Source organism: Streptomyces sp. NBC_00223, from assembly GCF_036199905.1.
Classification (GTDB): Bacteria; Actinomycetota; Actinomycetes; order Streptomycetales; family Streptomycetaceae; genus Actinacidiphila.
In genome coordinates this window covers 171104-227811 of sequence record NZ_CP108109.1, presented here as the reverse complement: position 1 = coordinate 227811, position 56708 = coordinate 171104, and the positions used below count along the sequence as shown (strand labels likewise).

General features: G+C 72.4%; 49 protein-coding genes and 1 pseudogene (2 of these 50 running past the window's edge). 26 read left to right on the top strand and 24 right to left on the bottom strand.

Translation table 11 applies throughout. The annotated features are described in order from the left end of the window. Nucleotides 1-926, top strand: the 3' portion of a protein-coding gene (locus OHA30_RS00995) for a GlxA family transcriptional regulator (protein WP_328911845.1). The gene continues 85 nt to the left of window position 1, outside the view; the window shows 926 of its 1011 coding nt (coding positions 86-1011); its start codon lies off the left edge, out of view; it ends in the stop codon at nt 924-926. Between the two features lie 36 nt (nt 927-962). Here OHA30_RS00995 and OHA30_RS00990 read toward each other — a convergent pair. Beyond that, nucleotides 963-1079 (bottom strand): annotated as a pseudogene (locus OHA30_RS00990) (LD-carboxypeptidase); the annotation flags it as partial. A gap of 292 nt (nt 1080-1371) precedes the next feature. Between OHA30_RS00990 and tap the strand changes: the two are divergent. Together tap and tpg are read left to right on the top strand one after the other, a co-directional pair. Beyond that, nucleotides 1372-3549 carry a telomere-associated protein Tap gene (gene tap, locus OHA30_RS00985; protein ID WP_328911844.1) on the top strand — a complete coding sequence of 726 codons (2178 nt, stop codon included), beginning with the start codon at nt 1372-1374 and terminating at the stop codon, nt 3547-3549. A gap of 3 nt (nt 3550-3552) precedes the next feature. Further along, nucleotides 3553-4110, top strand: coding sequence for a telomere-protecting terminal protein Tpg (gene tpg / locus OHA30_RS00980; protein ID WP_328911843.1), 558 nt, complete (start codon nt 3553-3555; stop codon nt 4108-4110). A 10-nt stretch (nt 4111-4120) separates the two neighbouring features. Here the strand turns inward: tpg and OHA30_RS00975 are convergent, their stop codons facing one another. Continuing rightward, nucleotides 4121-4975 (bottom strand): helix-turn-helix transcriptional regulator, encoded by an 855-nt coding sequence (locus OHA30_RS00975; RefSeq protein ID WP_328911842.1) that lies wholly within the window; start codon nt 4973-4975, stop codon nt 4121-4123. Nucleotides 4976-5024: 49 nt separating this feature from the next. On the opposite strand from OHA30_RS00975, the gene OHA30_RS00970 reads away from it, so the two are divergent. Together OHA30_RS00970 and OHA30_RS00965 are read left to right on the top strand one after the other, a co-directional pair. Continuing rightward, nucleotides 5025-5504: a DUF2000 domain-containing protein gene (locus OHA30_RS00970; protein WP_328911841.1), complete on the top strand. Its 480-nt coding sequence runs from the start codon at nt 5025-5027 to the stop codon at nt 5502-5504. A gap of 145 nt (nt 5505-5649) precedes the next feature. Beyond that, nucleotides 5650-6573 carry a TIGR03564 family F420-dependent LLM class oxidoreductase gene (locus OHA30_RS00965; protein ID WP_328911840.1) on the top strand — a complete coding sequence of 308 codons (924 nt, stop codon included), beginning with the start codon at nt 5650-5652 and terminating at the stop codon, nt 6571-6573. 168 nt (nt 6574-6741) lie between these two features. On the opposite strand, the gene OHA30_RS00960 is transcribed toward OHA30_RS00965, so the two are convergent. The 3 genes from OHA30_RS00960 to rpmB all read right to left on the bottom strand — a co-directional run bounded on the left by OHA30_RS00960 (nt 6742) and on the right by rpmB (nt 7978). Next, nucleotides 6742-7269, bottom strand: a complete 528-nt coding sequence (locus OHA30_RS00960) for a hypothetical protein (RefSeq protein ID WP_328911839.1) — start codon at nt 7267-7269, stop codon at nt 6742-6744. Nucleotides 7270-7423: 154 nt separating this feature from the next. Further along, nucleotides 7424-7729, bottom strand: a complete 306-nt coding sequence (gene rpsN / locus OHA30_RS00955; RefSeq protein WP_328911838.1) for a 30S ribosomal protein S14 — start codon at nt 7727-7729, stop codon at nt 7424-7426. Nucleotides 7730-7741: 12 nt separating this feature from the next. Beyond that, the gene (gene rpmB, locus OHA30_RS00950; protein ID WP_328911837.1) at nt 7742-7978 is read right to left on the bottom strand and encodes a 50S ribosomal protein L28; all 237 of its coding nucleotides are present in this window, start codon (nt 7976-7978) and stop codon (nt 7742-7744) included. A 409-nt stretch (nt 7979-8387) separates the two neighbouring features. On the opposite strand from rpmB, the gene OHA30_RS00945 reads away from it, so the two are divergent. Then, nucleotides 8388-9734, top strand: coding sequence for a PP2C family protein-serine/threonine phosphatase (locus tag OHA30_RS00945; RefSeq protein WP_328911836.1), 1347 nt, complete (start codon nt 8388-8390; stop codon nt 9732-9734). A 132-nt stretch (nt 9735-9866) separates the two neighbouring features. Here the strand turns inward: OHA30_RS00945 and OHA30_RS00940 are convergent, their stop codons facing one another. After that, the gene (locus OHA30_RS00940; protein ID WP_328911835.1) at nt 9867-11495 is read right to left on the bottom strand and encodes an endo-1,4-beta-xylanase; all 1629 of its coding nucleotides are present in this window, start codon (nt 11493-11495) and stop codon (nt 9867-9869) included. A 578-nt stretch (nt 11496-12073) separates the two neighbouring features. On the opposite strand from OHA30_RS00940, the gene OHA30_RS00935 reads away from it, so the two are divergent. Genes OHA30_RS00935 through crcB (OHA30_RS00920) form a run of 4 tightly spaced genes read left to right on the top strand, consistent with a single transcriptional unit; the run spans nt 12074 to nt 13780 of the window. Next, nucleotides 12074-12562, top strand: a complete 489-nt coding sequence (locus OHA30_RS00935) for an inorganic diphosphatase (protein ID WP_328911834.1) — start codon at nt 12074-12076, stop codon at nt 12560-12562. Beyond that, nucleotides 12559-13056, top strand: coding sequence for a fluoride efflux transporter FluC (locus tag OHA30_RS00930; protein ID WP_405786177.1), 498 nt, complete (start codon nt 12559-12561; stop codon nt 13054-13056). The genes OHA30_RS00935 and OHA30_RS00930 overlap by 4 nt, the downstream gene beginning before the upstream one ends. After that, nucleotides 13041-13409 (top strand): DUF190 domain-containing protein, encoded by a 369-nt coding sequence (locus tag OHA30_RS00925; protein ID WP_328911832.1) that lies wholly within the window; start codon nt 13041-13043, stop codon nt 13407-13409. The genes OHA30_RS00930 and OHA30_RS00925 overlap by 16 nt, the downstream gene beginning before the upstream one ends. Then, on the top strand, nt 13406-13780 hold the full coding sequence (gene crcB / locus OHA30_RS00920; protein WP_328911831.1) for a fluoride efflux transporter CrcB: 375 nt from the start codon (nt 13406-13408) through the stop codon (nt 13778-13780). Before OHA30_RS00925 ends, crcB (OHA30_RS00920) begins: the two co-directional genes overlap by 4 nt. A gap of 62 nt (nt 13781-13842) precedes the next feature. Here crcB (OHA30_RS00920) and OHA30_RS00915 read toward each other — a convergent pair whose 3' ends face one another. Together OHA30_RS00915 and OHA30_RS00910 are read right to left on the bottom strand one after the other, a co-directional pair. After that, entirely contained in the window at nt 13843-16107 is a 2265-nt protein-coding gene (locus OHA30_RS00915; protein ID WP_328911830.1) for a rhamnogalacturonan lyase family protein, read from the bottom strand. Nucleotides 16108-16820: 713 nt separating this feature from the next. Then, nucleotides 16821-17543 carry a TetR family transcriptional regulator gene (locus tag OHA30_RS00910; RefSeq protein WP_328911829.1) on the bottom strand — a complete coding sequence of 241 codons (723 nt, stop codon included), beginning with the start codon at nt 17541-17543 and terminating at the stop codon, nt 16821-16823. A gap of 129 nt (nt 17544-17672) precedes the next feature. Here OHA30_RS00910 and OHA30_RS00905 point away from each other — a divergent pair, with 129 nt between their 5' ends. Then, nucleotides 17673-18824: an acyl-CoA dehydrogenase family protein gene (locus OHA30_RS00905; RefSeq protein WP_328911828.1), complete on the top strand. Its 1152-nt coding sequence runs from the start codon at nt 17673-17675 to the stop codon at nt 18822-18824. Between the two features lie 57 nt (nt 18825-18881). On the opposite strand, the gene OHA30_RS00900 is transcribed toward OHA30_RS00905, so the two are convergent. Further along, complete coding sequence (locus OHA30_RS00900) at nt 18882-19265, bottom strand: ArsR/SmtB family transcription factor (protein WP_328911827.1); 384 nt, start codon at nt 19263-19265, stop codon at nt 18882-18884. Between the two features lie 91 nt (nt 19266-19356). Between OHA30_RS00900 and OHA30_RS00895 the strand changes: the two genes are divergently transcribed. After that, a complete protein-coding gene (locus tag OHA30_RS00895; RefSeq protein WP_328911826.1) occupies nt 19357-21369 on the top strand; it encodes a heavy metal translocating P-type ATPase in 2013 nt (670 codons plus the stop codon). Between the two features lie 723 nt (nt 21370-22092). Next, complete coding sequence (locus OHA30_RS00890) at nt 22093-22623, top strand: MarR family winged helix-turn-helix transcriptional regulator (RefSeq protein ID WP_405785988.1); 531 nt, start codon at nt 22093-22095, stop codon at nt 22621-22623. A gap of 49 nt (nt 22624-22672) precedes the next feature. Here the strand turns inward: OHA30_RS00890 and OHA30_RS00885 are convergent, their stop codons facing one another. Beyond that, complete coding sequence (locus OHA30_RS00885; protein ID WP_328911825.1) at nt 22673-23779, bottom strand: NAD(P)/FAD-dependent oxidoreductase; 1107 nt, start codon at nt 23777-23779, stop codon at nt 22673-22675. A gap of 299 nt (nt 23780-24078) precedes the next feature. Between OHA30_RS00885 and crcB (OHA30_RS00880) the strand changes: the two genes are divergently transcribed. The 5 genes from crcB (OHA30_RS00880) to OHA30_RS00860 all read left to right on the top strand — a co-directional run bounded on the left by crcB (OHA30_RS00880) (nt 24079) and on the right by OHA30_RS00860 (nt 29278). After that, nucleotides 24079-24567 carry a fluoride efflux transporter CrcB gene (gene crcB, locus OHA30_RS00880; RefSeq protein WP_328911824.1) on the top strand — a complete coding sequence of 163 codons (489 nt, stop codon included), beginning with the start codon at nt 24079-24081 and terminating at the stop codon, nt 24565-24567. After that, complete coding sequence (gene crcB / locus OHA30_RS00875) at nt 24564-24938, top strand: fluoride efflux transporter CrcB (protein WP_328911823.1); 375 nt, start codon at nt 24564-24566, stop codon at nt 24936-24938. Before crcB (OHA30_RS00880) ends, crcB (OHA30_RS00875) begins: the two co-directional genes overlap by 4 nt. Nucleotides 24939-25075: 137 nt before the next feature. Beyond that, entirely contained in the window at nt 25076-26002 is a 927-nt protein-coding gene (locus OHA30_RS00870; protein ID WP_328911822.1) for an oxygenase MpaB family protein, read from the top strand. Nucleotides 26003-26081: 79 nt separating this feature from the next. After that, nucleotides 26082-28304: a serine/threonine-protein kinase gene (locus tag OHA30_RS00865; protein WP_328911821.1), complete on the top strand. Its 2223-nt coding sequence runs from the start codon at nt 26082-26084 to the stop codon at nt 28302-28304. A gap of 155 nt (nt 28305-28459) precedes the next feature. Next, nucleotides 28460-29278 (top strand): endonuclease/exonuclease/phosphatase family protein, encoded by an 819-nt coding sequence (locus tag OHA30_RS00860; protein ID WP_328917682.1) that lies wholly within the window; start codon nt 28460-28462, stop codon nt 29276-29278. A 67-nt stretch (nt 29279-29345) separates the two neighbouring features. Here OHA30_RS00860 and OHA30_RS00855 read toward each other — a convergent pair whose 3' ends face one another. From OHA30_RS00855 to OHA30_RS00840, 4 genes are all read right to left on the bottom strand, one after another. Then, nucleotides 29346-30323, bottom strand: coding sequence for a phosphotriesterase family protein (locus tag OHA30_RS00855; RefSeq protein WP_328911820.1), 978 nt, complete (start codon nt 30321-30323; stop codon nt 29346-29348). A 97-nt stretch (nt 30324-30420) separates the two neighbouring features. Further along, nucleotides 30421-31008 (bottom strand): DUF4865 family protein, encoded by a 588-nt coding sequence (locus tag OHA30_RS00850; protein ID WP_328911819.1) that lies wholly within the window; start codon nt 31006-31008, stop codon nt 30421-30423. Next, nucleotides 30996-31646, bottom strand: a complete 651-nt coding sequence (locus OHA30_RS00845) for a TetR/AcrR family transcriptional regulator (RefSeq protein ID WP_328911818.1) — start codon at nt 31644-31646, stop codon at nt 30996-30998. The genes OHA30_RS00850 and OHA30_RS00845 overlap by 13 nt, the downstream gene beginning before the upstream one ends. Before the next feature lie 100 nt (nt 31647-31746). Further along, nucleotides 31747-33114 carry a glycoside hydrolase family 3 N-terminal domain-containing protein gene (locus OHA30_RS00840; RefSeq protein ID WP_328911817.1) on the bottom strand — a complete coding sequence of 456 codons (1368 nt, stop codon included), beginning with the start codon at nt 33112-33114 and terminating at the stop codon, nt 31747-31749. A gap of 357 nt (nt 33115-33471) precedes the next feature. On the opposite strand from OHA30_RS00840, the gene OHA30_RS00835 reads away from it, so the two are divergent. Further along, nucleotides 33472-36423: a glycoside hydrolase family 9 protein gene (locus OHA30_RS00835; RefSeq protein ID WP_328911816.1), complete on the top strand. Its 2952-nt coding sequence runs from the start codon at nt 33472-33474 to the stop codon at nt 36421-36423. Between the two features lie 55 nt (nt 36424-36478). Here the strand turns inward: OHA30_RS00835 and OHA30_RS00830 are convergent, their stop codons facing one another. Both OHA30_RS00830 and OHA30_RS00825 read right to left on the bottom strand, forming a co-directional pair. Next, on the bottom strand, nt 36479-37753 hold the full coding sequence (locus OHA30_RS00830; RefSeq protein ID WP_328911815.1) for an RNA polymerase sigma factor: 1275 nt from the start codon (nt 37751-37753) through the stop codon (nt 36479-36481). Beyond that, entirely contained in the window at nt 37750-38079 is a 330-nt protein-coding gene (locus tag OHA30_RS00825; protein ID WP_328911814.1) for a YciI family protein, read from the bottom strand. Before OHA30_RS00825 ends, OHA30_RS00830 begins: the two co-directional genes overlap by 4 nt. Before the next feature lie 266 nt (nt 38080-38345). On the opposite strand from OHA30_RS00825, the gene OHA30_RS00820 reads away from it, so the two are divergent. Then, the gene (locus tag OHA30_RS00820; protein ID WP_328911813.1) at nt 38346-39848 is read left to right on the top strand and encodes an MFS transporter; all 1503 of its coding nucleotides are present in this window, start codon (nt 38346-38348) and stop codon (nt 39846-39848) included. A gap of 115 nt (nt 39849-39963) precedes the next feature. Here OHA30_RS00820 and OHA30_RS00815 read toward each other — a convergent pair whose 3' ends face one another. The 3 genes from OHA30_RS00815 to OHA30_RS00805 form a co-directional block, all read right to left on the bottom strand. Continuing rightward, a complete protein-coding gene (locus OHA30_RS00815; protein WP_405785991.1) occupies nt 39964-40866 on the bottom strand; it encodes an RNA polymerase sigma factor SigF in 903 nt (300 codons plus the stop codon). 57 nt (nt 40867-40923) lie between these two features. Further along, on the bottom strand, nt 40924-41907 hold the full coding sequence (locus tag OHA30_RS00810; protein WP_328911812.1) for an acetylxylan esterase: 984 nt from the start codon (nt 41905-41907) through the stop codon (nt 40924-40926). 108 nt (nt 41908-42015) lie between these two features. Continuing rightward, a complete protein-coding gene (locus OHA30_RS00805; protein ID WP_328911811.1) occupies nt 42016-42618 on the bottom strand; it encodes a TetR/AcrR family transcriptional regulator in 603 nt (200 codons plus the stop codon). Between the two features lie 178 nt (nt 42619-42796). Between OHA30_RS00805 and OHA30_RS00800 the strand changes: the two genes are divergently transcribed. Then, nucleotides 42797-43753, top strand: a complete 957-nt coding sequence (locus OHA30_RS00800) for an SDR family NAD(P)-dependent oxidoreductase (RefSeq protein ID WP_328911810.1) — start codon at nt 42797-42799, stop codon at nt 43751-43753. Nucleotides 43754-43976: 223 nt separating this feature from the next. Here the strand turns inward: OHA30_RS00800 and OHA30_RS00795 are convergent, their stop codons facing one another. Then, on the bottom strand, nt 43977-44534 hold the full coding sequence (locus tag OHA30_RS00795; protein WP_328911809.1) for a GNAT family N-acetyltransferase: 558 nt from the start codon (nt 44532-44534) through the stop codon (nt 43977-43979). 576 nt (nt 44535-45110) lie between these two features. Here OHA30_RS00795 and glgC point away from each other — a divergent pair. Both glgC and OHA30_RS00785 read left to right on the top strand, forming a co-directional pair. Next, a complete protein-coding gene (gene glgC / locus OHA30_RS00790) occupies nt 45111-46328 on the top strand; it encodes a glucose-1-phosphate adenylyltransferase (protein ID WP_328911808.1) in 1218 nt (405 codons plus the stop codon). Nucleotides 46329-46523: 195 nt separating this feature from the next. Further along, nucleotides 46524-46847, top strand: a complete 324-nt coding sequence (locus OHA30_RS00785) for a plasmid stabilization protein (protein WP_328911807.1) — start codon at nt 46524-46526, stop codon at nt 46845-46847. Between the two features lie 52 nt (nt 46848-46899). Here the strand turns inward: OHA30_RS00785 and OHA30_RS00780 are convergent, their stop codons facing one another. Further along, a complete protein-coding gene (locus tag OHA30_RS00780) occupies nt 46900-47736 on the bottom strand; it encodes an aldo/keto reductase (RefSeq protein WP_328911806.1) in 837 nt (278 codons plus the stop codon). A gap of 553 nt (nt 47737-48289) precedes the next feature. Between OHA30_RS00780 and OHA30_RS00775 the strand changes: the two genes are divergently transcribed. Beyond that, a complete protein-coding gene (locus tag OHA30_RS00775; protein WP_328911805.1) occupies nt 48290-49336 on the top strand; it encodes a LacI family DNA-binding transcriptional regulator in 1047 nt (348 codons plus the stop codon). Nucleotides 49337-49430: 94 nt separating this feature from the next. Here the strand turns inward: OHA30_RS00775 and OHA30_RS00770 are convergent, their stop codons facing one another. Further along, entirely contained in the window at nt 49431-49886 is a 456-nt protein-coding gene (locus tag OHA30_RS00770; protein WP_405785994.1) for a lamin tail domain-containing protein, read from the bottom strand. 241 nt (nt 49887-50127) lie between these two features. Here OHA30_RS00770 and OHA30_RS00765 point away from each other — a divergent pair, with 241 nt between their 5' ends. Continuing rightward, nucleotides 50128-52212, top strand: coding sequence for a SpoIIE family protein phosphatase (locus OHA30_RS00765; protein WP_328911804.1), 2085 nt, complete (start codon nt 50128-50130; stop codon nt 52210-52212). Between the two features lie 122 nt (nt 52213-52334). Here the strand turns inward: OHA30_RS00765 and OHA30_RS00760 are convergent, their stop codons facing one another. Next, complete coding sequence (locus tag OHA30_RS00760; protein WP_328911803.1) at nt 52335-52946, bottom strand: LysE/ArgO family amino acid transporter; 612 nt, start codon at nt 52944-52946, stop codon at nt 52335-52337. Nucleotides 52947-53040: 94 nt separating this feature from the next. Here OHA30_RS00760 and OHA30_RS00755 point away from each other — a divergent pair, with 94 nt between their 5' ends. Beyond that, entirely contained in the window at nt 53041-53949 is a 909-nt protein-coding gene (locus OHA30_RS00755) for a LysR family transcriptional regulator ArgP (protein ID WP_328911802.1), read from the top strand. Between the two features lie 84 nt (nt 53950-54033). Here the strand turns inward: OHA30_RS00755 and OHA30_RS00750 are convergent, their stop codons facing one another. Then, nucleotides 54034-56708 carry the 3' portion of a glycoside hydrolase family 3 C-terminal domain-containing protein gene (locus OHA30_RS00750; protein WP_328911801.1) on the bottom strand. 253 nt of this gene lie beyond the right edge of the window, so only the last 2675 of its 2928 coding nucleotides appear in the window; the start codon falls outside the window, past its right edge — the gene reads right to left on this strand; the stop codon is at nt 54034-54036.

The following is a 56708-nucleotide window of genomic DNA, read 5'->3' as shown; positions in this document are numbered from 1 at the left end:
CGACGCATGTCGCCGCGGCGCAAGGGTCGGTCCGGCCGGCCCACGAGGTGTCGGTCGTCTCGCCCCGGCGGCGGGTGATCGCGTCCGGCGGCTCGGCCCTCGACGTCTCGGCGGTGCGCCCGGTGGACGTCCTGATCGTGCCGGGCTTCGAACTGTCGCCCGCGCTCGACCTCGACGCGACGCTCGCGAACCTCGGACCGGAAGTCGCGTCGATCCGCTCGCAGGCGGACGCGGGGACCGCTGTCGTGTCGATCTGCGTGGGAGCCTTCCTGATCGCCGAGGCCGGGCTGCTCGGCGGGCGCGAGGCGACCACGGCCTGGTTGTTCGCGGACCGGTTCGCCCTCCGCTACCCCGACGTACGTCTCCGCCCGGAGAGCCTGGTCGTGACCGACCGTGGAGTGACGACCACGGCGGCCTTCAGCGCCATGTACGACTTCGCGCTGCGGTTCATCAGCGAGCACGACGGCCCCCGCGTCGCCCGGAGCACCGCGCGTATCGCGCTTGTCGACGACGCCCGCTCCACACAGGCTCCCTATGTCGACGCGGGTCTTCTGCCCACGGTGGGCAGGGAGTTCTCGCTCGGCGTCAAGCGCCGGCTCGACCGGAACCTCGGTGCCCGCTACGACCTGCCCGCACTCGCCCGGGAGTTCCACGTCAGCACGAGAACCATGCTCCGCCGCTTCGGCGACGAAGCCGGGCAGACACCGCTCGCGTATCTGCAAACGGCCCGGGTGCGCCGGGCCAGGCACCTGCTGGAGACGACCGACCGGACCGTCGCGAGCATCGCCGCCGATGTCGGGTACGGCGACCCCGGGACGTTCAGCGGCATCTTCGCCCGGCACACGGGCCGGCGGCCGAGGGAGTACCGCGCGGTGTTCCGCCGTCGCCACGACCGTGACGGGTCGACCCGACGCACGGAGACGTGAGACCGGCCCGCGCGGTCACCGGCCCTCGGCGTCCGCTCAGTAGGTGACGGTGATCCGGCGTGCCGGGCCGTCCACCCGGACGCGTCCTCCGACGGGGATCACGAGTTGCGGGTCGGTGTGGCCGAGGTCGACGTCGAACACGACCATGGTGTCCCGTGATCGTAGGAGCCGGCGGACCGGGGCCACAGCGGTTATTCCGGGGGCGCGGCGACGGCATGACCGACCGGGCTCGGCCCACGGCGCCCGGACGGCTCCACCATCGGCGGCGAGAACCCGCCGGTCGTCAACGTCCGATGGCAACGCCCGACGTCCGCCGACACAGGACAGCCGCGCGTCCAGCCCGCGCACGCAGCGTCACCTCTTTCGGGGGATATGGCGTTCGGTGTGGTGTTCGAAGTGAGCTTGGCGGTGAGTTCTGGATAGGGTCCGCGCAGGAGGTTGTGCGATGCCCACGCAAGACGAGCTGTTCGCGTCGGTCGACGCGCTGCTGGAGCAGGGACCGTTGCTGCCGTCGCCGGCCGAGCGCAAGCGTCTGCGGGAGGCGGCGGGTCTGACGCAGGACGATGTGGCCCTGGCGCTGCGGTCGAGCCGGGAGACGGTGAACGGCTGGGAGAACGGCCGGACCAGGCCCCGGCCGCCCCGGTTGCAGGCGTACCAGCGGCTGCTGGAGGGGTGGGCCGCCCGTTACCCGGCGCCCGGCCCCGGGGTGCCGGAGAGATCCGGGGCGGTGGAGGCCCCTGTCGTACGGGAAGTCCCCGTTGTACGGGAGACGCCGGCCGTACCGGAGCCCGCCGCCGTACCGGCAACGCCCGCGCCGGACCGTACGGCCGCAGCGGCGCGGCCCTCCGCCCCGGCCGCCGTGACAGCGCCGACCACGAGGACGGCGAGGCCCGTGACGCCCGCCCGGCCGTCGGCTTCGTCGCGGCGCCCGCAGACCGCCGCGGCCGCCCGCCCGGCGGCCGATCCCCGGTTCCCGAACGGCCCGATCGCCGTGCTGGACGGCGACGGCACCGCGTACTGCGCGGGCGGCGTCGTGCTGGACTGCCCGGCGGCCACCCTCCCGGCCCTGGTGGAGTGGACGCTGGCGGAGTCGGGCATCGGCGCGGCGCGGCTGCACCGCAACGGCAAGGACGCCGACCCGCTGATCGCCCTGACGGAGTCGGCGGCCGAGCGGTTCGGGCTGCCGGTCCGGCTGGAGGGCGAGGAGGCCCGCCGGTCGCTGCGGTTGCCGGAGGACCACAAGGTCGTCAAGCAGATCGCCCGCGCGAAGTGGAAGCTCACCCAGCGGGGATTCGGCCCCTGGGCGCGGATCTACCGGCCCGCGCAGGGGCAGCAGCGAAGTTGCGTCCAGCTCGCGATCCTGTCGTGGGACGCGCTGGACACCCGCGCCTGGGGGGAGACCGCCTCGCTGCACCCGGCGGAGATCGCCCGCGTGCTCGGGACGTACGCCGCCCGCGTGATCACCCCGCGCGGCTCCACCGCCGTCTCCGGCCTGGAACTGATGACGGCGATGCGCCCGCCCACCCGGGCCGTACGGGACACCGCCACCGGGACGTGGGTGTCCGCGCCGAACCCGGGCGCGCTGCACGCCCCGGTGGACCCGGCGCCGCCGGAGGCCCCGGCCGAACACCCCGTCGCGCGGGGCTGGGAGGGCGGGTTCCTGGACGAGGAGGCGTACCAGTGGGTGCGCGACCCCCAACTGCTCACCGACGACGAGTGCGTGCTGCCGTGGGCGGTGGGCCTGGACATCAACACCGCGTTCCTCGCGGCCGCTTCACGGCTGACGGTGGGGCTGAGCGAGCCTGTGCACGTCTGGCGGCCGGCGTTCGACCGGAAAACTCCCGGGAGTTGGTACGTGGACCTTTCCCATGTCGACCTGGACCCGCGGCTGCCGTCGCCGTTCACCCCGTCCGGGAAACGGCCGGAGGGGCCCGCCTGGTACGCGACGCCGACCGTGGACTACGCGCGGGAACTCGGGGCCGACGTAGCGCCGTTGGAGGGATTCCTGCGGCGGGAGACCGGCGCCTGGCTGGACCCGTGGCACGACCGGCTCCGGGACGCGTACCTCACCACGATGGCCGAACTCGGCGTCCCCGTCGGCAAGGACACCGGCGAGGCCGACTTCCTCGCCGCGATGGAGCACCACAAGGAGACCGACCCGGCCCTGGCCTGTGTGCTGTCGGCGGTCAAGTCGACGGTCAAGGGCGGCATCGGCAAGCTGCGCGAGCGCCCGCAGGGCCGGCACTACCGTGACGGCGAGCGCTGGCCCGCCCTGGAACGCCCCACCTGGCGCCCCGACATCCGCGCCGCGGTCATCGCCAAGGCCCGGGTGAACATGCACCGCAAGATGGTCAACACCGCGAAGGCGACGGGCCTGTTCCCGCTGGCGGTGCTCTCCGACTGCGTCGTCTACCCGTCGGCAGGGCCGTCCCCGCTGGACTTCCTGCCGCTCACGCCCGAGGGACATGTGCTGCCGGGGACGTTCCGGATCGGGGGCTCGCCGGGGCTGGCCAAGGTCGAGGGTGTCCAGGAGATGTTCTGGGCGGTCGAGTTGATGGAGAAGGGCCTCAACCCGGCCCGTCACATCAAGGGCGGCGACGCCGTACTGGACGAAGGGGAGTAGGCCGTGGGGGACATCGAGGACGCACTGGACCGGGCGGGGGCGGAGACGTTCACCCGGCAGCCGCCGAAGACGCCGCTCGCGCAGATGCGGCTGCTGGTACGGGCGGAGAAGGGGTCGACCCGGGCGGTGGCCGCGCGGCTCGGCGTGTCCCAGCGCACGGTGGAGCGCTACCTCGCCGGGCAGCGCAAGCACCCGCGGCCGGCCCTCGCGGGCGCGCTGGCCCGCGAGGTGAAGAAGGTGTGGCAGCCCCGGGTGCGCCGGCGGGCGCAGCGCCGCGCCGCCACCAGCACCGGGATCACCATCGAGACCCGGGCCCGTTTCGGCTACACCGCGCCGGTCGGCACGACCGACGACGGCCGGCTGCGGCGGCTGACCGTCCATCTGCCCCCGGCCTACGCCGACCGGCTCTTCCAGGCGCAGCGGCAGGGTGCGAGCGACCGGGCGCTGCGGGAGATCGTCGCCGAAGGGCTCCAGGAGATCTACTTCAAGGACGGCGGCACCCGGGCCGGCGACCTCGAAGTGGAGTTCACGGACATCGACTACTTCGACGTGTCCTTCTGACCCCGCCGCCTCATGGCGTGGTGCGGCGCAGGGCCTCGGCGGGACGTCCGGAGCGGATCGACGTGCGGGTGTAGCGGCCCGGGGGGATGCCCACGACGCGCTTGAAGTGGCGGGTGAGGTGGGACTGGTCGTAGAAGCCGGCCGCGGTCGCCACCTCGCCCGGGGGCCGGCCGTCGAGCAGCAGACGGCGGGCCAGGTCGACGCGGCGGGACATCACGTACTGGTGCGGGGCGATGCCGAAGGCGCCGCTGAAGGCGCGTACGAGATGCGCGGGATGGGCGTGGACCATCCGCGCGGCCTCTTCCAGGGCGATGCCTCCGGGCAGGCGCCCGTCGAGGAGGTCACGCAGGCTGTGGGCGACGCCGCGGTCGGGCGCCGCGCTGCCGGGCCTCGCGCTGTCGAGGACCAGCCGGGGGCGCAGGTGCCCGCGCAGCCGCTCGCTGATGAGGGCCAGCCGGCTCTCCGCCTCGAATTCGTCACCCCGGTGCGCGAGCGCCGTGTGCAGCTGTGCGACGCGGCGGCGCAGCACGGGATCGGTGAGGTCCGGGCCGTCCACCGCCGGCCCGATGAAGCGCTCGTCCAGTTGGGTCATGTCGAGGTAGAGCACGCGTTTGCGAAAGCCGTGCGGGGTGGCGGACGAGCCGTTGTGCGGGACCTGCGGCGGGAGCAGGCTCACCGTGTCGCCCGGGGTGCCGCGTTCGTAGCGGTCCAGGTCGTAGCGGACGGCGCCGTCGTCGACGATCAGCAGAGTCCAGGCGTCGTGCACGTGCATGGGGTACGCGTGCTCGGTGAAGTGGGCGTGGAAGACCTCCACGACACCCGCGACCGGCGGGCGCCAGGCGGAGATCTCCGGTCGGGGCGCCACGCAAAGAACGTACAAGACGGCGAACGGGCGCACCCGGGAGTCTCAGAGCATGAGAACCGAGAATGAGGCCCGGTCCGGGGCCGAGTCCGAGTCCGGCGCGGGGAACGCGGACGTGCCGGTGCGCTTCGACACGAAGATCGCCGTCCTGCTGCGTGACGACCTGGAGTCCTGGCAGCGGCTGAACGTGACGGCCTTTCTGGTGAGCGGGCTCGGCACGGTGGTACCCGAGGTGATCGGCGAACCGTACGCGGACGCCGACGGCACGGCGTATCTGCCGATGTTCCGGCAGCCCGTGCTGGTCTTCCGGGGGACGAAGGAAACGCTGACCGCCGCCCACGGCCGCGTGCTGTCCCGCGCGCTGCCGAGGGCCGTGTTCACGTCGGACCTGTTCGGCACGGGCAACGACCGGGACAACCGGGCGGCGGTCCGGGCCGTGCGCGGGGAGCAGCTCGATCTCGTGGGACTGGCCGTCCACGGGCCGCGCAACGCGGTGGACAAGGTCCTCAAGGGAGCGCGTATGCACCCCTGAGCGGCCGCTGTCGCGCGGTTCGCGGCGCGGGGCCCCGGGCGGCGGCGCTGCCGCCCGGGGGTCGTGGGGGCGCGGGAGGGGGATGTCACGAAGTTGTCATATGCGGGGCGGAATGCGGGGTTGCCCGGTGATCGTTCGAGGCGACATGACTGTGGGAGTAACACTCAGCGCGACCGATGACGGTAATCAGATCGACGCCACCGTGCGGCTCGCCGGGGAGGCCGCGGCCGCGGGGCTGCGGTCCGCCTGGTTCGGGCAGACGTTCGGCGTGGATTCGCCCCAGCTCGCGGCGATCGTCGGGCGCGAAGTACCGGGCCTGCACGTGGGCACCTCCGCGATCCCCGTCTTCGGACGCCACCCGCTGCTCGTGTCCAGCCAGGCCCAGACCGCGCAGGCGGCCACGCACGGCCGCTACCACCTCGGACTCGCGCTCGGCACCAAGCTCTTGACCGAGGCGGGCTTCGGCATCCCCTTCGAGCGGCCCATCGCCCGGCTGCGGGAATTCCTCGTCGCCCTGCGGCAGTTGACCGAGACCGGCGCCGCCGACTTCCACGGCGAGCTGCTGACCGCGACCACCCCGACGCCGGCCCGTGTGCCCGGCGCCGAGGCGGGCGTGCCCCTGCTCGTGGCCGCGATGGGCCCGCAGGCGCTGCGGGTCAGCGGTGAGCTGGCGGACGGGATCCTGCCGTATCTCGCCGGGCCGCGAGCGCTGGCCGAGCACATCGTCCCGGCCGTCACCGCGGCGGCGGCCGCGGCGGGTCGCCCCGCGCCACGGATCGTCGCGCTCGTGCCCGGCGTGGTGACCGACGACGCGGACGCCGTGCGCGAGAGGTTCACCGAACAGCTCGCGTTCTACGAGCAGATCCCGTCCTACGCGCGGGTCGTCGAGCTCTCCGGCGGCAAGCGGGCCGGCGACGTGGCCGTGGCCGGCGACGAGAAGACGGTCGCCGCCGAGGTGCGGCGCTATCGGGACGCCGGGGCGACCGAGGTGGTGTTCTCGGGAACGGACATCGCGGGGGAGGCCGCTCGGCGCCGCACCTGGGCGCTCCTCGGGGAACTGGCGGGCTGAACTCCCGGGCAAGGCATCGCGTGGACCACGACCGGGCCTGCCCGTGCGTCGACGGCCATCGACGCACGGGCAAGCCTTCGTCCGTTCACGTTCAGCGGGCGAATCAGCGGGCGAATCAGCGGGCGAATCAGCCGGCGAAGCCGCGGAAGACGCCCTCTGCGCCCGGGGTCAGTTCTTGAGGTGGCGGGCGAAGCGTTCGTGGGCGGCTTGGCGGCTTGTGCCGAAGGCCTGGCCGACGGCCTCCCAGGAGACCAGGCCGCTGCGGGCGGCCCGGACCGCGCCGAGGCTGTAGCCGGGGGCCGCCTTCTCGATCCGGGAGGCGACCCGCAGGGCGGTGAGCGGCCGGCGTTCGGAGAGTTCCGCGATCCGCCGTTCGAGCGCGGCGAGCATCTGCTCCACGTCGTACGGCACCAGGCCCTCGGTCAGGGTGACGTGCTCGTCCCAGTCCGCGTACGGGCCGGTGGGTGCCTCGTACCCCTCGGTGGCCTCGTCGTCGCCGCGGTGGATCGGGTGCGCCTCGGCCCCGCGCCACCCGCACACGCAGGCGCCCTTGACGCCGATCGCGCGCGGGCCGTCGGCCCCGTTGTACGACCACCAGGGTTTTCTGGCCCCGGGCTCCGGAGCGGGCTCGCCGCCGTCCGCCAGCACCGCCACCAGGTACCCCTCGTGGCGCCCGCTCTCGTCCAACCAGCTCATACCTCAGCCCTTTCGCCACCGGAACATCCGTCAAGGTTCCCTGACGAACCGCCCGCCCGTCAAGGGACCTTGACATGAATCGAGCGGCCGGTCCCCGCCCCCGCCGCGCGGCGGAACACGGAACCGGGTCCCGTCGCGCGGCCGAACGGGCCCGCTACCAGCTGGACTTGCGCACCCCGGGAAGATGCCCGGCGTGGGCGTGCTTGCGCAGGCTCACCCGCGACAGGCCGAACGCGCGCAAATAGCCGCGGGGGCGGCCGTCGGTGGAGTCCCGGTTGCGCACCCGGGTGGCGCAGGCGTCGCGGGGCTGGCCGCGCAACTCCCGCTGCGCGGCGGCCCGGTCCTCGGAGCCGGTGGCGGGGGAGGCGATGATCCGCTTCAACTCGGCCCGGCGCTCGGCGTAACGGGCCACGATCACCCGGCGCCTGTCGTTCTTCGCGATCTTGCTCTTCTTGGCCATGGCGGTGCCGCCTCAGACCTTTCCGCCGCGGGCGCGGATCAGCGTCACGGCCTTCTCGACGCCGATCCGGTCGACCGTCTTGATGCCCTTGGCGCTGAGCGTCAGCCGTACATGGCGGTTCCCGCTCGGCAGCCAGTAGCGCTTGGACTGGATGTTGGGGTCGAACCGGCGGGGGGTGCGCCGGTGCGAGTGGGAGATGGCGTTGCCGAATCCGGGTGTGCGACCGGTCAGTTGGCAGTGCGCGGACATACGGGCCTTCCTGGCGGTACGGGTGGCTGTCCGCGCCAGCTTATCGAAAAGCGTTTTCATGTCCAAGTCGACCGAGGGCGGCGCCCGAGGATGGCCCTGCTGCCGTACTCCTCGAAGTAGTCCGCCGGGCCGACGGGGGTGGCGGTCTCCCCCCGAACGGCGGATGCGTCCCGCCCCGGTCCTTGCGGGCGTCCCACCCGTACGAACAGGCCGGGCCGCGGGCACGCTCCCGGCCGCCCGGGGGCCCGCCGGCGGCTTTCGGGCCGCGTTCTCGCCGGGCGCCCGCTTCCGTGGGCGGGGACGATGGCGGCCGGGTGTGTGGCCGTTTCACCCGGGCCGGCGCCCGGCCGGGTTCGCGCACCCGGGGTGAAGGCGGACAGCACGGTGAGGGCACGGCACGGTGAGGGCGGTGACGAGGTTGGCGGCCGACGACGACGCGCCCGCGGACACCCGGCGTGATCTGGAGCGCGCCCGGGAGCGTCTGCGCCTGCTGTCCGACGTCAGCGTGGCCCTCGCCAGCATCCTCAACGCCGACGAGGCCATGCGCCGACTGGCCCGGCTGGCCGTCCCCTCCGTGGGCGACGCGTGCGTGGTGGACCTGCTGGACGGGGGATTCGTACGCCGGGTGGCCGTCGTCCACCACGACTCGATCGACGTGCCGCAGGACCAGGCGGAGACGACGATGCCGTGGCCGGACGAGTCGGCCGAGCCGGTGGCCCGGGTGCTGCGCGGCGCGGGACCGGTGGTGATCGAGGGGTCCCGGATCCCGAGGAAAGGGCCGTGGACCTCCCAGCACGGCCTGTACCGCACACTGAAGGCCCAACGGGTGCTGATCGTGCCGCTCCAGGCCCGGCGCGCGGTCCTCGGCGCGTTCACCCTGGTCCGTACGGCGGAGTCCGACGCGTTCGACCACCAGGACATCTCGCTCGCCGCCGACCTCGGCCACCGCGCCGGACTGGCGCTGGAGAACGCCCGGCTGTACGCCCTTCAGCAGCACACCGCCGAGGAGTTGCAGCGGTCCCTGCTGCCCGACCTCACCGGCGTGGAACACCTCCAGCTCTCTGCCCGTTATCTGCCGGCCCGCGAGGGCGCCGAGGTCGGCGGCGACTGGTACGACGCGTTTCCGCTGGTGGACGGGTCGAGCGTGCTGGCCATCGGCGACGTGGTCGGCCACGATCTGACCGCCGCCGTACGGATGGGCCAGCTCCGCAACATGCTGCGCGCGCTGGCGTACGACAGCGGGGACTCACCGGCCGGCGTGATGCGGCGCCTCGACGGGGTGATGCAGGGGCTCAGTACGACGGAGCTGGTCACTGCGGTGATCGTCCGGGTGTACATGTCGCCGTCGGGGCCGTGGATCGCGCACTGGACCAACGCCGGTCACCCGCCGCCGCTGCTGGTGGTTCCCGGCGAGGGCGGCCGACTCCTGGAGGAGGCGCTCGCGCCCGTGCTGGGCGTCGACCCCGGGATCGCCCGGGAGGACGCCCTGGTGGTGCTGCCAAGGGGCTCGACCCTGCTGCTCTACACCGACGGGCTGATCGAGCGTCCCGGTGAGGACATCGGGCGCGGGCTGACCCGGCTGCGGCAGCACGGGGCGAGCCTGGCCGAGCTGCCGTTGCAGGAGTTCTGCGACGCGCTGCTCGAACGGCTCACCGCCGGCCGCTTCGACGACGTCGCCATGCTCGCGCTCCGGGTCCCCGCCCGTGGCGAGGCCCCCGTCGCCGCCACCTCGGAACACTCCTGGACGGGCCCGTAGCCGCCTCGGACGGGCCCGGGACGGCCCGGTGAACGGGACCGGCCCGCCTGCGAACAGGCGGGCCGGACTCTGTGCGGACGGGACGTCGGCCGGACGGAGGTCGGTCCGCCCGACGACCGCGCGGTCAGGACGTCAGCCGACCGTGCACACCGTGCCGTTCAGCTTGAACTGCGCCGGAGTGGCGAACGAACCGGAGTACGTGCCCTGGAAACCGAAGGACGCGCTGCCGTTCGCGGGGATCTGCCCGTTGTAGGACATGTTGGTGGCGGTCACCGCGCCCGACGACGGGCTGATGGTGGCGTTCCAGGCGTTGGTGACGGTCTGGCCGGACGGCAGCGTGAAGGCCACGTTCCAGCCGTTGATCGCCGAGGAACCGGTGTTGGCCACGGTCACGTCGGCGGTGAACCCGTTCTGCCAGGAGTTCGGGTTGTAGGTCACCTTGCAGCCCGAGCCGCCGGTACCGCCTGTCGTACCGCCGTTGGTGGTACCCGCCGTGGTGCCGCCGTTGGTGGTGCCGGCTGTCGTACCGCCGTTGGTGGTGCCGGAGGTGGTGCCGCCGTTGGTGGTACCCGCCGTGGTACCGCCGTTGGTGGTGCCGGACGTCGTACCGCCATTGGTCGTGCCCGAGGTGGTGCCGCCGTTGGTGGTTCCGGAGGTGGTGCCGCCATTGGTCGTACCGGACGTCGTACCGCCGGTGGTGCCGGTGCCGCCGCTGTTGAGCGCCGAGAGCACCGCGTCGTACGCGGGCTTCTTGTTGTAGCTCCCGTCGAAGAGCAGCGGGGTGTCGCTGCTGCGCCACGAGTAGGTGTCCGTGATGCCCCAGACGGTGATGCCGGTGCAACGCGACACGGCCAGGCAGCCCTTGACGACGGTGCTGTAGCTGTTGGCCTGGGCGGTGCCGGAGCCGGCGATGTCCACCTCGGTCATCTGCACGTCGACACCGAGGTCGGCGAAGCGCTGGAGGTTCGCCTGGAAGTCACTGGGGACCGGGGACTGGCTGTTGAAGTGCCCCTGGAAGCCGACACAGTCGATCGGGACGCCGCGCGCCTTGAAGTCCTTGACCATGTTGTAGACGGCGGTGCTCTTGGCGTTGACGCCGTCCGTGTTGTAGTCGTTGTAGCAGAGCTTGGCAGCGGGGTCGGCGGCCCGCGCGGTGCGGAACGCCTCCTCGATGAAGCCGTCGCCGAGCTTGTCCTGGAACGGGGAGCTGCGGTGGGCGCCGCTTCCGCCGTCCTGGAATGCCTCGTTGACCACGTCCCAGGCGTAGATCTTGCCCTTGTAGTGCTGCATGATCTGCGTGATGTGGTTGTCCATCGCGGTCTTGAGGTCCGTGGCGCTCAACCCGCTGACCCAGCCGGGCAGCTGGGAGTGCCAGACCAGCGTGTGGCCGCGGATCTTCATGTTCTTGGCCTGCGCGTGGGCGACGATCTGGTCGGCCGCGGCGAAGTTGAACGAATTGCGGGTGCCCTCGGTGGCGTCCCACTTCATCTCGTTCTCGGGCGTCACCGCGTTGAACTCGGTGTCCAGGGTGTTCGCGTAGCCCGACTCGCCCAGGTGGTTGGCCGCGACGGCCGCGCCGAAGTAGCGGCCCTGGGCCGCGGCGGAGGCGCCCAGCGTGCTCGCGGCGCTGGCCGAACCGGCCAGCGCTATCAGGCTGGTGGCGGCGAGCACGCTCGCGACACCGGCGGCGACCAGCGTACGGCCGCGTACGCGCAGCCGTGGACGCGCGGCAACCGGATCGTGGGACGGTTCACTTGTCATCTTCAACCTCTTCTTCCTGCACTCCGGGTGAGCATGGGGGGCTCCGGCCGGACATGGTGGGGGGATCAATCGTGAAGTTCTGCCCACGACGAGGGATGTGGGGCCGCTGCGGAGCGTGGACAGGAGGTCGATCGTTGAAAAGTGTGGACCTTGAATTGGGGATACGTCAACGAATTATTTCCGAAAGTTTGTCGAAACATAGTGACGTAAGTGGGCCTCTCTATGTCGAAAGTTTTCGACATGAAGGTGTCCAGACCATTCGGCCTCACCGCATTTCGGTGATCCGAGGTCTTGACGTACCGTCGGCCCGGCCCTATCGTATTCGAATCATTCGCTGGGTCGAGGAAACTTTCGACCGCGAATAGCGGCCGCCCGTCGTCGGCGTGACTCCAGGTCAGCGCCTCGACGACCACTCGGCGCCGCCGCCGCACTCTCCCACTGCCAAGGCCCCCGCGACCGGCGCCCGACAGCGCGCTCCGCGCGACAGGCCGGTGCCCCCCGGGCCGTCGCTCGGCGAAATGCCGGATTGATGCATGATGATGACATATCGTCACCGTCGTCCGGGCAAGGAGAGACTCATGGAATTCGATGTGGTGGTCGAGATCCCCCAGGGGTCGCGGAACAAGTACGAGATGGACCACGAGGCCCACCGCATCCGCCTGGACCGCACGCTGTTCACCGCGACCCGTTACCCGGCCGACTACGGCTACATCGAGGGCACCCTGGGCCGGGACGGCGACCCCCTCGACGCGCTCGTCATCGTCGGGGAGCCCACGTATCCGGGCTGCGTCATCACCTGCCGGGCCATCGGCGTGTTCCTGATGACCGATGAGAAGGGCCCGGACGACAAGGTGCTGTGCGTGCCGGCGGGAGATCCGCGCTACGAAAGGCTCCAGGACATCCCCGACGTACCCGCCTTCGACCTGATGGAGATCACGCACTTCTTCGAGGTCTACAAGGACCTCGAACCCGGCAAGTCCGTCGAGGGATCGAACTGGGAGGGCCGCGAGGCGGCCTACGCCGAGATCGAGGCGTCCCGCAAGCGCGCGGTCGCCCGCCGGTCCTGACCGCCGCCGCGCCCGACCCGCCGGGGGGCGCCGTGACGCCGGGGACCCGAAGGCGCGGGGGCCGCCGCGGGCACCGCAGGTTCGGCGTGCCGCGGCACCACCAGGGGCCGGTGCTGGCCGTGGTGGCGCTCGGCGGCGCGATCGGCGCCTGCGGCCGGTACGGCGCCCTGCTGCTGTGGCCGACGGCGGCCGGCGCCTTCCCCTGGACGACGCTGGTGGTGAACGCGGTCGGCTGCGCGGTCATCGGCGTCTTCATGGTCGTGCTCACCGACGTCTGGGCGGCCCACCGGCTGGTCCGCCCGTTCTTCGGCACAGGCGTGCTCGGCGGCTTCACCACCTTCTCCGCCTACGCCGCGGACGTCCGGCGGCTGGTGGACGGGGGAGAGGTCCGTACCGGGCTCGCGTACATGGTGCTCACCGTCCTCGCCGCGCTGGGCGCGGTGTGGGCCGGTGCCGCACTGACCCGGCGCATCGTCGAATGGAGGCAGTCGTGAAGGTCACCGGTCCCGCCCTGCGGGTCACGATCATCATCAGCGAGAGCGACATCTGGCATCACCGGCCGATGTTCACGGAGATCGTGCACCGCGCCCATCAGGCCGGACTCGCGGGCGCGGCGGTCTTCCGCGGCGTCGAGGGGTTCGGCTCCTCGTCGATGATCCACACCAGCCGGCTGCTCTCGCTCAGCGAGGACCTGCCGGTCGCGGTCGTCATCGTGGACGCGGAGGACCGGATCAGGGAGTTCCTGCCGCGGCTGGACGAACTCGGGCTCGGCGGCGTGGTCGTCCTCGACGAGTGCCAGGTCGTCCGCCACCTCACGGACGACGATCCGGGGGAAGGACGGCGGTGAACTGGCTGCTGGTGATCGCGGGCGCCGCGGTCGGGGCCCCGCTGCGCTATCTCACCGACCGCGCGGTGCAGTCCCGGCACGACACCCTCTTTCCCTGGGGCACCTTCACGGTCAATGTCTTCGGCTCCTTCGTCCTGGGCCTGGTCGGCGGCGCGGTGAGCGCGGGCGCGGCGTCCGGCCGGACCCAGGTGCTGCTCGGCACCGGCTTCTGCGGCGCGCTCACCACGTACTCCACCTTCTCCTACGAGACGCTGCGGCTGGCCGAGGACGGCGCCCGGTTCACGGCCGCGGTCAATGTGCTGGGCAGCGTGGCGGTCTGCCTCGGCGCGGCGTTCGCCGGGGCGGCGCTCGCGGAGGCCGTCTGGCCGTAGTCCCGTACAGCGGCGGTGCCGGACCCGTATCTCTACGGCGGGGGTCCGGCGCCACCGGTCGGTCAGGGGGTGTAGACCTGCGGGCGGGGCGGGGTCGGCATGCCGTTGCCGAGGAAGAAGCTCGGGTGCGGCGGCTGGTTGTACGCGGTGTTCTGCCAGGCGATGGCGGTCCGGTACTGGGTGTCGTGCATCAGCGTGGTGATCCGCAGATCCGTCGGGGTGGGCGTGGAGTAGATGCGCAGCGCCGTGTTGTCGGTCGTCGGCCAGACGACCTCCTCGCGCCAGTCGCCGAACAGGTCGCCGGACAGCGCGGGCGTGGACTTGGTCCCGTTGTTCGCGTGCACTCCGGCGCCGGTCAGCAGCCGGGTGTCGGAGCCGGTCCCGTACTTGTCGATGTGGGTGCCGTCCAGCAGCTCGCGGACCGGGTCGCCGTCCCACCAGGCCAGGAAGTTGGTGGAGCCGGGCTTGCGGCCGATGTTCTGGCCCTTGGTGCTGTACAGCCCGCTCACACCCGCGGACCAGGACTCGGCGCCGGGGCTGCCGGCGTAGATGTCGTCCGAGACGCCCCGGCCGTTGTCGCAGCCGCAGCTGGGGTTGGACCACAGGATCTGGCCGGTCTTCGCGTCGGCGAACCAGGCGGCGAGCTTCGAGGTGTCCTCGTCGACCTTGAAGACCTCAAGGCCGGGGTGGGAGGGGTCGAGGTCGCCGACGTGCAGCGCGTCGCCGTGGCCCTGGCCGGTGTTCCACAGCCGGCCGCCGTTGTCGTCCACGGCCATCGAGCCGTACTCGATCTCGTCCTTCCCGTCGCCGTCCAGGTCGGCGATCGCCAGCTGGTGGTCGCCCTGGCCGGCGTAGGCGCTGTTGCCCGAGCTGTTCGAGTCGAACTTCCAGCGCTCGGTGAGCTTGCCGTCCCGCCAGTCCCAGGCGGCGATCACCGTACGGGTGTAGTAGCCGCGGGCCATGATGATCGAGGGGCGCTTGCCGTCGAGGTACGCGGTCCCGGCGAGGAAACGGTCCACCCGGTTCCCGTAGTTGTCACCCCAGTCCGCGACATTGCCGCGCGGCGGGTCGTAGTTCACCGTCTGGAGGGCGGCGCCGGTCTGGCCGCTGAAGACGGTCAGATACTCCGGTCCCGACAGGACGTAGCCGGACGAGTTGCGGTAGTCCGCCTTCGCGTCGCCGATCACCTTGCCGGTGCCGTCCACCGTGCCGTCGGCGGTCTTCATGACCACCTCGGCCTTGCCGTCGCCGTCGTAGTCGTACACCTGGAACTGCGTGTAGTGCGCGCCGGAGCGGATGTTGCGGCCGAGGTCGATCCGCCACAGCCGGGTGCCGTTCAGCTTGTAGGCGTCGACATAGGTGTCGTCGGTGTAGCCGGACTGGGAGTTGTCCTTGGCGTTGTCGGGCTGCCACTTCAGGATGAACTCGTAGACACCGTCCCCGTCCACGTCACCGACGCTCGCGTCGTTCGCCTCGTAGGAGCCGGCCGGCGGCTGGATCGGGACGTCGTGGTAGCCGTTCGCGAAGGACAGCGAGGGCGCCGACGCGGGCTGCTCGGCGCCGTTCACCACCGCGCGCACGGTGTAGGAGGCGTCAGCGGCCGCGCCCGAGTCCAGGTAGTCCGTGGCGCCGGTCAGTGGGGAGGAGTTGAGCCGGGTCGAGCCACGGTAGACGTTGAAGGCGACGTTGTCGGGGTCCGTGCCGAGCCAGCGCCAGGAGACGAGGTTGCCCGAGCCGCTGCGGACCGAGACGACCCCGCGGTCCAGCTTCTCGACCTGGCGGCCCTGGCCGGAGGGCGGCGAGGTGGGCGGGGTCGTCGGAGGAGTCGTGGGCGGGGTGGTGGGTGGTGTGGTCGGCGGGGTCGTGGGCGGCTTCGTGGTGGGCGCGGTCGTGGTCGCACTGTCCGTGCACACCACGCCGTTGAGGGTGAACGACGCCGGTACGGTCGCTGTGGCCGTGCCGGACAGCGAGCCGTTGAAGCCGAAGTTCGTCGAACCCCCGTTGGGAATCGAGCCGTTGTAGCTCACATTCCTGGCGGTGACCTGGGTGCTGTTCAGCGTGACGTCGGCGTTCCACGCCTGGGTCACCGCCTGCCCGGCGCCGAAGGTCCACTGGAGCGTCCAACTCGACACCGCGTCACCGAGGTTGGTGATGTCGACGGACGCCCCGAAGCCGCCCGACCAGGAGTTGGTGATCGCGTAGTCGACACGGCAGCCGGCCGCGGCCGCCTGCGCGGTGGCGTGCACACCCAGCGCGGTGCCGACCGTCAGCAGGCCGCCGGCCGCGGCGGCCGTCCATACACGCCGTCGTCGTCGATGCGGGGTCATAGGAGTCCTCCAGGGGTGGGGGGATACGACGCTGCTCCGCGACCTCCCCGACCCGCGCCTGGATTGTGGGAGCGCTCCCATGGGCGGGTCGAAGAGAGGGCCTGCCCGCGGACGGGTGTCCGGTGGTCGGCCCTGATCGCGGAAAACTCGTACAAAGGTCAACCGATAGCCCGTTTACGGGTGGGGGGTTCGGTCGGCCGTCCCACATCAATCCACAAGGTTCAACGGACGTCAACACCCGCCGCCACGATCGGCGTCCGTCGCGGCGGCGACGGACGCCGGCCGCGTGCAGTCGAGGGTGGCCGGTGGGCAGGGCGTAGGCCGCGCGGCGCGGCGACGCCCTGGCCAGGACTGTACGGATCCGCTGCGAGCCGGTGCGGCGAGGCCGGAGGCGTTTCCCGGCCGGAGCGTCGCGGAGGTCCGCAGGCCCGGACGGCGACCGTTCTCTGCCCAGGGAGGCCGGCCCCGGCGCGGGACGTCGGCGACCGGGCCATCGGCGGCCGGGCCGGCGTGCCTCGCGCCGACGCCGGGCGGTGGGTCCGGCGGGGGCCGCGTGCGGGAGGGCTTCCCGGTCGGCGGCGCGGACGGCCGTCTCGCGCTCGGATGCGCCCGGGGCCGTACGCCCAGGGGCCGCGCGAGGGACGTGCCTCCGGCGCGCGTCGCGTCGACATCAGGCGCGGGCCGCAGGCCCGTCCGCAGGGAACGGAGTTCCCTCACTCGGGCTTCGCGTCGCCCTCCCGCAGGGCCGTTTCGACCTGCTGGACGACCTGCCACATGGGCGTGCCCGACCTGGCGATCACGACGACCGTGTCCTGCGGTTCGCGCCAGGTGCGCCGGACCATCTCCAGCGCCGGGTCGACGCACGCGGCCACGTCGCCCCGGCCGCCCGAGCGCAGCCAGGTGCGCAGGCCGTAGTTGTGGGCGGCGACGACCGCCGCCGCGACGGCGTGGGCCCGGGCCCCGCCCTCGGCGAGCCCCGCGAAGCGCCGTTCCAGATACGTGGCCAGGGCCCGCTCGTACCGCCAGACCACGGAGATCTCGTACGCCTTGAGCGCCGGTACGTGCCGGGTGAGGGTGTAGCGCCGGACGGAGAACTCCGGGTTCTCCGCGTACATCCGCATCACCAGCCGGGCCGCGCCGCACGCCGTACTCACCGCGTCCTCCTGCGCGGGGTCGTCCGCCAGGTAGGCGACCATCCGCGCGAGCGCGCCCTCGTGGTCGGGGAAGACCACGTCCTCCTTGGTGGGGAAGTAGCGGAAGAACGAGCGCCGGCCCACCCCGGCCAGCCGCACGATGTCGTCGACCGTCGTGTTCTCGTAGCCGCGCTCCACGAACAGTTCGAACGCGGCGGACACGAGGAGGTCGCGCATCGGCGGCCGGTCCTCCGCCGCCCCGCCGGGTCGGTCGCCGCCGCCCGGCTCCTTTGTCTGGCTCATCGCACCATTACCTCGCAAGCTGCTTCCGATGGCACTCAGTGTGCATAATGAGGGTACTCAGTATCATGAATTTCCGGAGGATCCACCCCTTCCCCCGGCGCCCGTTCTTCCCACCTGAGGAGCCTCGACATGTCAACAGACTTCGATCTTTTCCGGACGTCCGAGGAGCAGGAAATGCTTCGGGACGCGGTGCGTTCGTTGGCGGAGGCGAAGATCGCGCCGTTCGCGGCGGAGGTGGACGAGCAGGCGCGGTTTCCCCAGGAGGCGCGGGAGGCGCTTGAGGCGAACGAGCTGCACGCCGTGCATGTCCCGGAGGAGTTCGGGGGGTCGGGGGCGGACGCGCTGTCGACGGTGATCGTGATCGAGGAGGTGGCGCGGGTGTGCGCCTCGTCCTCGTTGATCCCGGCGGTGAACAAGCTGGGGTCGCTGCCCGTGCAGTTGGCGGGCTCGGCGGAGTTGAAGGAACGGTATCTGGGGGCGCTGGCGCGGGGCGAGGGGATGTTCTCGTACTGCCTGTCGGAGCCGGAGGCGGGTTCGGACGCGGCGGGCATGCGTACGCGGGCGGTCCGGGACGGTGACCACTGGGTGCTGGACGGGGTGAAGCGGTGGATCACCAACGCGGGGGTGTCGGACTTCTACACGGTGATGGCGGTCACCGACCCCGAGCGGCGGACCAGGGGGATTTCGGCGTTCGTGGTGGAGAAGGACGACGCGGGCGTGTCGTTCGGCGCTCCGGAGCGCAAGCTCGGCATCAAGGGCTCCCCGACCCGTGAGGTCTACTTCGACCAGGTGCGGATTCCGGCGTCCCGGATGATCGGCGAGGAGGGCACGGGCTTCGCGACCGCGATGAAGACCCTCGACCACACCCGGGTCACCATCGCCGCCCAGGCACTCGGCATCGCCCAGGGCGCCCTGGACTACGCCAAGGGCTACGTCAAGGAGCGCAAGCAGTTCGGGAAGGCCATCGCGGAGTTCCAGGGCGTGCAGTTCATGCTCGCCGACATGGCCATGAAGCTCGAAGCCGCCCGCCAGCTCACCTACGCGGCCGCCGCCCGCTCCGAGCGCACGGACCCCGATCTGACGTTCTTCGGGGCCGCGGCCAAGTGCTACGCCTCGGATGTGGCGATGGAGATCACGACCGACGCCGTTCAGCTGCTGGGGGGTTACGGGTACACCCGTGACTATCCGGTGGAGCGGATGATGCGGGACGCCAAGATCACGCAGATCTACGAGGGCACCAACCAGATCCAGCGCATCGTCATGGCCCGCAACCTGCCGTAACACCACCAACCCGCCGTAAGACCAGCGCACTTGACGAGCGGCGGGCGGCGGGCGCGGTCAGCGCGGGGTGTCCGTGAGGGCGTGGTCGCCGGCGGTCTCGACCGCGCCCAGCCGCAGGTGCTCGACGTGGCCGAGGGCCTGGTCGAGCAGGTCGGCGACGTGGTTGTCGTAGAGCGAGTAGACCATCGAGCGGCCCTGGCGCTCGGCGGCGACCAGGCCGAGGTTGCGCAGCAGCCGCAGCTGGTGGGAGCAGGCGGTGCGCTCCATGCCGACGGCGTCGGCCAGTTCGGTCGCCGCGCAGGGGCCCTGGTGCAGATGGGCGAGGATCAGCAGCCGGGACGGGGTGGCCAGCGCCTGAAGGGTGGTGGCCACCGCGGTGGCGCCGACCGCGTCCAGTCGCTCGCGGACGCCGCCGGTGCCGGTGCTTCTTCCATGACCCATGGGGGCAGTTTACCGACAACATGTGAAAAGATGTTCACTTGTTCCCTTATAGTGGCCGGGTCGCCCTGGCCCCTCGGAAGGGAACCCCCTGATGTCGACCGCTCTCCTCGTACGTCCCGATGCCGCCGACGCGGTGCCGGTGCCCGCGCGCCGCCCGACCCGGGTGCTGGCGCTGCCCGAGGCACGATGGGCGCTGGCCTCGCTGGCCCTCTTCCTGCTCGCACTGCCCGTACGGCTGGGCGGGGGACCCGGGTGGCTGTGGGGCCCGCTCTTCGCGCTCTGCTACGCCGCCGGCGGCTGGGAACCGGCGCTCGCCGCACTGACCGCGCTGCGCGACAAGGTGCTGGACGTGGACCTGCTGATGATCGTGGCGGCCCTCGGCGCCGCGGCGATCGGGCAGGTGACCGACGGCGGCCTGCTGATCGTCATCTTCGCCACCTCCGGCGCGCTGGAGGCCCTGGCCACCGCACGTACCGCCGACTCCGTACGCGGCCTGCTCGACCTGGCCCCCGCCACCGCGACCAGGCTGGGCCCGGACGGCGGCGAACAGACCGTGGCGACGGCCGAGTTAAAGGTCGGCGACCTCGTCCTCGTGCGGCCCGGCGAGCGGATCGGCGCCGACGGCCGGGTGCTCGACGGCGTCAGCGAGGTGGACCAGGCCACCGTCACCGGCGAGCCGCTGCCGGTGGCCAAGCAGGAGGGCGACGAGGTCTTCGCGGGCACGGTGAACGGCACCGGCGCCCTGCGGGTACGGGTGGAGCGGGACGCGTCGGACTCGGTGATCGCCCGGATCGTGGCGATGGTCGAGGAGGCGTCCGGGACCAAGGCGCCGACGCAGCTGTTCATCGAGAAGGTCGAGCAGCGGTACGCGCTCGGCATGGTCGCCGCGACCCTCGCCGTCTTCGCCGTCCCCCTCGCCTTCGGGGCCGCGCTGTCCGCGACGCTGCTGCGGGCGATGACCTTCATGATCGTGGCCTCGCCGTGCGCGGTGGTGCTGGCCACGATGCCGCCGCTGCTCTCGGCCATCGCCAACGCCGGACGGCACGGCGTCCTGGTGAAGTCGGCGGTGGTGATGGAGGCGCTCGGGCAGGTCGACGCCGTCGCGCTGGACAAGACCGGCACGCTGACCGAGGGCACTCCGCGTGTCACCGACGTACGTCCGCTGACCGGCTTCGGTACGGGCGAGGAGCGGGCGCTGCCCGGCACTGGGACCGGCGAGGACCGGCTGCTGGCGCTCGCGGCCGCCGCCGAGCACCCCAGCGAGCACCCGCTGGCCCGGGCGGTCGTGGCCGCCGCCCGGGACCGGGGCCTCGACCTCGCCGCCGCCGCGGACTTCGGCTCCGCCCCCGGGGTCGGGGTCACCGCCCGCGTCGGGGGCGGCACGGTCGCCGTGGGCGCGCCGGCCCGCCTGCTGGACCCCGGCGACGAGCGGGCGTCCGCCGTGCTCGCGCTGGTCGCCGAGCTGGAGGACGGCGGACGCACCGCGGTCCTGGTCCAGCGCGACGGCGTGCCGGTCGGGGTGCTGGGCATCGCCGACCGGCTGCGCCCGGGTGCGGGTGCGACCGTGGCCGAGCTGGCAGCGCTGACCGGCAGCGGCCCGCTCCTGCTCACCGGGGACAACTCCCGCGCCGCGGCCCGGCTGGCGGAGGAGGCCGGCATCGCCGCAGCCGATGTGCGCGCCGGGCTGCTGCCGCAGGACAAGGCCGCCGAGGTCGGCCGGCTGCGGGCGCGCGGGCGCAAGGTCCTGGTGATCGGCGACGGCGTCAACGACGCGCCGGCGCTGGCCGCCGCCCACGCCGGAGTGGCGATGGGCCGGGTCGGCTCCGACCTGGCCCTGGAGACGGCCGACGCGGTCGTCGTCCGTGACGAACTGGCCACCGTGCCCGCCGTCGTGGCGCTGTCCCGCCGCGCCCGCCGGCTGGTGAGGCAGAACCTGGTCGTGGCCGCGGTGTTCATCACGGGCCTCGCCGCGTGGGACCTGGTCGGCCACCTGCCGCTGCCGCTGGGCGTACTGGGCCATGAGGGCTCCTCGGTCGTCGTGGGCCTCAACGGCCTGCGCCTGCTGCGGGATTCCGCCTGGCCCCGGCCCGCGCGGCCCCGCTGATCCACGGCGCCCGATGTGCCTGTTGCTGTCGGGTGTGCGGGATCGTGAGGGCTCCAGGGTCGTCGTGGGTCTCAACGGTCTGCGTCCGCTGCGGGATTCGGCCTGGCGCCCGGCCGCCCGGCCCCGCTGATCCGCCGCGCCCGACGGGCCCGCCACGGCTCGCGGGCCCGTCGGGTTCCGCGCGTACACCGCCCTCCACCGCCCCGCCGCCCCGCCGCTCGTCCTGCCGTGTCCGGCTGTCGGGGCCTGCGAGCCCACCAGCGTCCGCCGGCTCACCGCTCGGCCCGCCGCGCGGCGCCAAGTCCGGCCCCACGTGCCGTAGCAGGCGGTATTCGCCGTGCGGCGCGCCCGGCCACCGTGCCCGACCGGGCGTCCGCCGTCTTCGTTCCGGCGTGCGGCGGTGGGGTGGCGGGCGGCCGTGGGTCGGCGTGAGAGCCGCACGGGCAGCGCAGGAGAAGTCAGGGCGGCCGATTTCCGGCGCGGTCACGGGCAGCCGACGTTCGGCCCGCGTCGATCGCCCACTCGACGCCGCGGGTCACTATCTGCGCAATCGCTTCCCTCCGCTTCCCGTTCCGCTTGCGGCCCGCGCGTGGCGGCACGGGGGGAGGCGCGGTGTTCGCGGCGCCCCGGAGGCGGCGGAGAAGGAAGCTCATGGCCCCAATTGCGGAGTTCACCGCGCTCACGGACGGAAGTGCGGTGCCGGGTCTGCCGTATTCTGGCGGCATGGGGAAATCAGCGGACGGGAAAATGGGGGTCGTTACCGCGCTGGTGCGTGCCTCATTTCTGGTGAATGCCGTGTACGCCGAGTCGAGCCGGGAGTACGGAATCACCGCGCAGCAGGGGCAGCTGCTCTGTGTGCTGATGGTGCAGCCGTACGGCATGAGCGAACTCGGCGGGACGCTGGGGCTGGCCAAGTCGAGCCTGACCGGGCTGGTGGACCGCACCGCCCAGCGCGGCCTGGTGCGCCGCGAGCCCGACCCGAGGGACGGCCGGGCGATCCGGGTCGCGCTCACCGAGGAGGGCGGCGCGCTCGCGGAGAGGTTCTACGCCGGGACCTGCCGGCGGATCGACGAGCTGTCCGTGGGCCTGGACGACGGCGACCGCGGCACGCTCGCGGACCTGCTCAGCCGGGTGGTGCGGGACAACGAGGTGCCGGTCGTCTTCGCCGAACCGGCTGAACCGGCTGAACCGGCCGAGCAGGACGCGGCCGCGGGCCCGGCCGCGGGCCCGGCCGCGACCCCGGCCGCGCGCTGAGCGCCCACGCGGGCCGGGCCCGACCCCGTACGGCGAACCCGCCCCCGGATCACGCCGTGCCGAACAGCTCGACGAACCTCCCGATGAACAGGTCCGTCCCCTTGTAGCGGGCGACCTCCTCCGCCGACAGCAGCGACGGCCCGTCGGGCGTGGGCACTTGGCCGACCCCGCCGGTCGGGCCCAGCGGAAGGATGACCGAGGGGACGGGGGAGGGCCGGTACACCGCCGTGGGCTCCTCACCCCGCACCTGGGCGAGGATGTTCGCCGCGACGACCGCGGCGTGCCGCATCGCGTACCCGGCCATCTTCGCCTCGGCGAGGTCGGTGACGTCGCCGAGCGCGTACACGCGGCCCTGGCCCTCGACGTTGAGCCGTTCGGTGACCCGGACCCGGCCCTGCGGCGTACGGGCGGGCAGCAGTCCTCCGCTCAGATAGCCGGTGTCGGCGCGCACCCCGTAGCAGCGGAACCAGATGTCGGCCGTGATCTCCTCCGCCGCGGCGCCCGAAGCGCCGACCGTGCCGACCGTGAACGTCTTCGCCCGTCCCGGCTCGGTCGGCGGCTGCTCGGCGAGTGCCGTACCGAGCCGCAACTCCACACCCAACCCGTCGAGTTGGCGGTGCAGTTCCGTATTCATCGCCGGATCGAAACCGGGCACGAGCCGCTCGGCCGGATCGAGGACGGTCACCCGCTTGTCCGGCCACACCGCCTTGATCTCGCCGGAGAGCTCCAGACCGACCGGCCCCGCGCCGACGATCAGCACCCGCCGGGCGTCGGTGAGTTCCGCGTGCGTGGCCCGCAGCCGCGCCAGCGCCTCGCCGGACAGGTCGGTGTCCGTCTTGGCCGGGTAGGGGTAGTCGGAGCCGGTGGCGAGCACGAGGTAGTCGGCGCCGACCCGCTCGCCGGAGGCCAGGGTGACACCACCCGGGTCCACCGAGGTGGCGCGCTCGCGGATCACCCGGCCGCGCCGCAGGAGTTTGTCATAGGGAAAGAAGATGTTGCCCGCCCATTCCGGTTGGACCAGCGCGCGCAGGGACCCGGCGGCGTGCACGAATGCGTCTTTGGGCTCGATCAGGATCACCTCGGTGTCCTCGTCCAACGCCTTCGCGACGGCGGCGCCCCCGTAACCCCCACCGATGACCGCGACGGTACGACCCATGGTTTCTCACTCCCGGCATTGTCGGACATCTAGTTCGCGCTGCGAATTATATTGGTTCGCAGAACGAACTACAACCGCCGTGGTCACCGCCCGGCCGCCCGGCGCTTCTACCGCGAGAGGGTGGGGAAGGGCCCCGGGCGGCGGGTAGAATATGAGCAGCGGTCGCCCTCGGGCGCCGCGCGGCGGTGGGGCCCGCCGTACCCGAACCGCGGTTCAGTACGCCGCCAACGGTCCCTACTTGCGACGCGCATGTCGTGCCTGTGCACCCATGCGCCGTGACCTGCAAGTAGGAGACGCGCATGGCAGAGCCCTCGACGGCCCACCCGGTCGACCCCGACGTCGATCTGAGCGTGCCCGCCCAGCGCGAGGAGATCCGGCCGCGCGAGAGCCCGGTCCTCGCGGTGATCGCCGTCGGCGGCGCGATCGGCGCGTCGGCCCGCTACGGAGCCGCGCTGCTCTGGCCGACCGCGTCCGGTGCCTTCCCCTGGACGACCCTGCTGGTCAACTCCCTGGGCTGCGCGGTCATCGGCGTCTTCATGGTGCTCCTGACCGAGGTGTGGGCCGCGCACCGGCTGGTCCGGCCGTTCTTCGGTACCGGCGTGCTCGGCGGCTTCACCACCTTCTCGACCTACGCCACGGATGTCGGGCGCCTGGTCGACGGCGGTCAGCCCCGGACCGCCCTCGCGTATCTCGCCCTCACACTGGCGGCCGCACTCGCCTCGGTGTGGGTGGCGGCGGCGTTGACCCGCCGGACCGTCCGGCGCGAGCGCGCCCAGGAGGCACAGTGAACTGGCTGCTCGTGATCGCCGGGGCCATGGTGGGCGCCCCCGCGCGCTACCTCACCGACCGTACGGTGCAGACCCGGCACGACAGCGTCTTCCCGTGGGGCACCCTCACCGTCAACACCGTGGGCTGCGCGATCCTCGGGCTGCTCACCGGAGCGGTCACCGAGGGCGCCGCCTCCCCGCACCTCCAGCTGCTGATCGGCACCGGGCTGTGCGGCGCCTTGACGACGTACTCGACCTTCTCCTACGAGACGCTGCGGCTCGCCGAGGAAGGAGCGCGCTTCTACGCCGTGGCCAATGTCGTGGCGAGTCTCGCGGCGGGCCTGGGCGCCGCGTTCACGGGCTCGGTGGTCGCCCAGGCGATCTGGGGCTGAACCGGCCACAAGCCGACGACCCCCGGGCCGCTCGTAGGATCACCGTACCGGCCCCGCCCGTACCGGCCCCGCCCGGACCGCCTCCGCGACTACCGTGGACGGACGGAGGCGGACGGAGGCGGACGAGGGAGGCGGCCATGCGCGACGCGGGCATACGTGACGCGGCCATGCCCGACGCGGACCCCGGGCTCTTCGGACCCGGCTCGGTGACCTGGCAACTGCACGGCGACCCCGTGATGTGGGTGGCCGGCGTACGCGCCCTCTACCTCCAGGCGCTGCATCCGCGAGCCGTCCGCGGTGTCGTGCAGAACTCCGACTTCCGCCGCGACGCGTGGGGACGGCTGCTGCGCACGGCCTCGTTCGTCGGCGAGATCACCTACGGCACCGCGCCCGCCGCCGAGCGGGCCGGCGCCCGGATACGCGGTATCCACCGCAGGCTCTCCGCGACCGACCCGGACACGGGGGAGCGGTTCGGCGTCGACGACCCCGAACTCCTGCTGTGGGTGCACTGCGCCGAGATCGACTCGTATCTGCACGTCGCCCGCCGCTCCGGCTTCCCGCTCACCGACGCGCACGCCGACGCCTACGTCGACGAGCAGCGCGTGGCCGCCCGGCTGGTCGGTCTCGACCCCGCCGCCGTGCCCGCCGACACCGCCGCGCTGGCCCGCTACTTCGACCGGGTCCGCCCGCGCCTTGCCGTGACCCCCGAGGCGTACGAGGTGGACCGCTTCCTCGCCGCGCCGCCCGTGCCGTGGTCCCTGGTGCCGCTGCGGCTCGCCGTGTGGCGGGCGGTCGCCGGCACCGCCTTCGCGGCCCTGCCGCCGTACGCCCAGGAGCTGTACGGCCGCCCGGTGTCCTCCTCGGCCGCGGCCGACCGCCGGCTGCGCGCCGCCGGACGGCTGCTGCGGGCCGTACCCGCCACCCTTCGGTGGCAACTGCCGCCGGGCCACATCCTCAAGGCCGTCGCCCGGCTCGGCCCCGGCGCCCGCCCGTCGGCGGGCCGGCTGCCCGCCGACGTAGCGCCGGACCGTCCACCGGCCGACAGAAATCCCGATATGCCCTGATGCGCTGTGCCGACTGTCGGCCGTCCCGGCCATACTGGAACCGGGGAATGCACCGAGGAGTACGGGGGCGGCGGCGCCGATGGCGGCTGGACATCACGACGGGTACGCGAGACAGGGCGGCGGACCGTCCACGGGCGGTGGAGCCAACAGCACACTCATACAGGGCCGTTACCGGCTGCACGAGCTGATCGGCCGGGGCGGGATGGGCGAGGTCTGGCGCGCGCTGGACGAGTCGCTGGGCCGCCGGGTCGCGGTGAAATGCCTCAAATCGTCCGTGGGTCAGTCCGGCGACGCCGGATTCACCCGCATTCTTCAGGAGCGTTTCCGCCGCGAGGCCCGGGTCGCGGCGGCCCTCCAGCACCGCGGGATCACCGTCGTGCACGACTTCGGCGAACACGACGGTGTGCTCTACCTGGTGATGGAGCTGCTCGACGGCCGCAATCTGCTCCAGGTGCTGGACGACGCCCGGCGCCACCCGCTGCCCGTCCCGGACATCACCGACATCGCCGAGCAGGTCGCCGACGCGCTCGCCTACACCCACGCCCAGGGCATCGTGCACCGGGACCTGAAACCGGCCAACATCATCCGGCTGCCCGACGGCGCGGTGAAGATCTGCGACTTCGGCATCGCCCGCCTCGGCCACGACATCGGCTTCACCTCCCGTCTCACCGGCACCGGCATGGCCATGGGCACCCCGCACTACATGTCGCCCGAGCAGATAGGGGGTTCCGAGGTCGACCAGCGCAGCGACCTGTACTCCCTGGGCTGTGTGCTGTACGAACTGGCCACCGGGCGCCCGCCGTTCGACCTCGGCGACGCCTGGTCGATCCTGGTCGGCCACCGCGACACCGAGCCGGAGCCGCCGCGCGCCAAGCGCCCGGAGCTGCCCGGCGAGCTGGAGCGGCTGATCCTCGACCTGCTCGCCAAGGACCCCGAGGACCGGCCGCAGGACGCCGCGGACGTCGGCGGCCGCCTCAAGGCGATGCTCGCCGCGGCGAGCGCGGGCCACGCCGCGCCCCCGGCCGCCGTGCCCGCCTGGGCCGGCCGGCTCACCACGGGCCCGTCCGCGCACTCCACCCGCGCCCACCGGGTCGCCGTCCCCCCGCACCACGAGCTGACCGGCGCCTGGTCCACCCGGACCGTCGCCGTCACCGCGGACCCCGACACGCTCGGCGCGCTCGACGCCCGCCAGGCCGAGGCCACCGACCTCGGCCGGGTCGGCAACTGGCGGCAGTCGTACGAACTGCACACCGCCGTGGCCACCGCCCGCGACCGCGCCCAGGGCACCGAGCACCCGGACACCCTCGCCAGCCGCCACGAGGCCGCGTACTGCCTGACCCGGCTCGGCCGCACCGAGGAGGCCATGCGGCTGTACGCGTACGTCGCCGAGGTGCGCCGCCGTGTGCTCGGACCCGACCACCCCGACACGCTGGCCGCCCGGCACGAGACGGCGTACGCGCTCGGCGCGCTCGGCCGCCATCTGGAGGCCCACCAGGAGTTCTCCGCGGTGCTCGCCGCCCGCGAGCGCAGCGTCGGCGCCGAGCACCCCGACACCCTGCACTGCAAGCACAACCTGGCCTTCAACCTCGGGCAGTTGGGCCGCGTCGAGGAGGCGCACACCACGGCCGTCGAGGTCGCCGAGGCGCGCGCCCGGGTGCTCGGCCCCGACGACCCCGAGACGCTGGTCACCCGCTTCGAGGTCGGCTACACCCTGGGGCTGGCGGGCCGTTGGGCCGAAGCGCTCGACACCTTCCGCGAGGTCGCCGAGGCGCGCGCCCGGGTGCTCGGCCCCGAGCACCCCGACACGCTGGCCGCCCGCTACGAGACCGGTATCTGCCTGGGCCGGCTCGGCCGCTGCGCCGACGCCCGTGTGCTGTACGAGGAGCTGGTCGCGGCCCGTACCCGCACCGCGGGCTCCGCCGACGCCGAGACACTGCGGGCCCGGCACGCGCTCGGGGTGAACCTCGGGCTGCTCGGCCACTGGGACCGCGCGCTCGCCGAGGCCAGGGACGTCGCCGCCGTACGGGAGCGGGTGCTCGGCGCCACCCACCCGGACACGCTGGTCAGCAAGCGGGAGATCGCCGTCGGCCTGGGCTGGCTGGGCCGCTGGTCCGACGCGCTCACCGTCTACCACGAGGTCGCCGAGGCCCGTGAACGGGTGCTCGGACCCGCGCACCCCGACACCCTCACCAGCCGCAACGACGAGGCGCACTGCCTCGAACAGCTCGGCCGCACCCCGGAGGCCCAGGCCGTCTACCGCCGCGTCGCGGCCCAGCGGCAGGACGCCCCCGAACGCCTCTGACCCCCCGGCAAGCGCCCCCGCCCGGCCGCCGCCCCTTTCCCGGGCGCGGACCGCCGCCCAGAATGATCACCCGGGCGGGCGGTCCGCCCCGCGAGGGCGACGAGGGGAGCCGGCGCGTGAACGACGACGGTGCGAGCGGTGGCACGGTCCGGGTGATGACATGGAACCTGTGGTGGCGGTTCGGCGACTGGCGGGCCCGGCGGGAGGCGATCCTGCGCACCCTGGAGGCCGAACGGCCCGATGTGCTGGGCCTTCAGGAGGTCTGGGCGGGCCCCGACGAGAATCTGGCCGGGTGGCTCGCGGAGCGGCTGGGCATGCACTGGGTCTGGTCCCGCTCGCCCGTGCAGGACCGCTGGCACAGCCGCAACGGCGGCGACTCCACGGTCGACGTCGGGGTGGCGGTGCTCAGCCGCACGCCGATCCTGGAGACGGCCGAACGGCGGCTTCCGGCCGGGGACTTCGCGGACGACGGCAAGACCGCCCTGCACGCGCTGATCGAACTGCCGGGCGGGCCGATGCCGTTCTTCACCACCCACCTCAACTCCCACCCGGCGGGGTCCGCGGTCCGCTGCGCGCAGGTACGGGAGCTGGCCGCCTTCGTCGCCGAACGGGCGACCGGACCCCATCCGCCCGTGGTGACCGGCGACTTCAACGCCGAACCCGACTACGACGAGATCCGGCTGATCTGCGGCTACAAGACGGCTCCCGCCGTGCCGGGCCTGGTGCTGCTGGACGCGTGGCGGTTCGCCGATCCCGCGCTGCCGCAGGGCACCTGGGACATCGCCCACCAGGACTCGGCGAACTTCGGCGCCCGGCCGAGCTGTCTTGACTACGTGCTGGTCGGAATTCCGGGCCCCGGCGGGCGCGGCGCGATCCGTACCGCCCGCCGCGCCGCCGACACCCCGGTGGATGGCGTACGGCCCTCCGACCACGCCGCCGTCCTCGCCGAACTCGCCCTGGGGGAGGGCGACTAGGACGCGTCCCCGAGCCGCGACGGCCTCCGGCGCCGCGCGCGTCCGCCTGCGCGGCGGACGCGCGTCATCAGACCTTGCCCGGCGGGCGGGACGTGCCGGAATGGTCCCGGGGCCAGTCGACGGCCAGGGCCCGGGCCGGGTTGTGGACGAAGATCGCCTCGGCCGCCGGTTCGCCGAGCGCGCCCGTGATCCTCGGCCGCAGCACCCGCAGTTGATACGGCAGACCGGGGCCGCCGCCGGTCGAGGCCCGGCCCTCGGCGGCCGTGGTGTCGCCGCCCAGCAGGATCTGCCCGGTGTGACCGGCCGCCGCGAGGTCCGCCAGGCTGTCCAACAGCCGCCAGTCGGTGGCGTGATGGGCCCGCGACGGACCGTCGAAGGCGAGGAACGCGCCGGAGGCCGCCAGTTCGCGGTGGATCCCCGGGTCGGGGAAGCGATTGAGGTGGCCGAGCAGCAGACTGCCCGTCGGCACCCCCAACTCGCCGTGCAGCAGGTCGAGTACGTCCACGGCAGCGGTGCCCAGCTCGTGGTGGACGCCGATCGGGGCGCCCGTGGCGTGGTGCGCCTCGGCCGCCGCCGCCATCACCCGCCGGGTGTGGTCGCCCAGCCGGTGGAAGTCCCCGGCCACCTTGATCATCCCGGCTCTCGCGGCGACGCGCGGCCCGTCCGGGTCGTCGCCCTCGCGCATCCCCTCGGTCAGCTCGGCGATGAAGAACGCGCCGAGCGCGCCGCCGTGCAGCCGGTCGAGCAGCTCCGGGTCGTAGTGCGCGGCCTGGTGCAGCCCGGTCGCCGCGACCACGTGCACCCCGGCGGCGTGCGAGACGGCCGGCAGCGTCGCCGCCGCCCGGCCCATGCCGAACGGCGTCCACTGGACGAGCGCGCCGCCGCCCAGCGCCTGGAAAGCGGTCAGTTCGGCCACCGCGGCCGCCGGGTCGGCCAGCTCCTGGCCGGGCAGGGCGGGGATGCGCAGAAAGAGATGGTCGTGCGCGTCGCAGACCCCGAGCGCGTCCGGCGCGATGTCCCCGAGGACCGTACGCACGGCGGTCACGAGGCGCCGCCGTCCCGGGCGACCCGCCCGCCCCGGACACCCGCGAACTCCCCGCGCGGCCGGTACCGCGCCGCGCGGCCGATCCGTGCCCGCCGCGTCACCACTGCCGTCCCGTCCCCAGCGCGTCCAGCTCCGGCCTCGACAGGTGCAGCACCTGATACCGCTCGGTGCCCGGCTCGTCGGGCGCCGCGTCCCGCCAGAGGGTGAAGTGCAGCAGCTCCCAGTGCCGGGGGTCGATCACCACGGCCGCCGAGTGCACCCCGGGCCGCGCGGCCAGCTCCGGCAGCTCTTCGAGCGCGCGCCCGATCACGGCCGCAGGCCGCTCGGCGGGGTCCAGCGGCCGGGAGCGGCGGGCCGCCGCGCGCGGGACCTCCGGGGCGGCCGGCCCGCGGGCGAAGCCGAGCCCGGTCCAGTGCTCGACCACCGGGCGGCCGAAGTCTTCGATGAGCGACTGGAAGCCGGGTCCCCACAGAAAGCTGTTCATGCCCTCGGCGGTGTTCCACAGGTAGAAGGGCGCGTACTGGTTGACCGGCGAGCCGTCCACCCCGCGCTCCCGGATCAGATACGCCTTCTGGCCCAGCCCGGGGAAGTCGTCGAGCAGCGGGCCCTTGGTGGCGACCCGGTGCCGGACGATCCCCATGTCGTAGTCGGCGGGCAGGGTGATGCGGTAGTTCATGGCGTGCACGTACGGCCCTCCTCGTGGTGCGGCGCCGAGGAGACCCCGGCGCCGGAATGCGTACGGGGCTGCGGCCGGTGATCCGCCGGACCGCCGACGGCCAGCAGGCCCACCGCGCCGCGTACCGCCCGGTCGAACGGTTCGCGGGAACCGGCCGCGCGGGCCAGTACGTACCCGCCCTGCACCACCGCGGCGATCGCGGCGGCGGTGTCGGCCGGGTCGAGGCCCGCCCGCAGCTCGCCCGAGGCGACCCCCTCGGCGACGATCCCGGCGAGCCGTTCGCGCAGCCAGGCGAAGGTCTCCTCGACCGGCGCCCGCAGCTCCTCGCTGGAGACGACCTCCGGGTCCATCGCCATCCGGCCGACCCGGCAGCCCGGCAGCGGGTCGCGCTCGTACAGCAGATACCCCGTCAGCTTCTCCGGCGCGCCCGCCCCGGCGGCCAGCTGGGCGTCGGCCCGGTCGCGCAGCTCCTCGGCGCTGCGCCGCATCGCGGCCAGCGCCAGATCCGGCTTGCCCCGGAAGTGGTGGTACATGCTGCCCTGCCCGGCGCCCGCCCGCTCCTGGATGGCCCTCGGGCTGGTGCCGACGTAGCCGCGCTCCCAGAGCAGGGCCTGCGCGCTCTCGATCAGTCGCTCCGCGGTGTTCACCCGAAGGAGTGTACATACCAGTAGGTACAGAACTCGTCGTGAGGACGGTCCCGCTCCGGCCGGGAGGACCGGGGCGGGACCGCCGTACGGTAGCGACGGCTCAGCCGCAGGTCAGCACACCCGCGTTGGCCTTGGCGGTGAGCACCCGCCGTACGCTGTCGTCGACCGCCTTGCGCAGAGCCGCGCTGTGCGGGAGCCCGCTGATCACCGCGCTGGTCATCGGGGCGATGTCGGACGGCTTCACCGTCAGCACGATGTTCCCGCCGGACAGGATGAAGTCCAGTGCCCGCTTGGCGGGGGTGTGGTCGCTGACGGCGACGGCCTGCCCGAGGTCGTCGGAGATGATCACGCCCTTGAAGCCCAGCGAGTCGCGCAGGATGCCGGTCACGATCGTGGGGGAGAAGACGGCCTGGCGCTTGGGGTCGATCTTCGAGTAGATCGCGGACGAGACCATCACGAACGGCGTGCCCGCCTGGATGCCGCTGCGGAACGGCTGGAGGAACGGGTCGTTCCTGGTGGTGACGGTGTCGGTGACGCCCGCGGTCAGGTCGGTGTTGCCGCGCACCCGGCCCAGGCCCGGGAAGTGCTTGATCGTCGGGGCCACGCCCTCCTGCCTCATTCCGCGCAGGAAGGCGTCGCTGTGCGAGGCGACCGTCGCCGGGGTGGTGCCGAACTCCCGGTCGAGCTTGCCGATGGGCGCGTTGACGTTCACCAGGTCGGGGGGCACGGTGTCCGCGACGGGCGCCAGGTTCATGTTGACGCCGGCCGACTTGAGCTGCCGCGCCCACTCCCGCGCGCTGCTCTGCAGCCGGGTGGTGGACCACGTGCCCTGGGTGACCGCGCTCGGGATGGTGCTGAAACCGGGCCCGTTGAGTACCTGCACCCGGCCGCCCTCCTGGTCGGTCGAGATCAGCATTCCCACCCGGGCGCCGTGCACCGAGGGGGCCAGTGCCCGCACCCGGTCGGTGACCTTCTTCACCGCGGCCGTGCCCGTCGACGTGTGGCCGATGAGGAAGACCGAGCCCACCCGCCCCCGGGTCAGGGCCGAGGACTCGGCGGAGGTCATGCCCGAGGTGCTGACCGACGTCATGAACAGCTGGCCCACCCGCTGCGCGGTGGACATCGCGGACATGGTCCGGCTGACGCAGGTCGCCGCGGGCGTCGCCTTGGACGGCGTGGCGGACGTACTGCGGGTGGCCGGCGGCACCGGGGCCGAACCGGACCCGGAGGCCGAGGCCGAGGTGGACGCCGACGTGCTCGGGGACGCGCTGGTCGTGGTCGCGCTCGCGGTGGTGGTGGGGGCGCCGCCCGTCCCGGAGGAGGAGGACGCGGGGGTGCCCTGGGTCGTGGTGCCGCAGGCGGTCACGGTGACAAGGAGGCCGAGCGCGAGCCCGGCCGTGCGGCGCGAGCGGCGGGCGGGCACGGAGTACGGCCGGGGAGCGGCGGCGGGGACTGACGGCTGGCGCACGGCGGGACCTCACACCTCGTCTGGGGGCGGAAAGGGAACGGAGGCGGGACTTCGCCTCCTTCGTGTCCTGTGCCCCGAAGATGCCCGGTCGTCCCGTATGACGGAAAGAAACCCCCGTGAGGAGGCCGGAATGCCCCCTGCCGGCCCTGCCGGACGCCCCCCGCTCCGCCGCCGGCCGGGAGGAATGTCCGACGGGGGCGGCGCCGTCCGCAGGACGCTTGACGGTGTGTGAGTACGAGGGCGAGCATGTGGGAGCGCTCCCACAGGTGGCCGTTCGGGGATTCCACCCGATTCCCGGCCGGCCGCCGGTGGGCGCGTCTTCCCCCCACCACGACCATCGCCCTCCCAGGAGGACGCGTGCCCAGACTCCGTATCCCGCCCGTGCGTGCCCTGCGGCGCGTCCGGGCAGCGGCCGTCACCGCCGTGGCCGCCGTGCTTCCGCTGGCCCTCGTGGCCACCGCGGGCGCGCCCGCCGCGCATGCCGCCGCCCCGGCGGCGCCCGCCGCCGCTTCGAGCTACAACTACGCCGAGGCGCTCCAGGACTCGATGCTCTTCTACGAGTCCCAGCGCTCCGGAAAGCTCCCCGCCGACAACCGCGTCACCTGGCGCGGCGACTCCGACCTCACCGACGGCGCCGACGCGAAACTCGATCTGACCGGCGGCTACCACGACGCCGGCGACGAGGTGAAGTTCGGCTTCCCGATGGCCTTCTCGATGACCATGCTCGGCTGGGGCGGCATCGACGAGTCGTCCGGCTACACCAAGAGCGGCCAGAACACGTATCTGATGCGCAATCTGCGCTGGGGCGACGACTGGCTGCTCAAGGCGCACCCGTCGGCCAATGTGCTCTACGGCCAGGTCGGCGACGGCGGTACCGACCACGCCTTCTGGGGACCGCCCGAGGCCAACCCCGAGCCGCGCCCCTCGTTCAAGATCGACGCGTCCTGCCCCGGCTCGGACCTCGCCGGTGAGGCGGCGGCCGCGCTCGCCTCCTCGTCCATGGTCTTCAAGTCCAGCGACGCCGCCTACGCGGCCACCCTGCTGACCAACGCCAAGCAGCTCTACACCTTCGCCGACACCTACCGCGGTACGTACGACAAGTGCATCACCGCCGCCCAGGGCTACTACAACTCCTGGAGCGGCTACTGGGACGAGCTGGTCTGGGGCGCCATCTGGCTCTACCGCGCCACCGGCGACAGCGCGTACCTCACCAAGGCGGAGACGTACTACGCCCAGCTGCCGAAGATGAACCAGACCACCACGCCCGAGTACAACTGGACGCTGGCCTGGGACGACAAGAGCTACGGCGACTATGTGCTGCTGGCCGAACTCACCGGCAAGCAGCAGTACGTCGACGACGCCGAGCGCTGGCTCGACTGGTGGACCACCGGGGTCAACGGGCAGAAGGTCGCCTACTCGCCCGGCGGCGAGGCGTTCGTCGACACCTGGGGCTCGCTGCGCTACTCCTCCAACACCGCCTATGTGGCCCTCCAGTTCGGCGCCTGGCTGAAGAGCCAGGGCAAGGACGCCACCAAGGCGCAGACGTACCACGACTTCGGGGTGCGGCAGATCAACTACGTGCTCGGTGACAACCCGAACAAGGAGAGCTACGAGATCGGGTTCACCAACTCGGGCAAGAACACCAAGTGGCCGCAGAATCCGCACAGCCGGGCCGCGCACGGCTCGTGGGACCAGTCGATGACCGACCCGGCCACCACCCGGCACCTCGACTACGGTCTGCTGGTCGGCGGTCCCGGCTCGGCCGACGACGGCTTCACCGACGACCGCGCCAACTACGGCGAGACCGAGGGCGCCCTCGACTACAACGCGGGCTTCTCCAGCGCGCTGGCCGCGCTCAGCGACGAGTTCGGCGGCACCCCGCTGGCCAACTTCCCGCCCAAGGAGACCCCGGACGGGCCCGAGGAGTTCCTGCAGGCCGCGGTGAACGCGGCGGGCACGAACTTCTACGAGATCAAGGCGCAGGTCGTCAACAAGTCCGGCTGGCCCGCCCGTCACCTCACCCACGGCAGCTTCCGCTACTACTTCACCCTCGACCCGGGCACGACCGCCTCGCAGATCACGTTCTCCTCGGCGTACAACCAGTGCCTGGCCCCGACCGGCCCGACACAGTTCTCCGGGAACGTCTACTACGTGACGATCAGCTGCGAGGGCCAGGACATCGTGCCCGCGGGGCAGTCGGCGTACCACCGCGAGGTGCAGTTCCGGCTCATCTTCCCCGGCCCGCACGACCCCAAGAACGACTGGTCGTACCAGGGTGTGTCCACCGTCCCCGGCTCCACCCCGGTGACCGTCAACAACATGGTCCTGTACGACGGCGCGACCCCGGTGTGGGGCACCGCCCCGAGCGGCGGCGGGACCGGCACGGCCACCCCGCCGTCCGCGCCCGGCGCGCCCAAGGCCACCGCCGTCACGCAGACCTCGGCCACCTTGTCGTGGACCGCGTCCACGGCCGGTGACCGCCCGCTCGCCGGGTACGACGTCTTCCAGGTCGGCGCCGACGGCACCTGGACCAAGACCGTGTCCACCGACGCGAAGACCACCAGCGTCACGCTGTCCCCGCTGACCGCGGGCACCGCCTACCGCTACGGGGTCAAGGCACGCGACGACAGCGGGCAGGTGTCGGCGCCGTCCGACACCGTCTCCTTCACCACCCTGCCCGGCAGCGGCACCTCCACCCCGCCGTCCGCGCCCGGCACACCCACGACCGGGGCGGTCAGCGGCTCCTCGGTCACCCTGAGCTGGCCGGCCGCCACCCCGGGCAGTCTGCCGCTGGCGGGCTACCAGGTGTACGCGGACACCGGCTCGGGGGCGCAGCAGATCGGTACGACCACCACGAACAGCTTCGTCGTCACCGGTCTCGCGGCGGGCGTCACCTACGCCTTCACCGTGAAGGCGGTGGACACCGCGGGCACACTGTCGGCGGCCTCGCCCACCGTCCGGCTGACCGTCCCGCCGCCACCGCCGAGCACCGGCTGCAAGGTGGTCTACACGGTCAGCAGTGACTGGGGCAACGGCTTCCAGGCCGATGTCGCGGTCACCAACAAGGGACCGTCCACCATCAACAACTGGACGCTGACCTGGACCTTCGGCGGCGACCAGCAGATCGGCAACGCCTGGAACGGCACCTCGTCGCAGAGCGGCCAGAAGGTCACGGTCACCAACGCCGGTTACAACGGGGCCATCGCGCCCGGCGGTTCGGTCGACATCGGCTTCACCGCGACCTATCACTCCAGCAACGCCGCACCGCACGACTTCGCCCTCAACGGCGTCGCCTGCACCACCTCTTGACCGTACGTCAGGTGTCCCGGACCGCCCGCGAGGACGGTCCGGGACACCCGGCAGGTCAGCCCCCGCCCTCGGACACCTCGGACACCTCGGCCACCTCGGACAATCGGCGGGCCAGAAAACGGCGTTCGGCCTCGGTCGGGGCCAGCGCGAGCGCCGCCCGGTAGGCGGCCGCGGCCTCACCGCGGCGGCCGAGCCGGCGCAGCAGATCCGCGCGGGTCGCGGGCAGCAGATGGTAGCCCGCCAACTCGCCCGCCGCGGCCAGCGATTCGACCAGCTCCAGACCCGCCGCCGGGCCCTCGGCCATCGCCACGGCCACCGCCCGGTTCAGCTCCACCACCGGACCCGGCGCCCTGCGGGCCAACTCCCCGTAGAGCAGGGCGATCTGCGCCCAGTCGGTGTCCCGTGCCCGAAGGGCCTGCGCATGGCACGCGGCGATCGCGGCCTGCACCTGATACGGCCCCGGCCGGCGCGCGGCCAGCGCCGCGTCCAGGACGGCGACGCCCTCGGCGATCTCCTCGCGGTCCCAGCGGCCGCGGTCCTGCTCCTCCAGCGGCACCAGATCACCGGCCCGGTCGGTACGGGCCGCCGCGCGCGCGTCGTGCAGCAGCATCAGCGCGAGCAGCCCGGCCGCCTCGGGCTCCCGCGGCAGCAGCCGGGCCGGCAGCCGGGCCATCCGGATCGCCTCGGCCGTCACCCGCCGCTGGTCGGGACCCTCGGCGCCGGGCGCGTAACCGGCGTTGAAGAGCAGATAGAGCACGGCCAGCACGGCAGAGGTCCGCTCCGGCAGCAGTTCCCTCGGCGGCACCCGGAACGGGATGCCCGTGTTCCTGATCCTGTTCTTGGCGCGGCTGAGCCGCTGGGCCATCGTCCGCTCGGGCACCAGGAAGGCGCGGGCGATCTCGGCGGTGCTCAGCCCGGTCAGCGTACGCAGGGTCAGGGCGACCTGGGCGGGCAGCGGCAGCGCCGGGTGACAGCAGGTGAAGATCAGCCGCAGCCGGTCGTCGGGCACGGCGTCGCCGGCCGCCTCGACCACGGGCGCCGCGGTGGCGTCGTCGTCCGGGGGAGCCGGCGTGAGCCGGGCCGTCTCCCGGAGCTTGACGGCCTCGTTCGTCCTGCGCCGCAGCACGTCGAGCGCCCGGTGGCGCGCGGTGGTGGTCAGCCACGCCCCCGGCCTGCGCGGCACCCCGTCGCGCGGCCAGCGCTCCAGGGCGCGCTCGAAGGCGTCCTGGGCGCACTCCTCGGCGAGGTCCCAGTCGCCGGTCTGCCGGATGACCGCCGCCACGACCCGGCCCCACTCCTCGGGCCAGGCCGCGGCGACCGCCTCCTTCACCCGGTCCAGAACGGCCGCACCTCGATCATCCCGTGGTGGGCCACCGGGTGCCGCGAGGCGACCTCGACCGCCTCGTCGAGGTCGGCGCACTCGATGATGTCAAAGCCGCACATCTGCTCCTTGGTCTCCGCGTACGGCCCGTCGGTGAGCAGCTTGGCGCCGTCCCTGACCCGTACCGTCGTGGCGTCCTCGGCGTCACGGGTCCTGCTGCCCGTCAGCCGGATCCCGCGGCGGTCCATCTCCTCCGCCCAGGGCGTGGCGTCCATCTCCTCCGGGGTCGCGTCGAACCCCTGCTCCTCACTGCAGATCAGCAGCAGGTACTTCATGGCACTACTCCTTCGGCTGTGCTCCGGTCACGGTCACCTTCACGACGAACGGGGTCGGCCCGTATCTACACCGCCGGACGGGAAATGTCCCGGCGGCGCGGGCGGCGGGCCGCATCCGGCGGGCGTAACCGCGGGCGCCGGGGACAGACGAACGACCGGGAAAGGCCGGATCCACCCACGCAGGTGACGGCCCTTCCCACCGGAAGCGGTCGTCGCGCGAGGTCCGTCGACCGATGTGAGACTGACCGACGAGGAGGTGATCTTCCATGGCCCGTTCCGCGGCTGACTCCGCGTCCGGCCCGTCGTCCACCGGTCCGAGCACCGGCACCGTCACGACGGATGTGCCGGCCCGGCTCGACCGGCTGCCGTGGTCGCGCTGGCACTGGATGATCGTGATCGGACTGGGCACCGTCTGGATCCTGGACGGCCTGGAGGTCACGATCGTCGGCAACATCGCCGGCCGGCTGTCGGAGAAGGGCAGCGGTCTGCCGATCACCTCCGCGCAGATCACCGGCCTCGCCGCCGCGCTGTACGTGGCGGGCGCCTGCTGCGGCGCGCTGTTCTTCGGCTGGCTCACCGACCGGTTCGGCCGCCGCAAGCTCTTCATGATCACCCTCGCCGTCTATCTGACCGCCACCGCGATGACCGCGCTGTCCTTCTCGTCGTGGTGGTTCTTCACCTTCCGCTTTCTGACCGGCTTCGGCATCGGCGGCGAGTACGCGGCCATCAACTCGGCCATCGACGAGCTGATCCCCTCGAAGTACCGGGGCCGGGTCGACCTGATCATCAACGGCAGCTACTGGCTGGGCGCGGTCGGCGGGTCCCTGTTGTCGATCGTGGCCCTGAACACCGGCATCTTCGCCAAGGACGTCGGCTGGCGGCTCACCTTTGCCCTCGGTGTGGTGCTCGGCCTGGTGATCCTGCTGGTACGGCGGCACGTGCCGGAGAGCCCGCGATGGCAGTTCATCCACGGCTACGGCGACGAGGCGAAGGAACTGGTCTCCTCGGTCGAGGAGAAGATCGAGCGCGAGAAGCACCGGCGGCTGCCGCGCCCCACCACCGAGATCACCATCCACCAGCGCAGGAACATCGGCTTCGGGACCATCGCCAAAACCGTCTTCGGCAAGTACCCCAAGCGCGCGGTGCTCGGGCTGTCGCTCTTCATCGGCCAGGCGTTCCTCTACAACGCCATCACCTTCGGCTTCGGCACCATCCTGATCACGTTCTTCCATGTGGGTACCGGCGACACCGGCTACTACTTCGCGGTCATCGCGGGCGGCAACTTCTTCGGCCCGCTGCTGCTCGGCCGGCTCTTCGACACGGTCGGCAGGCGGATCATGATCTCGTCGACCTATCTGCTCTCCGGCGTGCTGCTCTTCGTGACCGCCTGGCTCTTCGACCGCGGGTCGCTGAGCGCGAACACCCTGACCGCCTGCTGGTGCGTGGTGCTCTTCTTCGCCTCGGCCGGCGCCAGCAGCGCCTATCTGACCGTCTCGGAGATCTTCCCGATGGAGACCCGGGCGATGGCCATCGCCTTCTTCTATGCCATCGGTACGGCGGCCGGCGGTATCACCGGACCGCTGGTCTTCGCCGACCTGACCAAGTCCGGAGTGGTCGGCGACACCGTGCTGGCCTTCCAGATCGGCGCGTCGCTGATGTGCGCGGCCGGGGTGGTGGCGGCGCTGCTCGCGGTCAAGGCCGAGGGACGCTCGCTGGAGGACATCGCGACCCCGCTGTCGCAGGCGGAGCCGTCCGCCACGGGCACCTGAGCACGGCGGGGACGCCCTCCGCCCGGGGCCGTCCTCGGTGACGGCGAGCACAAAGCGACGGCCCGCGGGGAATCCGCGGGCCGACGCGCCGTGCGGGCGCGAACGCTTGTCGCCGTCAGCGCTGGGTGAGCAGTCCCTTGCGGAGCTTCGCTATCGTCCGGCTGAGCAGCCGGGAGACATGCATCTGCGAGTAGCCCATCCGCTCGCCGATCTGCGCCTGCGTCAACTCCTCGCCGAACCGCATCTTCAGCAGCTCGCGGTCCCGCTCGGGGAGCTGCGAGATCAGCGGCGCCAGGCAGTGGAAGTCCTCCACCAGCTCCAGCGCCGGATCGCAGGCGCCGAAGGTGTCGGCCAGGGTGCGCCCCTCGCCGTCCGAGCCGCTGTCCGCGTCGCTCCACGGTGTGTCGATGGAACCGGCCGTGTAGCCGTTCGCCGCGACCAGGCCCTCGACCACCTCGTCCTCGGTCAGCTCCAGATACGCGGCCAGCTCGGCGACCGTCGGGTCGCGGTCGAGCAGCAGCGACATGTGCTCCTTGGCCTTGCTGAGTTCGACCCGCAGCTCCTGGAGCCGCCGCGGTACGTGCACCGCCCACGAGGTGTCACGGAAGAACCGTTTCATCTCGCCGACGATGTACGGGATCGCGAAGGTGGTGAACTCCGTCTCGCGGGACAGGTCGAACCGGTCGATCGCCTTGATCAGCCCGATCGTGCCGACCTGGACGATCTCCTCGTGGTCGGTGGCGGGCCGGTTGCGGTACCGGCCGGCCGCGAAGTGCACCAGGGCCAGGTTCATCTCGATCAGGGTGTTGCGGGCGTACTGGTAGGCATGTGTGCCCTCTTCCAGCTCCTGGAGCCGGTCGAAGAAGAGCCTCGACAGCACGCGCGCGTCCTTCGGCGCGACGCCGGTGGCGTCGTCGATCCACGGCAGTCCGCCTGTCGCCTCCTCCCGCGCTCCGGGCAACCACGCGCTCGTCGCCGTCTCGTACGTGCTTTCCGACTGCTGAACCTCTACGGTCACGTCATCGCCTCGCACTCGTAGGACTGTTCGCCGCGCACCTGCCCACGAACCCGCGCTCTATTCCACATTGGTGCCGAGCAGTTGTTCCCGCAGCCACTCCAACTGCAAGGACTGCTGGTAGGCGTCGCCGCCCTCGTGCCCGTTGAACTCGTAGATCTCGATCTGCTTGTCGTCGCCCGCGTAGGCGTTGAAGGCCGCGAACACCGTGGAGGGCGGGCACACTTGGTCCTCCAGCGCGGTGGAGAAGAGCGCGGGGGCCCGGCCGCGGGCGGCGAAGTGCACGCCGTCGAAGTAGGACAGCGTCTCCAACGCGCGGGCCTTCGCGCCACGGTGGGCCGCCAGGTAGTCACCCACCTCACGGTACGGGTAGGCGTCGGTCAGGGTGACCGCCCGGGGGAAGTCGCACAGGAAAGGCACATCCGGGCCGATCACCGCGAGGTCGGGGACGAGCCCGCCGACGGCCAGCGTGATGCCGCCGCCCTGGCTGATCCCGAGCGCCGCCGTCCGCGAGGCGTCGGCCAGCGGGTGCGAGCGGGCCGCCTCCACCGCGCGCACCGCGTCGGTGAAGAGCCGGCGGTAGTAGAAGTCGAGCGGGTCCTGTATGCCCCGGGTCAGAAAGCCGGGGGAGGCCGGGGCGCCGCCCACCGGGTCGGCGGTGTCACCGCTCGACCAACTGGCGCTCTGGCCGCGGTTGTCCATCACGAAGTGCGCGAACCCGGCCGACGCCCACAGCAGATGGGCGTACGGCAGCCCGCGCCCGCCGCCGTAGCCGATGAACTGTGTCAGCAGCGGCAGCGGCCGGGTGGCGCCGGCGGGAAGGGTGAACCAGCCCTTGATCCGGTGCCCGCCGAAGCCGGAGAAGGTGACGTCGTAGGTCTCCACGGTGGCCAGCCCGGTGGGCACGCGCTCGAAACGCGCGTCCAGGTCGTGCACCCGGGCCTCGGCGAGGGTGTCCGCCCAGAAGCGGTCGAAGTCGGCCGGTTCCTTGGAGGCGCTGCGGTGGGCGCGCAGCTGGTCCGGGGGCAGGTCGAACAGAGCCATCTCGGGTCCTCAGGGCTGGACGGTGGGCGGACCGTCTCACCGTACGTCGTCGCCCGCCCGCCCAGAAAGCCCTGCTGAACCGGTTGAGCAGGGAAGAGGGCCGAAGGCTCAGCCGGCCCCGGGCGCCCGGTGGCGCAGGCCGTCCATCAGCAGATCGAGCAACCGGCCGGCCTGCTCCCGCTGTTCGGGCCGGCCGGTGGCCATCGACACTCCGCTCAGGCCGGTCAGCACATCGTTGGCGTCCACGTCCGCGCGCAGCGTCCCCGCCTCGGCGCCCGCGGCGAGCAGCGTGGAGACCGCGCGGAGCAGCAGGTCGCGGCTGTGCGCGAAGGGGTTGCCGCCGGAGGCGACCACGGCCCTGAGCGCGTCGGACATCCCGCGCTTGGTCGCCATGTAGTCGACGAACAGGCCCATCCAGGTACGGGTGGCCAGGTCCGGCGGGGCGGTGCGCAGCAGTTCGGGAGCGGCGTCGCAGAGCCCGGTCAGCTCCTTGCGGTAGGCGGCGTCGACCAGGGCCTCGCGGGTGGGGAAGTGACGGTAGAGGGTGCCGATCCCGACGCCCGCGTCCTTGGCGATGGCGTCGAGCGTCACCTCGGCGCGGGGCTCGCCGTCGGCGGCCTCGGGGGTGAACGCCCTTACGGCGGCGGCCAGCAGCAGGTCGCGGTTGCGCTGCGCGTCGGCGCGCAGCGGTCGGGGGGCGGTACCCGGCACGGGGCCTCTCCTCGCTCTCCACGCTCGGCGCCGTGGCGGGACACGGCGGGTTTTCCACAGGCTCCGGTTGCAAGCGGAGCCTCCTCCGCTTAAGCTGAAAGCCGTATGCGGAGCTTCCTCCGGTTATCAGCGTACCGGCAGTCCCGTCCCTTCCGCACTCCTTGAGGAAACGGATCCCATGACTTCCCCGACGCGTATCACCACGCCTTTCACTCCCGACTCCACCGCCGCCGACGTCGTGGCGGGCGTCCATCTGTCCGGCAGGCGTGCCGTCGTCACCGGCGCCGGCTCCGGCATCGGGGTCGAGACCGCCCGCGCGCTGGCCGCCGCGGGCGCCGAGGTCACCCTGGCCGTACGCAACGCGCTGGCCGGCGAGGAGGCGGCCCGCGACATCATCGCCACCACCGGCAACCAGCGGGTCAGGGTCGTGCTGCTCGACCTGGCCGACCCCGCCTCCGTCGGCGCCTTCACCGCCGCGTGGGAGGGCCCGCTGGACATCCTGGTCAACAACGCGGGGGTGATGGCCTCGCCCGAGATACACACCCCGCAGGGCTGGGAGCTGCAGTTCGCCACCAACCACCTGGGCCACTTCGCGCTCGCCACCGGGCTGCACCGGGCCCTGGCGCTGGACGGCGGCGCCCGGGTGGTCTCGGTCAGCTCCAGCGGGCACCTCGCCTCGCCGGTCGTCTTCGAGGACATCCACTTCGAGCGGCGGCCCTACGACCCGTGGCTGGCGTACGGCCAGTCCAAGACGGCCAATGTGCTCTTCGCCGTCGAGGCGTCAAGGCGCTGGGCCTCCGACGGCATCACCGTCAACGCGCTGATGCCCGGCGCCATCCGCACCAACCTCCAGCGCCATGTGGACGAAGCGGAACTGGAGCGGATGCGGGCCCGCGTCGGCGGTGAGAAGGGCCCGGGCTGGAAGACCGTGCAGCAGGGCGCCGCGACCTCCGTGCTGGTGGCGGCCTCGCCCCTGCTCGACGCAGTGGGCGGCCGCTACTTCGAGGACTGCCAGGAGGCCGAGGAGAACAAGCCGGGCACCCGGCGCGGTGTGGCGCCGTACGCCCTCGACCCCGAGGCGGCGGCGCGGCTGTGGCAGGTGTCCCTCGACACCCTCGGTGCCCTGAGTGCCTGACGCGGCACACGGATGAGCGCGTGCCGCGCCTCGGGCTACCGGGACCCCGGCCGGTGACGGCCGGGGCGTGACCGCGGACCCCGTACGGACCGGTCCGTACAGGGCGGGCCTGATGGACCGGTCATGCCTTCCTGGGGCCGCTGTCGCCGGCCGGCCGGGCTCGGCCGGGGTCGGTGGTGCAACCACCCTTGCGGCAGTTCACGTCGGGACAGGACATTGTGGGTCACCTCTTCTCTACCAGGTCATCGGGGACACAGTCCAGAAGGAGCTTGTCGACGCGTGTGCCGTGCCACAGACCGGCGCTGCGCAGTCGGCCGGCCGTGCGGAAGCCGGCCTTGAGATAGGCGTTCACCGCCGCGGTGTGGGGAGCCAGTACCTCCAGCCACACCGAGTCCAGCGACGCGATGGAGAACGCCCAGTCGAGGGTGAGTGCGGTGGCTTCGCTCGCGTAGCCCAGGCCACGGTGCTCGGGAGCGATCACCAGAGTGAATTCGGCGCTGTTGACGGACTGGTCGACGCTGAGGGAGGTGGTCCCGACCGGGACCGCGTCCTCCGCGGTGATCACTTCGAACAGCTGGTAGTGGGCCGAGGTGTGAATGCTGCGGAATCGCGCCTGGAACACTTCCCACGACACCGGCCAGCGGGCGCCGAAGCCGACGACCGTCGCCGGGTCGGTCTCCCACCGGTGGTAGTCCTGCATCATCTCTTCCCTCGCCAGTGCCAACGCCAACCGCTCCCCGGCTCGCAGCGGAACGGGTGCGGTGGAGTGCTGGTTGGTCATCACGCTCTGTCTCTCCTACGTGTGCCCGGTTCGGGAGGTTGCAGCCGTCAATAAAGAGTCAATCCGTCAGGGGTATCGGCAGGGCAGATCCGCCGTATTGGCACCCGAGCGCAGGGCATGTGCTTAGCCCGTGCGGGGAACCACCGCAACGATTCGGCCCATGGGAGGTCCGGTGACCGCCCCAGCAGGCCCGTGAACCGACTGACGTCCCATCAGTCATGGCCCGGATAGGGGCGCCGACGGGCGGAGCGGGGGATCACCCCGCGAAGATTGTGGCCGGAAACCGCGCAACCGCGGAACGTCCGGCTGCGTCACCGCCGCGCGAGGGGCGCGATCGAGCCGCGCACAGGAGGACGCGGAACGCGGCGCCGCCGCCCGGGAGCGCGCCGGACGCGGGCCGGAACCTGCCGTTCACCTCCCGTCCTCCTTCTGTTCCCCTTCCGCCCTGGGACGAATCGGCACCTGCCCATGGAATATCCGGGCCCCCAACGGGGGAAGGCAAGGAGCACAGCTGTCGACGGACAGGACGGCGTGGCTCCTTCGCAGACACGCGGACACGACCCAAGGGGAGCCTGGATGAGCGGTGGGCCTTCGGTACTGGGCATAGTGCTGGCCGGCGGCGCGGGAAAGCGGCTGATGCCGCTCACCGCGGACCGGGCCAAGCCGGCGGTGATCTTCGGCGGCACCTACCGGCTGGTGGACTTCGTGCTGTCCAGCCTGGTGAACGGCGGAATCCTGCGGATCTGCGTCCTCACGCAGTACAAGTCGCACTCGCTGGACCGGCATGTGACCACCACCTGGCGGATGTCGAGTCTGCTGGGCAACTACGTCACGCCCGTCCCGGCGCAGCAGCGGCTCGGCCCGCACTGGTATCTGGGCAGCGCCGACGCGATCCTGCAGTCGCTCAATCTCGTGCACGACGAACAGCCCGACTACATCGCGGTGTTCGGCGCCGACCACGTCTACCGGATGGATCCGCGGCAGATGCTCGCCCAGCACGTCGAGCACGGCGCGGGCGTCACGGTGGCGGGCATCAAGGTGCCGAAGGCCGAGGCGGGCTCGTTCGGCGTGATCACCCCGGCCGCCGACGGGTTCCGGGTGGAGCGCTTCCTGGAGAAGCCGTCCGACCCGCCGGGACTGCCCGGCGACCCGGACCGGGTCTTCGCCTCCATGGGCAACTACCTGTTCACGACCAAGACCCTGCTGGACGCGCTGCACGAGGACGCCGAGGACCCCCGGTCCGTGCACGACATGGGCGGCAGCATCCTGCCCCGGCTCACCGAGCAGGGCGTCGCCCAGGTCTACGACTTCGACCGCAACCACGTGCCCGGCGAGACCGCCCGCGACCACGGCTACTGGCGGGACGTCGGCACCCTGGACGCGTACTACGACGCGCACATGGACCTGATCTCCGACCGGCCCGCCTTCAGCCTCTACAACCGCCGCTGGCCGATCTACACCCACCCCGGACAGCTGCCGCCCGCCAAGATCGCGGCGGGCGGCATCGTGGGGGAGTCGGTGATCAGCCCGGGGTGCGTGATCCGCGGCCAGGTCACGCGTTCGGTGCTGTCGCCGGGCGTGATCGTGGACGCGGGCGCGGTCGTCCAGGGCTCGGTGCTGCACGACAACGTACGGGTCGGGCGGGGCGCGATCGTGCGCGGCGCCGTCCTGGACAAGAACGTGGACGTGCCCCCGGGCGCCACGATCGGCGTCAACCCGGACCGCGACCGCGAGCTGTACACCGTGTCCGCGGCCGGTGTGATCGCGCTCGGCAAGGGGCAGCACGTGCTGTGACGGTACGGGCGCGGCCGCCCCCGCGCGCCGGTACGTCCCGGGCCGTACCCGAACGGACCAGGAGCGGTGGCCGGGGGCGGTCACCCGGTGCCCACACTGGGACCGCGTGCGTACGCGGGCGGGGCCCGGGCAGGCGCACGCACAGGACGTACGGCCCGCGCGGGTCCGCGGGCCCGCCGACGAGAGGTGAGCGCCATGCCCCGAGGATCGAACGCCAAGCGGGAGCGGCAGTACGAGCACATCAAGGACAGCGCCCGCGACCGGGGCGAGTCCGAGAAGCGCGCGGAGGAGATCGCCTCGCGCACGGTCAACAAGGAGCGGGCCAGGTCCGGCGAGTCGCGTACCGCGAGCCGCACCTCGACGCAGGACATCTCCTCCGGTCGGCGCGGCGGGCAGCGCTCGCACTCAGGCGCCGAGGGCCCCACCAGGGACCAGCTCTACAACGAGGCCCGGCAGCGCGGCATCAAGGGCCGCTCGCAGATGAGCAAGGACGAACTGAGCAAGGCGCTCGGCCGCTGAGCACCGCCGTCGCGGCGGCCGGTCCCACCCGGGGCCGGCCGCCCACGGGGTCTCAGGGCACGTAGTTGAAGGTGTCCGGGTCCGGCCCGGTGCGCTCACCGCGGTCGAGGCCGGTGATCTCGGCCATGTCCGCCTCGGTCAGCTCGAAGTCGAAGACCCGGAAGTTCTCCTCGACCCGGGAGCGGGTGACCGACTTGGGGAAGACGATGTCACCGCGCTGGAGGTGCCAGCGCAGCGTCACCTGCGCCGCCGTCCGGCCCAGCCGCTCCGCGATGGCGGTGATCTCCGGCTCGTGGACGACCTTGCCCTTGGCCAGCGGTGCCCATGCCTCGACGGCGATCCCGTGGTCGGCGCAGAAGGCCCGCAGATCGTCCTGGACCAGATAGGGGTGGATCTCGATCTGGTTGACCGCGGGAATCACCTCGGTCTTCTGGAGCAGCCGGGACAGGTGCGCCTGCTGGAAGTTGGACACCCCGATCGCCTTGGCCCGGCCCGAGTGGTAGACCTCCTCCAGCGCCTTCCAGGTCTCCGTGAAGTCGCCGACCGCCGGCAGCGGCCAGTGGATGAGGAAGAGGTCCACATGGGCCATGCCCAGCTCGTCCAGTGTGCGGTCGAAGGCGGTGAGCGCGTCGTCGTGCGCGTGGTAGCCGTTGTTCAGCTTGCTGGTGACGAAGACGTCCTCCCTCGGCGCGCCGAAGTCGCGGACGGCCTGCCCGACCTCCTTCTCGTTGCCGTACATCTCCGCGGTGTCGATGTGCCGGTAGCCGGTCTCCAGCGCGGTGAGCACCGCCTGCCGGGTGTCCTTGGGCTCGATCTGGAACGTCCCGAAGCCGAACTGCGGGATCGTGGAGCCGTTGTTGAGCGTGAGGGTGGGCACTGCTGAGGTCATGGGGGCGACTTCCTTCTGCGGTCGGGTGCGGTCCGCCGCGGGGCGGCGGGTTCGGTGCGGATCACCGGCCGCCGGCGGCCGGCCGGCTGCCGGTCCGCCGACGGGCGGCGGGCCGGTGCGTTGGCCGGTACGGGCCGCCGGTGGGCGGCAGGGGCCGTGCCCGTCGGCGCAGGCCGTGCGGGCCGTACCGACGGGCCGCACGGGCTGTGCGCCGACGTTCGCCCGGCGGTCGGCCGGGCCCTCCGGCCGGCCGCCGGGTACTTCGCTCTCATACCCCGGTGACCTGCGGCGACACCGGCCGTACGCGGTACGGACCACCTCCACCGTAGCGGCGGCGGCCCCGCGCGGCCTGTCGGCACCTGCCCGCTGTCCGCCCGCCCACGCCCTCTTATCGCTCATGTCTTCGATCAATCTCGGAGAGCGCTCTCATAAAACGATGTAACCCGTTACGCTGTGGCTGGTCCGCAGCTCACGCCCCTCGGCCACCGCACGGACGTCCCCGCGAACCTGCGCCCGTCCGCAGCTCCGCCCTCCGCGCCCGAAGGAGCACCCGTTGTCCGACCCGCGACCCGCGCCCCGTCCCACGCTGGAGGCCGTCGCCGCCAGGGCCGGGGTGTCGAGAGCGACGGCCTCCCGGGTGGTCAACGGCGGAGCGGGCGTAAGGGGACCCCTGGTCGAACGGGTGCGGCAGGCCGTCGACGAGCTGGGCTACGTGCCCAACCAGGCCGCCCGCACCCTGGTCACCCGCCGCAACGACGCCATAGCCGTGGTCGTCGCCGAGCCGGAGACCCGCTTCTTCACCGACCCGTTCTTCGCCCGCCAGGTGCGCGGCATCAGCAAGGAACTCACCGCGCACGACAACCAGTTGGTGCTGCTGCTGACCGACGCGGTGGCCGACTACGAGCGGGTCGGCCGCTATCTGTCCGGCGGCCATGTCGACGGCGCCCTGATCTTCTCGCTGCACACCGACGACTCGCTGACCGTGCTCGCCAAGGAGGCCGGGGTACCGATCGTCATCGGCGGCCGTCCGACCTGGCGCGAGCAGACCCTCGGCCGCCGCACGCTCTACGTCGACTGCGACAACCGGGGCGGGGCGCGCGACGCCGTACGCCATCTGCTGGCCCGCGGCCGCCGGCGGATCGCCCACATCACCGGGCCGCTGGACCAGCCCGCCTCCGTCGACCGGCTCGACGGCTTCCGCGACGTGCTCCCCGACACCGACCCCGGTCTGATCGCCGAGGGCGACTTCACCCCGGACGGCGGCGCCCGGGCGATGACCGAGCTGCTGGAACGCTCTCCCGACCTCGACGGGGTGTTCGCCGCCTCCGACGTGATGGCCTCGGGGGCGCTGCGGGTGCTGCGCGTGCGCGGGCGCCGGGTGCCGGACGACGTGGCGGTGGTCGGCTTCGACGACATGGTGTCCGTCGCGGAGTGGACCGACCCGCCGCTGACCACGGTCCGGCAGGACATCGAGGAGATGGGCCGGCTGATGGCCCGCCTGCTGCTGCGCACCCTGGAGCCGCCGGCCGACGCGCTGGGCGTGCCCGCGCTGTCCTCGATCGTCACCCCGACCCGGCTGGTCGTCCGCGCCTCCGCGTAACGGCCCATGACCCCGTCCGCGCGGTGGTGAGAGCGCTCTCCGGCGTTGTCGGTTTCTTGAAGCGGCGGCCGCTGCCGGCCGCCGCCTCACCCGGTCAGCAGTTCTTGTAGTCGTACCTCGTCGAGTTGTAGCCGCACTTGTCCTGCACGGCGCCCGAGGCGCGGCGCAGCGTCGCGGTGTCCTTGTCGTTGTTCCAGACGTACGCGGCGCGCTGCTGGTAGAGGTTCGTGGCGGTGTTGCGGCCCTTGCCGGTCCTCACCTTCACGGACTTGTGCGCCTTCAGCGTGAAAGTGCCGAAGGTGTACTTGTGCCGCGAGGCGTCGGTGAGCGTCCAGCCCTTGAGGCTCGCCGCCTTGGAGGTGCTGTTGGTGATCTGGACCCACTCGCCGTTCAGGCTCGTGTTGCTGCGGTTGTCGCTGCCGGGGGAGTTGTACCAGATCTTGGCCAGGTGCACAGAACCGGCGGCCTGGGCCTGGCCCGGCACGACGAGCAGGGCGGTGCCGGTGAGGGCCGCGGTGAGCAGAACGGTTCTGGCGGTGGATATGCGCACGTACGTGACCTGTCCGAAGGGGGCGCCGCGGGCTGCGGCAGCCGTGAGCCGGTCACGTTACGGAAGGCTGTGGGGTTGGCGGGTCCCTGTTACGGTCTCGTGACCGGCTGTCGTTCTCTGGTGTCGACGCATGTCGGCCGAAATACGCAGACCGGCCACGCTATTCGTTCGTCTGTACGAATATCGGCTCGGTGGCCCCACTCGGCGCGCCCGGCGCGCCCGGTCGCGCGATGATCGGAGGATGAGGAGGAGCGGCAGCGACGCGGACGTGCCCGAGCTCGAACCCGAGGTGTTCGACCGCGCCATCGTGCCCGTCCTCCTCACCGCGGGCGACGACCACCGGCTCGTCTACTACAACGACGCCTTCCACGGCATGTTCGGCCCCCGCGAGATGGGCGCCACGGCCGCCGAGGTCTTCTCCGAGCCCAACGCGGCCCGCTTCGTCGTCATGCTCGACGAGGTGTACCGCAGCCGCACCGCCCGCCAGGTCACCTCGCCGCGCACCACCGAGGGCACCTCGCCCGGCGCCCCCGGCCGCCGGCACTTCGTCTACAGCTGCTCGCCCGTGGTCTCCCGGCACGGCTCCGGGGTGCTGGCCCTCGCCGTCGACCTCACCGCCTCCGTCGGGGCCGCCGAGGAGGCCGAGCGGCTGTCGGAACAGCGCCACCAGGCGCTCCAGCGGTACGAGGCGCTGATGTCGGCGGTCACCCAGATCGTCTGGCTGATGAAGCCCAACGGCGACATCACCGAACTGGTCGGCGGCTTCGAGGAGTTCACCGGAACCCCGTGGCGGCCGATGGTCGACAGGGAGTGGCTGTCGGCGGTCCACCCGCACGACCGCAACCGGCTGGTGCAGACCTGGCGGGACGCCGCCGACGGCACCCCCTCGATGTTCGTGGGCACCTTCCGGCTGCGCACCGCGACCGGCGAGTACCGCCATGTCCAGTCGCGGGCGGTACCGGTGGTGCGCGGCGGCGTCACGGTGGAGTGGATCGGCGCGACCGCCGACATCGAGGACCAGTGGCGCAACCGGCTGCGCGAACGCCTGCTGGCCCGGGTCGCCACCGTCACCGCGGCCAATGACGTACCCGACGCCTTCGCCGCGGTCGCCGCCGCCGTCGTACCCGAACTGACCGACGCCTGCGCGGTGTTCCTGCTGCCCTCACCCGGTGTCACCGAGGAGGAGGACAGCCCGTACAGCGCGGCGCGGGTGGCCGCCACCGCCCGCAGCGGACTGCCCCCGCTGCCGCCGGTCGCCAACCTCTCCTACCCCGTCGGCCCGGTCGCCCAGCAGGTCATCGAGAGCCGGCGGCCCAAGCTGCTGGTCTTCCCCGCCGGGCAGCCGCCCCAAGGCGTCGTGCCCGATGTCTCGACCGCCTGGCTCGCCGACGCCCGGGCCACCAGCCTCACCGTGGTGCCGATCGTCATCGACTCCGCCGTTGTCGCCTACGCCTGCGCGGCCGGCTGCGCCGACAGCCCGCCGCCCGGCTCGGCCGACCTCGCCCTGCTCGGCGAGATCCTGCACGAGGTGCGCGATCCGCTGCGGCAGGCCATGGAGCTCCAGCGCACCCGCCACACCGCCCTCACCCTCCAGCGGGCCCTGCTCACCCCCACCCCCGAGGTGCCCGGCGCGGAGCTGGCCGCGCACTACCAGCCGGCCAGCAGGACCGCCGAGATCGGCGGCGACTGGTACGACGCGCTGCTGCTGCCCGACGGCTCGGTCACCCTCACCATCGGCGACATCGCCGGGCACGACCTGGAGGCCGCCACCTCGATGAGCCAGCTGCGCAGCATGCTGCGGGTGATCGCCTACGACCAGTCCCGCTCGCAGACCCCCGCCGACAGCCTCTCCCAACTGGACCGGGTGGTCGCCGGGCTGGACATCGCGCCGCTGGTCACCGTCGTACAGGCCCGGCTCCGGCCGAAGCCCGGCGGCGCCTGGCACGCCGCCTGGTCCAACGCGGGCCACCCGCCCCCGCTGCTGCTGCCCGCCGACGGACCGCCCCGCTTCCTCCAGGGCGCGGGCCCCGACCTTCCGCTGTGCGTGGCGCCCACGCTGCCGCGCACCACCTGGCACTACGACCTCAAGACCGGTGACACCCTGCTGCTGTACACCGACGGCCTGATCGAGGTGCCGGGCGAGGACCTGGCCGAGGGCATGGACCATCTGGCCCAGGGCGCCGACCAGGCCCGCCGGGAGGGCGCGTCGCTGACCGAGCTGTGCGCCATGCTGCTGGCCTCGGTCGGCAGCCGGCGCGACGACGCGGCCGTGATCGGCTTCCGCCCGGTGCGGCGCGACGAGGTGTGGTCGAGCGACTGGCGCTGAGCGCTGCGCTGTGCCGGTGGACCGTGTGTCGGCGAGGCGCCGCGCTCGTCGGCAGGGCGCCGAGGCGCAATCAGTCGAATTCGGTGACGGCCTCATAGGCCGTTTTCAATGACGTCCAACGGTCAGAGGCGGGTCGTCATCAGCACGCCCAGGGTGGTCATCGTGCAGGCGATCAGCACGTCCAGGGCCCGCCAGGAGCCCGGCCTGGCGAAGGGGCGACACAGCAGCCGCGCGCCGAAGCCGAGGCCGCTGAACCACAGGACGCTCCCGGTCGCCGCGCCCACGCCGAACGGCCAGCGGGCACCGCCGTACCCGTTCGCGACCGAGCCGAGCAGCAGCACCGTGTCCAGGTACACATGCGGGTTGAGCCAGGTCAGCGCCAGACAGGTGAGCACCGCGGCCCGCAGCGACGTGCTCACCGAGCCGTCGCCGCTCAGCCGCTCGGGCCGCAGCGCGCGCCGGGCGGCCAGCAGGCCGTAACCGACCAGGAACGCGCCACCGATCCAGCCGGTCACGGTCACCGCGGACGGCCACCGCTTCGCCACCGTGCCGATACCGCTGATCCCGACCGCGATCAGCGCCATGTCCGAGACCGCGCAGATCCCCACCACCGCGGCGACGTGCTCACGTCGGATGCCCTGCCGAAGGACGAAGGCGTTCTGCGCCCCGATGGCCACGATGAGCGACAGACCCGTCCCGAGCCCCGCCAGTGCCGCGATGAAAGCCCCATGCATGATCCGAGGCTAGAAGCACCGCCGCCCATCAGACCAGCTAATGTTTCTCAGCCCGGATAAGCAGAGCTAACGCGACCGGCGGAGGCCGCCCACGATGACCGATCTTCCCCTGGACCAGGTGCGCACCCTGCTGGCCGCGGTCGACGAGGGCACCTTCGAGGCCGCCGCCGAGGCCCTGAGCGTGACACCCTCCGCGGTCAGCCAGCGGATCAAGGCCCTGGAACAGCGCACCGGCCGCGTACTGCTGCTGCGCTCCAAGCCCGTACGGCTCACCCCGTCCGGAGAGGTCGTCGTACGGTTCGGACGGCAACTGGCCCGGCTGGAACAGGACGCGGGCGCCGAACTCGGGCTGACGGACGCCGCCGGGCCCACCGCGCTGCCCATCGCCGTGAACGCGGACTCCCTGGCGACCTGGTTCCTGCCCGCGCTCGCCGAGGTCGCGAGCCGCCTCCCCGTCACCTTCGACCTGCACCGCGACGACCAGGACCACACCGCCCAACTGCTCCGCCAGGGCCTGGTGATGGCCGCCGTGACCTCCTCGCCCGAGCCGGTGCAGGGCTGCTCGGTACGGGCGCTGGGCCGGATGCGCTACCGGGCGATGGCCGCGCCCGGCTTCGTGGCCGCCCGGCTGTCGGACGTCCCCCTGCGGCAGGCGCTCGCCGGTGTGCCCGTGGTGGTCTTCGACCGCAAGGACGACCTCCAGGACCGCTTTCTGCGCGGGCTCGCGCCTCGGCGTACTCCCGGGCGCGCCCGGCACTACGTACCCTCCTCGGAGGCGTTCGTCGAGGCGGTGGCCGCCGGGCTCGGCTGGGGGATGATCCCCGACACGCAGGCACGGGCGCACCTGGCCGCGGGCACCCTGGTGGACCTGGTCGCGGGCGGCGGATTCGTGGACGTACCGCTGCACTGGCAGCAGTGGAAGCTCGACTCGCCCGCCCTGGCCGCGGTCGCCGACGCGGTGGCACGCACAGCGGCCCGGGCCCTCGGGGACCCGGACCGCTGAACCCGGTCGTGCCACCGCACCGGCGCCGGTGGCCGCCACGGACGGCCCGGCTGGGGAATGGCGCCTCAGCCGGGCCGCACGGCCTCAGCCGTAGGCGTTGAACTCCGCGATCGACCACCAGGAACTCGAACTGCCGGTCTGCGTCACCCGGATGTAGCGGGCCGACTGGGCGGTGAAGGGCACGGTGACCAGCGCCGAGGTGCCGGTACCCGTCGCCACCGGGGCCGACCACGTGGTGCCGTTCGAGGAGAGCGCGACGGTGTACCCCTGGGCGTAGTCGTTGGTGCTGCCCGCCGAGTCCATGGTGATCTTGTCGATCGTGTGCGCCGCGCCCATGTCGACGGTGACGGTCTGGCCGTTCACCATCGGGGTGCCGGTGCTCCAGCGGGTGCCGGAGTCGCCGTCCAGCATGCGGGCCGGTACGTCACCGCCGCCGGTCGCGGACGCGCTCGCCGTCCACCCCGTGCGGGGCAGCACGGAGTCACCGGTGGGAGGCGTGGTGCCGCCGCCCGAGCCGATGGTGGTCTGGCCGGTGAGCTTGATGTCGCGGGAGGACGCGCCGACGTAGATGGTGTTGGTGCCGGCGGCGTTGGTCCAGCCGTTGTTCCAGAACTGGAAGCTGCGCGCGTCCAGGGTGACGGTCACGTGCTGGGTCTGTCCGGCGTCGAGGCTGACGCGCTGGAAGCCGCGCAGACTCTTGGGCGGTTCACCGGTGGAGGTGGGCTGGCCGACGTAGACCTGCGGGACCTCGGCGCCGGCCCTGCTGCCGGTGTTCTTCACGTCGAAGGCCACGGTGACCTTGCCCGAGCCGTCCGGTGCGGAGACGGTCAGTCCGGAGTAGGCGAAGGTCGTGTAGGACAGGCCGAATCCGAAGGGGTAGAGCGGGGTCTTGTTCTGCGAGTCGTACCAGCGGTAGCCGACGTTGAGGCCCTCGCTGTACTGCACGGTGTTGTTCTGACCTGGCCACTGGGCGGCGGTGTGGGCGGGGACGTCGTTGAGCGAGGCCGGGAAGGTGACGGGGAGCTTGCCGGAGAAGTTGACGTCGCCGTAGAGCAGGGCCGCGATGGCGTTGCCGTCCTCCTGGCCGGGATACCAGTTCTCCACGATGCCCCGCACCGAGTTGGCCCACGGCATCGTCACCGCGGAACCGCTGTTGACCACCACGACCGTGTTGGGGTTGGCCGCGGCCACATCGGTGACCAGCTGGTTCTGCGCGGCCGACAGGTCGATGTTCGACAGGTCGCCGCCCTCGGACTCGAAGTTGCTGACGAAGACGATCGCCGTGTCGGCGTTGCGGGCCGCCGTGACGGCCTGGTCGTGCAGCGACTGGCCGGGGATCTGCCAGCCCAGGCTGACATTGCTGCCGCCGCCGGCCTGGTAGTAGTCCACCTCGATGCTCACCGGCTGATTGGCCGTCAGGGTGATCGTGCCGGTCCGGGTGGTCGGGCCCTGGTCGTACCAGTTGTTGATGACCTGCTGGCCGTTGACGTAGAGACGGCTGCCGTCGTCGCTGTTGAGCGAGAAGGTGTAGCTGCCCGAGGTCGGCGGGGTGAGCGTACCGGTCCACTTCACCGACCAGTTGGTGGCGTTGACGCCCGGCGCGGGGGACTGGCCGCCGTACACCGAGTCGATCACCGGGTCGACCCGGCTGGCGACGACCGCTCCGGACAGGTCGGTGCTGTTGTGGTACTGCCCGTACAGCCCGTTGCCGCTGCCCGAGGACGGCTTGAGGTACGAGCTGCCCACCGGCGAGAGCTGGCCGCTGGAGGAGCCGACGCCCTGCGCGTACGTCACCGTGGCGCCGCTGCCCGCGCGGGAGGCGATGCCCTGGTACGGCGTGATCAGGTGCGCGGGATTGACGCCCGCGCTGCCGCCGCCCTGGGTCATCGCGTCCGTGCCCGCGTCGTCGCCGATCACGGCGAGCGAGTGGGTCGCGGAGGTCACCGGCAGCACGGCGTTGGCGTTCTTGAGCAGGACGCTGCCCTCCTGCGCGACCTGCTGGGAGACGGCGGCGTGCGCGGCCGAGGTGACCGAGGCGTTCAGCGAACCGGTGTTGGGGTTGTCGAACAGCCCCTGGCGGAACATCGACACCAGGATGCGCCGGGTGTGGTCGTTGAGAGTGGCCTGCGAGACCTGGCCGTTGTTGACCGCGTTGGTCAGCGCCGTGCCGTAGTAGTCCTGGCCCGGCATCTCCATGTCCAGGCCGTTGTTGGCCGAGGCGACGGTGGAGTGGGTGGCTCCCCAGTCCGAGGTGATGAAGCCGGTGAAGCCGAGGTCGCCCTTGAGCAGGCTGTTCTGCTGCGGGCCGTTCTCGCAGGCGAACGGCCCGTTGATCTCGGAGTACGAGCACATCACCGAGGCGACCTGCCCCTGGTCGATCGCGGCCTGGAACGCGGGGGTGTAGATCTCCCGGATCGCCCGGTCCGAGACGACCGCGTTGTCCGCGCCGGAGTTGCGGTTGGTCTCCTGGTTGTACACGTCGAAGTGCTTGACCTGGGCCATCGGGCCCTGGCTCTGGATGCCCTGGATGTCGGCGGCGCCCAACTGACCCGCGAGGTACGGGTCCTCGCCGAGCGATTCGAAGGCGCGGCCCCAGCGGGGGTCCCGCACGATGTTGATGGTGGGGGCCAGGACGACGTTGGTGCCCTTGCCCCACTGCTCGGAGCCGAGCACCTGGCCGTAGCTCTTCATCAGCGCGGTGTCCCAGGTGGCGGCGCCGGCCACCGGGGCGGCCATCTGCGTGACGTTCGACAGACCGT

What these genes read in the sequence shown, in the direction of transcription:
- OHA30_RS00900 (WP_328911827.1), bottom strand. Translation starts at nt 19,265, where the DNA reads ATGGGTCATGGAAGAAGCACCGGCACCGGCGGCGTCCGCGAGCGACTG.
- OHA30_RS00810 (WP_328911812.1), bottom strand. Translation starts at nt 41,907, where the DNA reads ATGGCTCTGTTCGACCTGCCCCCGGACCAGCTGCGCGCCCACCGCAGC.
- OHA30_RS00940 (WP_328911835.1), bottom strand. Translation starts at nt 11,495, where the DNA reads ATGACAAGTGAACCGTCCCACGATCCGGTTGCCGCGCGTCCACGGCTG.
- OHA30_RS00970 (WP_328911841.1), top strand. Translation starts at nt 5,025, where the DNA reads ATGAGAACCGAGAATGAGGCCCGGTCCGGGGCCGAGTCCGAGTCCGGC.
- rpmB (WP_328911837.1), bottom strand. Translation starts at nt 7,978, where the DNA reads ATGTCCGCGCACTGCCAACTGACCGGTCGCACACCCGGATTCGGCAAC.
- OHA30_RS00925 (WP_328911832.1), top strand. Translation starts at nt 13,041, where the DNA reads ATGGAGGCAGTCGTGAAGGTCACCGGTCCCGCCCTGCGGGTCACGATC.
- OHA30_RS00965 (WP_328911840.1), top strand. Translation starts at nt 5,650, where the DNA reads ATGACTGTGGGAGTAACACTCAGCGCGACCGATGACGGTAATCAGATC.
- OHA30_RS00885 (WP_328911825.1), bottom strand. Translation starts at nt 23,779, where the DNA reads ATGGGTCGTACCGTCGCGGTCATCGGTGGGGGTTACGGGGGCGCCGCC.
- OHA30_RS00795 (WP_328911809.1), bottom strand. Translation starts at nt 44,534, where the DNA reads ATGACCAACCAGCACTCCACCGCACCCGTTCCGCTGCGAGCCGGGGAG.
- OHA30_RS00960 (WP_328911839.1), bottom strand. Translation starts at nt 7,269, where the DNA reads ATGAGCTGGTTGGACGAGAGCGGGCGCCACGAGGGGTACCTGGTGGCG.
- OHA30_RS00910 (WP_328911829.1), bottom strand. Translation starts at nt 17,543, where the DNA reads ATGAGCCAGACAAAGGAGCCGGGCGGCGGCGACCGACCCGGCGGGGCG.
- OHA30_RS00800 (WP_328911810.1), top strand. Translation starts at nt 42,797, where the DNA reads ATGACTTCCCCGACGCGTATCACCACGCCTTTCACTCCCGACTCCACC.
- OHA30_RS00765 (WP_328911804.1), top strand. Translation starts at nt 50,128, where the DNA reads ATGAGGAGGAGCGGCAGCGACGCGGACGTGCCCGAGCTCGAACCCGAG.
- OHA30_RS00860 (WP_328917682.1), top strand. Translation starts at nt 28,460, where the DNA reads ATGACATGGAACCTGTGGTGGCGGTTCGGCGACTGGCGGGCCCGGCGG.
- OHA30_RS00935 (WP_328911834.1), top strand. Translation starts at nt 12,074, where the DNA reads ATGGAATTCGATGTGGTGGTCGAGATCCCCCAGGGGTCGCGGAACAAG.
- OHA30_RS00760 (WP_328911803.1), bottom strand. Translation starts at nt 52,946, where the DNA reads ATGCATGGGGCTTTCATCGCGGCACTGGCGGGGCTCGGGACGGGTCTG.
- crcB (WP_328911824.1), top strand. Translation starts at nt 24,079, where the DNA reads ATGGCAGAGCCCTCGACGGCCCACCCGGTCGACCCCGACGTCGATCTG.
- rpsN (WP_328911838.1), bottom strand. Translation starts at nt 7,729, where the DNA reads ATGGCCAAGAAGAGCAAGATCGCGAAGAACGACAGGCGCCGGGTGATC.
- OHA30_RS00870 (WP_328911822.1), top strand. Translation starts at nt 25,076, where the DNA reads ATGCGCGACGCGGGCATACGTGACGCGGCCATGCCCGACGCGGACCCC.
- OHA30_RS00780 (WP_328911806.1), bottom strand. Translation starts at nt 47,736, where the DNA reads ATGACCTCAGCAGTGCCCACCCTCACGCTCAACAACGGCTCCACGATC.
- glgC (WP_328911808.1), top strand. Translation starts at nt 45,111, where the DNA reads ATGAGCGGTGGGCCTTCGGTACTGGGCATAGTGCTGGCCGGCGGCGCG.
- OHA30_RS00890 (WP_405785988.1), top strand. Translation starts at nt 22,093, where the DNA reads ATGGGGAAATCAGCGGACGGGAAAATGGGGGTCGTTACCGCGCTGGTG.
- tap (WP_328911844.1), top strand. Translation starts at nt 1,372, where the DNA reads ATGCCCACGCAAGACGAGCTGTTCGCGTCGGTCGACGCGCTGCTGGAG.
- OHA30_RS00915 (WP_328911830.1), bottom strand. Translation starts at nt 16,107, where the DNA reads ATGACCCCGCATCGACGACGACGGCGTGTATGGACGGCCGCCGCGGCC.
- OHA30_RS00865 (WP_328911821.1), top strand. Translation starts at nt 26,082, where the DNA reads ATGGCGGCTGGACATCACGACGGGTACGCGAGACAGGGCGGCGGACCG.
- OHA30_RS00755 (WP_328911802.1), top strand. Translation starts at nt 53,041, where the DNA reads ATGACCGATCTTCCCCTGGACCAGGTGCGCACCCTGCTGGCCGCGGTC.
- OHA30_RS00895 (WP_328911826.1), top strand. Translation starts at nt 19,357, where the DNA reads ATGTCGACCGCTCTCCTCGTACGTCCCGATGCCGCCGACGCGGTGCCG.
- OHA30_RS00785 (WP_328911807.1), top strand. Translation starts at nt 46,524, where the DNA reads ATGCCCCGAGGATCGAACGCCAAGCGGGAGCGGCAGTACGAGCACATC.
- OHA30_RS00820 (WP_328911813.1), top strand. Translation starts at nt 38,346, where the DNA reads ATGGCCCGTTCCGCGGCTGACTCCGCGTCCGGCCCGTCGTCCACCGGT.
- OHA30_RS00825 (WP_328911814.1), bottom strand. Translation starts at nt 38,079, where the DNA reads ATGAAGTACCTGCTGCTGATCTGCAGTGAGGAGCAGGGGTTCGACGCG.
- OHA30_RS00905 (WP_328911828.1), top strand. Translation starts at nt 17,673, where the DNA reads ATGTCAACAGACTTCGATCTTTTCCGGACGTCCGAGGAGCAGGAAATG.